At 38.0% G+C, this 57,098-nt stretch carries 63 protein-coding genes, 1 pseudogene, 1 CRISPR repeat array and 3 riboswitches (1 of these 68 running past the window's edge); of the genes and pseudogenes, 28 read left to right on the forward strand and 36 right to left on the reverse strand.

Annotation, left to right across the window (positions count from 1 at the left end):
• Both ACSYTJ_RS06815 and ACSYTJ_RS06820 read left to right on the forward strand, forming a co-directional pair.
• Positions 1 to 172 (forward strand): SDR family oxidoreductase (locus ACSYTJ_RS06815; RefSeq protein ID WP_491720449.1); only part of this gene is annotated, 172 nt, incomplete at its 5' end.
• 27 nt (positions 173 to 199) lie between these two features.
• Positions 200 to 1,237 carry a zinc-binding dehydrogenase gene (locus ACSYTJ_RS06820; protein WP_491720141.1) on the forward strand — a complete coding sequence of 346 codons (1,038 nt, stop codon included), beginning with the start codon at positions 200 to 202 and terminating at the stop codon, positions 1,235 to 1,237.
• A 72-nt stretch (positions 1,238 to 1,309) separates the two neighbouring features.
• On the opposite strand, the gene ACSYTJ_RS06825 is transcribed toward ACSYTJ_RS06820, so the two are convergent.
• Together ACSYTJ_RS06825 and ACSYTJ_RS06830 are read right to left on the reverse strand one after the other, a co-directional pair.
• A complete protein-coding gene (locus ACSYTJ_RS06825) occupies positions 1,310 to 1,687 on the reverse strand; it encodes a DUF2255 family protein (RefSeq protein WP_491720142.1) in 378 nt (125 codons plus the stop codon).
• A 70-nt stretch (positions 1,688 to 1,757) separates the two neighbouring features.
• Positions 1,758 to 2,594: a hypothetical protein gene (locus tag ACSYTJ_RS06830; RefSeq protein ID WP_491720143.1), complete on the reverse strand. Its 837-nt coding sequence runs from the start codon at positions 2,592 to 2,594 to the stop codon at positions 1,758 to 1,760.
• A 241-nt stretch (positions 2,595 to 2,835) separates the two neighbouring features.
• Between ACSYTJ_RS06830 and ACSYTJ_RS06835 the strand changes: the two genes are divergently transcribed.
• The 4 genes from ACSYTJ_RS06835 to ACSYTJ_RS06850 all read left to right on the forward strand — a co-directional run bounded on the left by ACSYTJ_RS06835 (position 2,836) and on the right by ACSYTJ_RS06850 (position 5,925).
• A complete protein-coding gene (locus ACSYTJ_RS06835) occupies positions 2,836 to 3,729 on the forward strand; it encodes a histidine phosphatase family protein (protein WP_491720144.1) in 894 nt (297 codons plus the stop codon).
• Between the two features lie 140 nt (positions 3,730 to 3,869).
• Positions 3,870 to 4,493, forward strand: a complete 624-nt coding sequence (locus tag ACSYTJ_RS06840) for a FadR/GntR family transcriptional regulator (RefSeq protein WP_491720145.1) — start codon at positions 3,870 to 3,872, stop codon at positions 4,491 to 4,493.
• A 1-nt stretch (position 4,494) separates the two neighbouring features.
• Entirely contained in the window at positions 4,495 to 5,238 is a 744-nt protein-coding gene (locus tag ACSYTJ_RS06845) for a sulfite exporter TauE/SafE family protein (RefSeq protein ID WP_491720146.1), read from the forward strand.
• 18 nt (positions 5,239 to 5,256) lie between these two features.
• A complete protein-coding gene (locus ACSYTJ_RS06850) occupies positions 5,257 to 5,925 on the forward strand; it encodes a type 1 glutamine amidotransferase (protein WP_491720147.1) in 669 nt (222 codons plus the stop codon).
• Positions 5,926 to 5,985: 60 nt separating this feature from the next.
• Here the strand turns inward: ACSYTJ_RS06850 and ACSYTJ_RS06855 are convergent, their stop codons facing one another.
• Together ACSYTJ_RS06855 and ACSYTJ_RS06860 are read right to left on the reverse strand one after the other, a co-directional pair.
• Entirely contained in the window at positions 5,986 to 6,738 is a 753-nt protein-coding gene (locus ACSYTJ_RS06855) for a 3-oxoacyl-ACP reductase (RefSeq protein WP_491717395.1), read from the reverse strand.
• 48 nt (positions 6,739 to 6,786) lie between these two features.
• Positions 6,787 to 6,876: riboswitch (TPP riboswitch) on the reverse strand.
• A gap of 95 nt (positions 6,877 to 6,971) precedes the next feature.
• Complete coding sequence (locus tag ACSYTJ_RS06860; RefSeq protein WP_491720148.1) at positions 6,972 to 7,628, reverse strand: NAD(P)H-dependent oxidoreductase; 657 nt, start codon at positions 7,626 to 7,628, stop codon at positions 6,972 to 6,974.
• Positions 7,629 to 8,243: 615 nt separating this feature from the next.
• Between ACSYTJ_RS06860 and ACSYTJ_RS06865 the strand changes: the two genes are divergently transcribed.
• Both ACSYTJ_RS06865 and ACSYTJ_RS06870 read left to right on the forward strand, forming a co-directional pair.
• On the forward strand, positions 8,244 to 8,381 hold the full coding sequence (locus ACSYTJ_RS06865) for a hypothetical protein (RefSeq protein ID WP_491720149.1): 138 nt from the start codon (positions 8,244 to 8,246) through the stop codon (positions 8,379 to 8,381).
• Between the two features lie 210 nt (positions 8,382 to 8,591).
• Entirely contained in the window at positions 8,592 to 9,164 is a 573-nt protein-coding gene (locus tag ACSYTJ_RS06870; protein ID WP_491719407.1) for a hypothetical protein, read from the forward strand.
• 57 nt (positions 9,165 to 9,221) lie between these two features.
• Here ACSYTJ_RS06870 and ACSYTJ_RS06875 read toward each other — a convergent pair whose 3' ends face one another.
• Positions 9,222 to 9,824 carry a DUF3862 domain-containing protein gene (locus ACSYTJ_RS06875; protein ID WP_491720150.1) on the reverse strand — a complete coding sequence of 201 codons (603 nt, stop codon included), beginning with the start codon at positions 9,822 to 9,824 and terminating at the stop codon, positions 9,222 to 9,224.
• A gap of 82 nt (positions 9,825 to 9,906) precedes the next feature.
• Positions 9,907 to 10,188, reverse strand: a complete 282-nt coding sequence (locus tag ACSYTJ_RS06880; protein ID WP_491720151.1) for a type II toxin-antitoxin system RelB/DinJ family antitoxin — start codon at positions 10,186 to 10,188, stop codon at positions 9,907 to 9,909.
• Positions 10,189 to 10,394: 206 nt separating this feature from the next.
• Here ACSYTJ_RS06880 and ACSYTJ_RS06885 point away from each other — a divergent pair, with 206 nt between their 5' ends.
• Positions 10,395 to 10,703 carry a hypothetical protein gene (locus tag ACSYTJ_RS06885; RefSeq protein WP_491717389.1) on the forward strand — a complete coding sequence of 103 codons (309 nt, stop codon included), beginning with the start codon at positions 10,395 to 10,397 and terminating at the stop codon, positions 10,701 to 10,703.
• Positions 10,704 to 10,882: 179 nt separating this feature from the next.
• A complete protein-coding gene (locus tag ACSYTJ_RS06890; protein WP_491720152.1) occupies positions 10,883 to 11,209 on the forward strand; it encodes a hypothetical protein in 327 nt (108 codons plus the stop codon).
• A gap of 105 nt (positions 11,210 to 11,314) precedes the next feature.
• Positions 11,315 to 13,811: direct repeats of the CRISPR family, unit length 29 nt; unit sequence AGGATCACTCTCGCGCTTGCGAGTAAAAG.
• Between the two features lie 17 nt (positions 13,812 to 13,828).
• Here the strand turns inward: ACSYTJ_RS06890 and cas2e are convergent.
• The 11 genes and pseudogenes from cas2e to ACSYTJ_RS06945 form a co-directional block, all read right to left on the reverse strand.
• Positions 13,829 to 14,725: a type I-E CRISPR-associated endoribonuclease Cas2e gene (cas2e, locus tag ACSYTJ_RS06895; RefSeq protein WP_491720153.1), complete on the reverse strand. Its 897-nt coding sequence runs from the start codon at positions 14,723 to 14,725 to the stop codon at positions 13,829 to 13,831.
• 9 nt (positions 14,726 to 14,734) lie between these two features.
• Positions 14,735 to 15,676, reverse strand: a pseudogene (gene cas1e / locus ACSYTJ_RS06900) (type I-E CRISPR-associated endonuclease Cas1e).
• A gap of 168 nt (positions 15,677 to 15,844) precedes the next feature.
• The gene (gene cas6e, locus ACSYTJ_RS06905; protein ID WP_491720154.1) at positions 15,845 to 16,486 is read right to left on the reverse strand and encodes a type I-E CRISPR-associated protein Cas6/Cse3/CasE; all 642 of its coding nucleotides are present in this window, start codon (positions 16,484 to 16,486) and stop codon (positions 15,845 to 15,847) included.
• A gap of 10 nt (positions 16,487 to 16,496) precedes the next feature.
• Positions 16,497 to 17,204 (reverse strand): type I-E CRISPR-associated protein Cas5/CasD, encoded by a 708-nt coding sequence (gene cas5e, locus ACSYTJ_RS06910; RefSeq protein ID WP_491720155.1) that lies wholly within the window; start codon positions 17,202 to 17,204, stop codon positions 16,497 to 16,499.
• Positions 17,205 to 17,225: 21 nt separating this feature from the next.
• Complete coding sequence (gene cas7e / locus ACSYTJ_RS06915; protein WP_491720156.1) at positions 17,226 to 18,305, reverse strand: type I-E CRISPR-associated protein Cas7/Cse4/CasC; 1,080 nt, start codon at positions 18,303 to 18,305, stop codon at positions 17,226 to 17,228.
• A 13-nt stretch (positions 18,306 to 18,318) separates the two neighbouring features.
• Positions 18,319 to 19,050, reverse strand: a complete 732-nt coding sequence (gene casB, locus ACSYTJ_RS06920; protein ID WP_491720157.1) for a type I-E CRISPR-associated protein Cse2/CasB — start codon at positions 19,048 to 19,050, stop codon at positions 18,319 to 18,321.
• Positions 19,043 to 20,644, reverse strand: coding sequence for a type I-E CRISPR-associated protein Cse1/CasA (gene casA, locus ACSYTJ_RS06925; protein WP_491720158.1), 1,602 nt, complete (start codon positions 20,642 to 20,644; stop codon positions 19,043 to 19,045). The genes casB and casA overlap by 8 nt, the downstream gene beginning before the upstream one ends.
• 4 nt (positions 20,645 to 20,648) lie before the next feature.
• Positions 20,649 to 23,408, reverse strand: coding sequence for a CRISPR-associated helicase Cas3' (gene cas3 / locus ACSYTJ_RS06930; RefSeq protein ID WP_491720159.1), 2,760 nt, complete (start codon positions 23,406 to 23,408; stop codon positions 20,649 to 20,651).
• A 109-nt stretch (positions 23,409 to 23,517) separates the two neighbouring features.
• Positions 23,518 to 24,564, reverse strand: a complete 1,047-nt coding sequence (locus tag ACSYTJ_RS06935) for a YdcF family protein (RefSeq protein ID WP_491720160.1) — start codon at positions 24,562 to 24,564, stop codon at positions 23,518 to 23,520.
• Positions 24,565 to 24,641: 77 nt separating this feature from the next.
• On the reverse strand, positions 24,642 to 25,613 hold the full coding sequence (locus ACSYTJ_RS06940) for a glycosyltransferase family 2 protein (protein WP_491717382.1): 972 nt from the start codon (positions 25,611 to 25,613) through the stop codon (positions 24,642 to 24,644).
• A gap of 17 nt (positions 25,614 to 25,630) precedes the next feature.
• On the reverse strand, positions 25,631 to 27,889 hold the full coding sequence (locus ACSYTJ_RS06945; protein WP_491720161.1) for a glycosyltransferase family 39 protein: 2,259 nt from the start codon (positions 27,887 to 27,889) through the stop codon (positions 25,631 to 25,633).
• Between the two features lie 132 nt (positions 27,890 to 28,021).
• Here ACSYTJ_RS06945 and ACSYTJ_RS06950 point away from each other — a divergent pair, with 132 nt between their 5' ends.
• The 3 genes from ACSYTJ_RS06950 to ACSYTJ_RS06960 all read left to right on the forward strand — a co-directional run bounded on the left by ACSYTJ_RS06950 (position 28,022) and on the right by ACSYTJ_RS06960 (position 30,911).
• Complete coding sequence (locus tag ACSYTJ_RS06950) at positions 28,022 to 28,708, forward strand: response regulator transcription factor (protein WP_491720162.1); 687 nt, start codon at positions 28,022 to 28,024, stop codon at positions 28,706 to 28,708.
• 2 nt (positions 28,709 to 28,710) lie between these two features.
• Positions 28,711 to 30,027: a sensor histidine kinase gene (locus ACSYTJ_RS06955; protein WP_491720163.1), complete on the forward strand. Its 1,317-nt coding sequence runs from the start codon at positions 28,711 to 28,713 to the stop codon at positions 30,025 to 30,027.
• Between the two features lie 269 nt (positions 30,028 to 30,296).
• A complete protein-coding gene (locus ACSYTJ_RS06960) occupies positions 30,297 to 30,911 on the forward strand; it encodes a cadmium resistance transporter (RefSeq protein ID WP_491720164.1) in 615 nt (204 codons plus the stop codon).
• 61 nt (positions 30,912 to 30,972) lie between these two features.
• On the opposite strand, the gene ACSYTJ_RS06965 is transcribed toward ACSYTJ_RS06960, so the two are convergent.
• From ACSYTJ_RS06965 to ACSYTJ_RS06990, 6 genes are all read right to left on the reverse strand, one after another.
• Complete coding sequence (locus ACSYTJ_RS06965) at positions 30,973 to 31,182, reverse strand: CsbD family protein (protein WP_491720165.1); 210 nt, start codon at positions 31,180 to 31,182, stop codon at positions 30,973 to 30,975.
• Between the two features lie 269 nt (positions 31,183 to 31,451).
• Positions 31,452 to 31,973 carry a hypothetical protein gene (locus ACSYTJ_RS06970; RefSeq protein ID WP_491720166.1) on the reverse strand — a complete coding sequence of 174 codons (522 nt, stop codon included), beginning with the start codon at positions 31,971 to 31,973 and terminating at the stop codon, positions 31,452 to 31,454.
• Complete coding sequence (locus ACSYTJ_RS06975; RefSeq protein ID WP_491720167.1) at positions 31,973 to 33,070, reverse strand: ATP-binding protein; 1,098 nt, start codon at positions 33,068 to 33,070, stop codon at positions 31,973 to 31,975. Before ACSYTJ_RS06975 ends, ACSYTJ_RS06970 begins: the two co-directional genes overlap by 1 nt.
• Complete coding sequence (locus tag ACSYTJ_RS06980) at positions 33,063 to 33,740, reverse strand: response regulator transcription factor (RefSeq protein WP_491720168.1); 678 nt, start codon at positions 33,738 to 33,740, stop codon at positions 33,063 to 33,065. Before ACSYTJ_RS06980 ends, ACSYTJ_RS06975 begins: the two co-directional genes overlap by 8 nt.
• Positions 33,741 to 33,803: 63 nt before the next feature.
• Positions 33,804 to 34,085: a hypothetical protein gene (locus ACSYTJ_RS06985; protein WP_491720169.1), complete on the reverse strand. Its 282-nt coding sequence runs from the start codon at positions 34,083 to 34,085 to the stop codon at positions 33,804 to 33,806.
• An 87-nt stretch (positions 34,086 to 34,172) separates the two neighbouring features.
• Positions 34,173 to 34,844, reverse strand: a complete 672-nt coding sequence (locus ACSYTJ_RS06990; protein ID WP_491717370.1) for a hypothetical protein — start codon at positions 34,842 to 34,844, stop codon at positions 34,173 to 34,175.
• A 151-nt stretch (positions 34,845 to 34,995) separates the two neighbouring features.
• On the opposite strand from ACSYTJ_RS06990, the gene ACSYTJ_RS06995 reads away from it, so the two are divergent.
• Positions 34,996 to 35,937, forward strand: coding sequence for a phosphoglycerate dehydrogenase (locus ACSYTJ_RS06995; protein WP_491720170.1), 942 nt, complete (start codon positions 34,996 to 34,998; stop codon positions 35,935 to 35,937).
• Positions 35,938 to 36,018: 81 nt separating this feature from the next.
• Here the strand turns inward: ACSYTJ_RS06995 and ACSYTJ_RS07000 are convergent, their stop codons facing one another.
• Positions 36,019 to 36,603 carry a helix-turn-helix domain-containing protein gene (locus ACSYTJ_RS07000; protein WP_491720171.1) on the reverse strand — a complete coding sequence of 195 codons (585 nt, stop codon included), beginning with the start codon at positions 36,601 to 36,603 and terminating at the stop codon, positions 36,019 to 36,021.
• 246 nt (positions 36,604 to 36,849) lie between these two features.
• On the opposite strand from ACSYTJ_RS07000, the gene ACSYTJ_RS07005 reads away from it, so the two are divergent.
• The 5 genes from ACSYTJ_RS07005 to ACSYTJ_RS07025 all read left to right on the forward strand — a co-directional run bounded on the left by ACSYTJ_RS07005 (position 36,850) and on the right by ACSYTJ_RS07025 (position 38,129).
• Entirely contained in the window at positions 36,850 to 37,092 is a 243-nt protein-coding gene (locus ACSYTJ_RS07005) for a hypothetical protein (protein WP_491720172.1), read from the forward strand.
• A gap of 72 nt (positions 37,093 to 37,164) precedes the next feature.
• Positions 37,165 to 37,380, forward strand: a complete 216-nt coding sequence (locus ACSYTJ_RS07010) for a hypothetical protein (protein WP_491720173.1) — start codon at positions 37,165 to 37,167, stop codon at positions 37,378 to 37,380.
• Between the two features lie 9 nt (positions 37,381 to 37,389).
• A complete protein-coding gene (locus tag ACSYTJ_RS07015) occupies positions 37,390 to 37,632 on the forward strand; it encodes a hypothetical protein (RefSeq protein ID WP_491720174.1) in 243 nt (80 codons plus the stop codon).
• Positions 37,633 to 37,644: 12 nt separating this feature from the next.
• Entirely contained in the window at positions 37,645 to 37,863 is a 219-nt protein-coding gene (locus ACSYTJ_RS07020; RefSeq protein WP_491717364.1) for a hypothetical protein, read from the forward strand.
• A 17-nt stretch (positions 37,864 to 37,880) separates the two neighbouring features.
• Positions 37,881 to 38,129, forward strand: coding sequence for a hypothetical protein (locus ACSYTJ_RS07025; protein WP_491720175.1), 249 nt, complete (start codon positions 37,881 to 37,883; stop codon positions 38,127 to 38,129).
• A gap of 71 nt (positions 38,130 to 38,200) precedes the next feature.
• Here ACSYTJ_RS07025 and ACSYTJ_RS07030 read toward each other — a convergent pair whose 3' ends face one another.
• A complete protein-coding gene (locus tag ACSYTJ_RS07030) occupies positions 38,201 to 38,851 on the reverse strand; it encodes a hypothetical protein (protein WP_491720176.1) in 651 nt (216 codons plus the stop codon).
• Positions 38,852 to 39,026: 175 nt separating this feature from the next.
• Between ACSYTJ_RS07030 and ACSYTJ_RS07035 the strand changes: the two genes are divergently transcribed.
• The 3 genes from ACSYTJ_RS07035 to ACSYTJ_RS07045 all read left to right on the forward strand — a co-directional run bounded on the left by ACSYTJ_RS07035 (position 39,027) and on the right by ACSYTJ_RS07045 (position 41,414).
• On the forward strand, positions 39,027 to 40,082 hold the full coding sequence (locus tag ACSYTJ_RS07035) for a hypothetical protein (RefSeq protein ID WP_491720177.1): 1,056 nt from the start codon (positions 39,027 to 39,029) through the stop codon (positions 40,080 to 40,082).
• Positions 40,083 to 40,107: 25 nt separating this feature from the next.
• Positions 40,108 to 40,398 carry a hypothetical protein gene (locus tag ACSYTJ_RS07040; RefSeq protein WP_491720178.1) on the forward strand — a complete coding sequence of 97 codons (291 nt, stop codon included), beginning with the start codon at positions 40,108 to 40,110 and terminating at the stop codon, positions 40,396 to 40,398.
• A 143-nt stretch (positions 40,399 to 40,541) separates the two neighbouring features.
• On the forward strand, positions 40,542 to 41,414 hold the full coding sequence (locus ACSYTJ_RS07045) for a DMT family transporter (RefSeq protein WP_491720179.1): 873 nt from the start codon (positions 40,542 to 40,544) through the stop codon (positions 41,412 to 41,414).
• Between the two features lie 60 nt (positions 41,415 to 41,474).
• Here ACSYTJ_RS07045 and ACSYTJ_RS07050 read toward each other — a convergent pair whose 3' ends face one another.
• The 5 genes from ACSYTJ_RS07050 to ACSYTJ_RS07070 form a co-directional block, all read right to left on the reverse strand.
• A complete protein-coding gene (locus tag ACSYTJ_RS07050; protein ID WP_491720180.1) occupies positions 41,475 to 43,430 on the reverse strand; it encodes a S53 family peptidase in 1,956 nt (651 codons plus the stop codon).
• An 18-nt stretch (positions 43,431 to 43,448) separates the two neighbouring features.
• Positions 43,449 to 44,423: an alpha/beta hydrolase fold domain-containing protein gene (locus tag ACSYTJ_RS07055; RefSeq protein ID WP_491720181.1), complete on the reverse strand. Its 975-nt coding sequence runs from the start codon at positions 44,421 to 44,423 to the stop codon at positions 43,449 to 43,451.
• A 161-nt stretch (positions 44,424 to 44,584) separates the two neighbouring features.
• The gene (locus tag ACSYTJ_RS07060) at positions 44,585 to 45,133 is read right to left on the reverse strand and encodes a DUF3278 domain-containing protein (RefSeq protein ID WP_491720182.1); all 549 of its coding nucleotides are present in this window, start codon (positions 45,131 to 45,133) and stop codon (positions 44,585 to 44,587) included.
• Positions 45,120 to 45,329 (reverse strand): helix-turn-helix transcriptional regulator, encoded by a 210-nt coding sequence (locus tag ACSYTJ_RS07065; protein WP_491720183.1) that lies wholly within the window; start codon positions 45,327 to 45,329, stop codon positions 45,120 to 45,122. The genes ACSYTJ_RS07060 and ACSYTJ_RS07065 overlap by 14 nt, the downstream gene beginning before the upstream one ends.
• Before the next feature lie 106 nt (positions 45,330 to 45,435).
• Positions 45,436 to 46,836 carry an aminotransferase-like domain-containing protein gene (locus ACSYTJ_RS07070; RefSeq protein ID WP_491720184.1) on the reverse strand — a complete coding sequence of 467 codons (1,401 nt, stop codon included), beginning with the start codon at positions 46,834 to 46,836 and terminating at the stop codon, positions 45,436 to 45,438.
• A 99-nt stretch (positions 46,837 to 46,935) separates the two neighbouring features.
• Between ACSYTJ_RS07070 and ACSYTJ_RS07075 the strand changes: the two genes are divergently transcribed.
• From ACSYTJ_RS07075 to ACSYTJ_RS07100, 6 genes are all read left to right on the forward strand, one after another.
• Positions 46,936 to 47,628 carry an AzlC family ABC transporter permease gene (locus ACSYTJ_RS07075; protein ID WP_491720185.1) on the forward strand — a complete coding sequence of 231 codons (693 nt, stop codon included), beginning with the start codon at positions 46,936 to 46,938 and terminating at the stop codon, positions 47,626 to 47,628.
• The gene (locus ACSYTJ_RS07080; protein ID WP_491717352.1) at positions 47,625 to 47,954 is read left to right on the forward strand and encodes a branched-chain amino acid transporter permease; all 330 of its coding nucleotides are present in this window, start codon (positions 47,625 to 47,627) and stop codon (positions 47,952 to 47,954) included. Before ACSYTJ_RS07075 ends, ACSYTJ_RS07080 begins: the two co-directional genes overlap by 4 nt.
• Positions 47,955 to 48,158: 204 nt before the next feature.
• Positions 48,159 to 48,872 carry a class I SAM-dependent DNA methyltransferase gene (locus tag ACSYTJ_RS07085; protein WP_491720186.1) on the forward strand — a complete coding sequence of 238 codons (714 nt, stop codon included), beginning with the start codon at positions 48,159 to 48,161 and terminating at the stop codon, positions 48,870 to 48,872.
• 103 nt (positions 48,873 to 48,975) lie between these two features.
• Positions 48,976 to 49,614 (forward strand): VTT domain-containing protein, encoded by a 639-nt coding sequence (locus tag ACSYTJ_RS07090; protein WP_491717350.1) that lies wholly within the window; start codon positions 48,976 to 48,978, stop codon positions 49,612 to 49,614.
• Positions 49,615 to 49,726: 112 nt separating this feature from the next.
• The gene (locus ACSYTJ_RS07095; RefSeq protein ID WP_491720187.1) at positions 49,727 to 50,161 is read left to right on the forward strand and encodes a GNAT family N-acetyltransferase; all 435 of its coding nucleotides are present in this window, start codon (positions 49,727 to 49,729) and stop codon (positions 50,159 to 50,161) included.
• A 227-nt stretch (positions 50,162 to 50,388) separates the two neighbouring features.
• Positions 50,389 to 51,147: a hypothetical protein gene (locus ACSYTJ_RS07100; RefSeq protein ID WP_491717348.1), complete on the forward strand. Its 759-nt coding sequence runs from the start codon at positions 50,389 to 50,391 to the stop codon at positions 51,145 to 51,147.
• Between the two features lie 278 nt (positions 51,148 to 51,425).
• Here the strand turns inward: ACSYTJ_RS07100 and ACSYTJ_RS07105 are convergent, their stop codons facing one another.
• From ACSYTJ_RS07105 to ACSYTJ_RS07130, 6 genes are all read right to left on the reverse strand, one after another.
• A complete protein-coding gene (locus tag ACSYTJ_RS07105; protein ID WP_491720188.1) occupies positions 51,426 to 52,634 on the reverse strand; it encodes a dicarboxylate/amino acid:cation symporter in 1,209 nt (402 codons plus the stop codon).
• 10 nt (positions 52,635 to 52,644) lie between these two features.
• Complete coding sequence (locus tag ACSYTJ_RS07110; RefSeq protein ID WP_491720189.1) at positions 52,645 to 53,841, reverse strand: hydantoinase/carbamoylase family amidase; 1,197 nt, start codon at positions 53,839 to 53,841, stop codon at positions 52,645 to 52,647.
• A gap of 8 nt (positions 53,842 to 53,849) precedes the next feature.
• On the reverse strand, positions 53,850 to 54,617 hold the full coding sequence (locus tag ACSYTJ_RS07115; protein ID WP_491717345.1) for a thiazole synthase: 768 nt from the start codon (positions 54,615 to 54,617) through the stop codon (positions 53,850 to 53,852).
• A 1-nt stretch (position 54,618) separates the two neighbouring features.
• Positions 54,619 to 55,281 (reverse strand): sulfur carrier protein ThiS adenylyltransferase ThiF, encoded by a 663-nt coding sequence (thiF, locus tag ACSYTJ_RS07120; protein WP_491720190.1) that lies wholly within the window; start codon positions 55,279 to 55,281, stop codon positions 54,619 to 54,621.
• 2 nt (positions 55,282 to 55,283) lie between these two features.
• The gene (thiS, locus tag ACSYTJ_RS07125; protein ID WP_491717343.1) at positions 55,284 to 55,481 is read right to left on the reverse strand and encodes a sulfur carrier protein ThiS; all 198 of its coding nucleotides are present in this window, start codon (positions 55,479 to 55,481) and stop codon (positions 55,284 to 55,286) included.
• A 48-nt stretch (positions 55,482 to 55,529) separates the two neighbouring features.
• A riboswitch (TPP riboswitch) is annotated at positions 55,530 to 55,624 on the reverse strand.
• A gap of 81 nt (positions 55,625 to 55,705) precedes the next feature.
• A riboswitch (TPP riboswitch) is annotated at positions 55,706 to 55,799 on the reverse strand.
• 147 nt (positions 55,800 to 55,946) lie between these two features.
• Positions 55,947 to 57,098, reverse strand: partial view of an amino acid permease gene (locus ACSYTJ_RS07130; protein ID WP_491717342.1) — the 3' portion only. Its footprint extends 243 nt past the window's final position; 1,152 of the gene's 1,395 nt are visible here — the last part of the coding sequence; the start codon falls outside the window, past its right edge; the stop codon is at positions 55,947 to 55,949.

Raw genomic sequence — 57,098 nt, forward strand, 5'->3', positions numbered from 1 at the left:
TTTTTATAAAAAGATGTTCGCTAAGTCCCCTGCTGGACGGCCAGGTACGGCTGATGAAATTGCTAACGTTGCTGAGCTATTAATGAGCGACCGAGGGGCCTTCATCACTGGTGCGACCTTCCTAGCTGATGGTGGTGCGACTGCAGATTTTTACTACGGTGATAAAGATTAAAAACTAATTTTAAGGGAGAATTTAAATATGAAACAAACACGTTTTGTGAAAGCTGGGAAAGTCGAAGTGAAAGACGTTGCCAAACCAGAAATTGAAAAAGACGATGATGTTATTTTACATGTTGTGCAAGCTTGTGTTTGCGGATCAGATCTTTGGACATACCGTGGATTAGATAAGAAAACACCTAATTCATTGAACAACGGCCATGAAGCAATCGGAATCGTTGAATCAGTCGGAAAAGCCATCACCACGGTTAAGCCTGGTGACTTTGTGATTGCACCGTTCACCCATGGGTGTGGCCATTGTGCAGCTTGTCGGGCTGGCTTTGATGGGAATTGTCAAAGCCATTCTGATAATTTTAGTAACGGGTATCAATCAGAATATGTGCGCTTCCAACATGCAAATTGGGCTTTAGTGAAGGTTCCTGGCAATCCAGAAGATTATAGCCAAGGAATGCTCAATTCATTCTTAGCCCTATCCGATGTAATGGCCACTGGATTTCATGCTGCTAAGACAGCCAACGTCCAAAATGGTGATACAGTTGTGGTTGTTGGGGACGGCGCAGTTGGACTTTGTGGAATCATTGCTGCTCAATTACTCGGTGCTAAGCGGATCGTTGCCATGAGTCGTCACGCTGATCGTCAAGCATTAGCCAAAGAATTTGGGGCGACCGATATTATTGAAGAACGTGGGGATGAAGCAGTCGAAAAAGTCATGGAAATTACCCACAACGCTGGTGCCGATGCCGTACTCGAATGTGTCGGAAGTGAATTATCGACTAATACCGCTTTGAAGGTTGCGCGTCCTGGTGCCCACGTTGGTCGTGTCGGCGTTCCCCATGGTAACATTGACTACCCAGTTGCATTCTGGAATAATGTTGTCATCGCTGGTGGAATTGCATCCGTAACGACTTATGATAAAAACATCCTATTAAAAGCAGTATTAGATGGTCAGATCAATCCTGGAAAAGTATTTACAGCGACTTACAACATTGATGATGTTGATGATGCTTATAAAGCAATGGCTGAAAGAAAAACAATTAAGTCAGTTGTTACTACTAAATAATTTAATAAAAAATACCCAATAATTGTTATTAATTTTTAACAACCATTGGGTATTTTATTTAGATTGAAGCAACTACTTAGGATCGATTTCGACGGTTGCAGAAACAGGGCCTGCCTCAACCATTGGTGGATAGTAAGGACTGCTGCCATACTTATCCTGATAGGCTTGGTTGATCTTTGCATCTAATTGTGAATTACCAGCAGCTGATTTGAAGGTTACTTCAAATTCTTGTCCCGCCAATTTGATCTTTCCGGCCCCCTGCTTAATTGCTGATTGGTACCAACTCGAATGTTGACCGTTATAACCACGAACGTAAAGGTTACCATCAGCAACGACCGACCAAATGAACGTCGGTGTCCCGTAAGTCTTGCCATCGTCGTAAAATGGTGAGATGTGCATATCATCTGCAGTAGCAAAAGCTTCTAACTGTGAAGCATTCCATTTTGTCATAATATTGCCCCCTTCTGTGATTAAGACTATTAAACCACCTAGAGTTAACTATAAGTCAAGCACCACGCACCTAGACGTTGAATACCATGACCAAGAGCAATAAGATAATGAAACCAAAAAACGCTACCACGAAGAGTGTCCAAATAATAATTGGTAACCCGAAAATAATCGTTAATGTCCAAACGAAAATGTTCTCTATATAACTTGGCTGATCTTCTGGGAGTTCTTCATCAACAGTTTTTTCGAGTTCACTAACCGTACATGGTGCATTCGTTCCAGATGCCCATATTGCTCTGGCAGGACAGTTCGGACATGCTGAAAAAGTGCTCGGATACACAAAATTACATCGGGAGCACTTTACATTTGGTGCTTGGTCAAAATGTGGTGAAGCCTTCCGCTCATCAGCATGGGTCGGATGATAATCGATCGAACCACACTCGGGACAGGTTATTTGGGTGTCCTGGTAAATACGTTTGCAGCGATAGCATTGCACCTCCACCCCACCTGGTTCGTCATCAGCAACTGGTGTGGCGTTAGCATTGGAAGCATCACAATAAGGACACGCTTTAAGCAAATCATTATAAATATAACCACATTTTTGGCATTTTAACTTTTTTGCCGATGCTAAATTAACGTCAGCGTAGTTAATTTTATTGAATTCTGGATGGTCGTATGGGGTTGTTTCACCTAACGTTGCATCGCAATTGAATCTAGGACAAGCATTTAATATTGGGTAATCAAGATCATCAATGCAATAAATGTAGTCACATAAATTACACCTTAAATAAATCCCCTCCCAGGTGCTAAAAAATTTTTTATTTTTATTACTATCTATTTTGTAGCAATATGGGCATTCATTTTTTGAATCAACTCTAATAAACCCACATTTAACACATTTAATGTTCATATTTTAAAATCCTTATTTATGAAGATGTTTAATTCATAATTATAGGTTATAAATTAGTTATAAACAATTTTTCTTTTTTTATTTTGGTTAAAGTAAATATTTGCTTGTGACTATGCGCAGTCCTCTATCATGTTAGCCCCCATTAATTACTTATTTTTTACATTTTTATGCTAACTTTTTTACAATTTCAGAGATATGATAAAGATGCATCAAAAAATTAAATAGAAAAAAGGCGATTATTTTGAAGCATTTTAGTAAATTGATTCCCATCAGTGTAATTGGTATTTCGTTATTGACAGTAAGTAGTTCGACTCTCAACGTTAGTGCAAAAGCAAGTTCTAACAAGAATGAAGTTACGATCTACCTAGCTCGCCATGGTGAAACTACGGGAAACGTAATGGAGCTTGCAGAGGGTTGGGATGATTATCCATTAACCCCTAAGGGCGCAAAAGTGGCTGAAGAAGTTGGTGCTGGATTACGCGGGATCAAGTTTACTGATGCAGCGTGCGGAAAATTAATTCGACACTTAGATACGGTTAAAGACATGTTGGTTTACTCTGGTAATGGTAAAGTTACCGTTAACGAAACGCCCCTATTTAGAGAAGCTGGTAACGGTGAATACGAACTAGACAATTATGACCAAGAAGATGCTGTTTTAAATAAGTACTACAACGCCACTAGTCGTGCAGAGCTACAAAAGAAATTTGGAACTGATTTTGTAGTTAAGATGCATGATGCATTGTACGAAATTGACAAAGATAGTACCAAACTCCCTAAAGCTGATCGAGCAGAAAGTGGTACTACAATCGTTAAACGTGAAGCCAAAGGCATTAAAGAAGTAGCTGAACGGACTGCTAAGGAAAAGGGGAAAAACGCCCTTGTCGTTAGTTCCGGAGATATCATTACTGCATACTTATCAAAATATGATCACAATATGAGTGCTGCTGATAAGAAATTAATTACCGATGAAGCAATGCCTAACTCAGGAATCACAAAGGTTTATTACAATGTTAAGACCAATAAAGTTAGATTTGGTAAAGTCGGCGATACCAGCTACGTCAATAAGGGCATTAAATACTTAAAGGATCACAAAGTTAAGGATCAAAAAACAATTGATGTAAAATATCAAGATTAATCATTAAATATTAAAACGACCTAATCATCTTTATTATTAGGTCGTTTTTTTTATGGCAAAAAACAATAATCACCCTTGTAATAAAATACATCTGATGTATTATATAAGTGATATGATGTATTTGAGGAGGGAAAGTTAACATGCAATCTAAAAATATAAGTCTTGGCACGGAAACGATCCAAAAAATCATTATGTATATTAAGGAACACCACTTAACTACTGGTGATAAGTTACCCAAAGAAGCTGAATTAATGAATGAACTATCGGTCGGTCGCTCCACTATTAGAGAAGCAATGCAAATCCTCGCCCATTCAGGCGTGGTTAGCATTAAACAAGGATCAGGAACATACGTTCAACAATTGGAGCTGATTGACGAACAAAATCCCCTGCTATGGCGAACTGAGAAAATGCTTGAAAAAGAGGCCATTGTTGAATTGGTTGATAATGATATTACCCCTGAAGAATGGATTACACTCAAAGCATATCTTACTAGAAGGAATCAATTATTATCACAAGGCAAGTTCAATGAATACCTTGAACAAGATATCCTATTCCATGAACAAATCGTCAAAATGGCACAAAATGCGTATTTAATTAAGTGGTTCAAGGAACTAAAGCCACTATGGAAAAGTCATCTAAGTCAATCAATTGCTAAGAATCCACACTATAAAGGGAAAATTAAGCATCATAATCAGTTGTTCGATGCATTGATGGATCGAAATGCAGAAGCTGCCATCAAGTTAATTCAGGAAGTAGGCAAATAAAATGTTATCAATCCCAACAATTATTTTCTTAATTATCGGTGGACTGGCGGCTGGGGTTTTAAATGGGATTGTCGGGATGGCGGTCTTAACAATCTATCCCATCCTGTTGTCAATTGGCGTTTCTCCCATCATGGCAAACGTAACGGCCACCATTAGTATTATATTCAGTGGTTGTACCTCGGTCCTATCATCTGCTAAGGAAATCAAAAGTTATCGTAAACAAGCTGGGGTCATCACATTACTTTCAGTATTTGGTTGCATAATTGGCACGTTCATCCTAATCAACAGCAGCAATGCTCAATTTAAACGGATCGTCCCGTTTATCATTATGTTTGCCGGAATCATGATGTTGATCCCCAAAAAAGACCAGCCCCATGACAACCGCTTCATACGAAGCATTCAGTACCTGTTTCTCCCCATCATCGGTCTTTATAACGGCTACTTTGGTGCGGGGTCAGGAATTTTAGAAACCGCAGTGTTGTCCAGAATTATTCATGCCCCGTATTATGTCTACAATGCGATTAGAAACGTTTTGTCACTAGCTAGTAACATTATCAGCGCCATTATCTTTATTTTGATTTTACCAGTGGACTGGATCGTTATCATTCCACTAGCGATTGGACTAGTGGTCGGCGGCTATTTAGGACCGATCATTGTTAAATTCATCCCTACTAAAGTGATGGAAATTTGCGTGGGGATTTTTGCAATCGGATTATCAACCTATCTATTTATTACTACCTATTAGAAAAGTGAGGTTACCAATATGAGAATCAATATCTTACAACACACTCCAAACGAAGGCCCAGGCTCAATTTTAGACTGGGCGCAAGCACACGACCATGAAGTCTATACCTATCATCCATACCAATTTGGCTACTTACCTACTGCAGATGAAACCAATATGTTAGTTATTTTAGGAGGACCGATGAGTCCCAACGATAACTTTCCCTGGATTCAACAGGAACGCGATTTAATCAATACCCTTTTAAAGCGGAATACGCCAATGCTTGGGGTCTGTTATGGCGCGCAACAAATCACCAAGGCCATGGGATACCCAGTTGGTAAATCGCCAGTCAAGGAAGTTGGTTGGGCAGCTGTTAAACTAGAAAGTAATGCCATTTCTGGATTACCAAAACAAGTCACTGCCCTTCACTGGCATGAAGAAATGTTCAAAATTCCAGCAGGGGCAGAACGTTTATTTTCCACCCCTGGCTTAAAGAACCAAGGGTTCGTGATGAACCATCGAATTGCGGGCCTCCAATTTCATTTGGAACCCAAGGCTAATAACGTTCGTGAGATGGTAGTGAATGATTTTCCATATATTAAGGACTCGATATTAGGCCAAAGCGCTCAAGAAATATTGAACACCCCAGTTCCAATTGAAAATAAGGCCGTCATGTTTAGAATACTAGATTACATTAATGAACAATAATCAATGAAAAAAGGCAGTAGCATTCACGAATGTGATTACTACTGCCCTTTCATTTGATATTTAGTTCATCGTTAATCCACCATCAACAGTGTAATTTTGACCTGTAATCCCATCACTTTCGTCTGATCCTAAGAATACCACCATCTTAGCAACCTGTTTCGGAGTAGTTACTGATTTAAGTGGCGTTTGATTGGCAATTAAGTCAAACACCTCGGGAGTAGTAACAGCACTGGCATTAGTGGTTCTAAGTAATCCCCCTGATACCATATTAAAACTAATCCCAGCACTCCCTAGCTCGGCTGCTAAGTTTCTAGTAAATCCAATCAATGCTGCCTTTGCAGTGGTGTATTCATGGTAAGGAACCACCGGATTTTGAAACAGGTTCGTCCCGATATTAATGACCTTCCCATAATGATTTTTAATCATATTAGGAAGCGCACTTTGGGTAACGTTAAAAGCACCCTTCAAGGTCCCGTCAATTTGTTTTTGATAGTCATCCCATGATAAATCTTGAAAAGCCTTTTGCTTAACGGGATCAAATTTAAACCCGACTAAAGCATTATTAACAACGACGTCTAGGCTTCCAAAATGATCAATTGCCTGCTTAACTAGTTCATCGATTTGACTTCTGTCCCTAACGTCGGCCTTGATCGCAATTGCATGGTCTGATCCAATTTCTTCAACTACTTGGTCAGCAGCGTCTTGATGATGGTAATAATTTACCACGACGTTAAAGCCCCGTTCACCAAATTGTTTCGCAGTTTCAGCGCCTAATCCTGAACTTGCTCCTGTAATTAAAACTGTTCTTGCCATTTGAAAAATCTCCTTAAAAGACTAATCGAATGAAGCAATAGCTTGATTTTATACACCTTTAATAATCCCTCCGCTAGCATTACCTAGATCAGGTTCATGGGTATCATCTCAGCCATTCCAGCACCCCATTAATCGGTATATTATTTGAATCCACTTATATATTAAGCGATAAAAATGAATTAATCAACTCAATATAAAAACACAATCCAATAACGAATTGTGCTTCATCTTAATTATTTAATAACTCGGTAGACAGCCTCCATTGGTTGGCGTTTCTTAGGCGTAATCGCTTGGTCACGATAACCAAAACTGACCATTACAGAAACGCTCCACTTTCTAGGATCGAATGCTCCATAATCAGACAGAATCCGATCAATGTTGACACGGTTAAAGCCCTCGATTGGACAACTATCAATGTCTAATGCTGCAGCGGCATCCATCATGTTCGCCAATGGAATGTAGGTTTGCTTTGAAGCCCAATCAAATAATTCACGCTCAGTATTTAACTTAAAATCATTTTCCTGAAAATTAATGATTTTTTTAGAGAACGGTGAATCAATGTCAAACGGGTGGCCTTGAACATCTTCGCTCATATGCTTAATATGAGGGGAATGAATATTCATATCCTTACGAGCTAAAATTACAACAAATTTATCAGCGCCGTCAAGGCTCTTTTGCGCCCCCCAGGCATCGTTATACATTGCCTGTTTCAATTCTTTATTTTCGATCAACAAAAATTGCCAAGGTTCAAGTCCCATTGAACTAGGTGATAATCTAGCGACCTCCATAATGGTATGCCAATCCCTATCGGAAATATGTTTGTTCGGATCATACTTTTTAGTCGCATACCTACGATGGGCTAAGTTAATTAAAGCTTCGTTTTTATCCATAATTGTCATCCTTTTTAATTGATATAATAATAAATTATCATTGATAACAATGTGCCGCAATTAATTCGCCCTCGCTCAGCTAATTATCGATCAGATTTTAATGGATTAGGCCTTTAAATCAAGGCATCATCATGATTAAGCGATAATTTGAAAATAATTATAAATAAATTAGATAAAACCCTTTACATTCTAATTTAATTGCGTTATATTATTATCAACAACAAAGCAAAGGGGATGTTTCCAATGCAAACTGAAGGCTTTACCTCAGATTAAATTGTAAGGGATGTGTTTCCACCAATGAGATTATAAGTGAGTTACCCAGCTAATGAAAGAGAGGTACCTACCATTCACTTAAAACATCGATTTACCGCAGATTCTAAATAAGAAAGAAGTGTTTCCACCATTTTGCTAAATAAGATTCAAACTCATAATAATAATGCCTGATAGATCATCTAAAATGGTCTATCAGGTATTTTGATTCCAGCCCTTTTCCCTATCAACGGATGATTAAAAAATAATTAAAAAAGATTAGAAAAAATCGTTCAAAAGGGTTTACTTTATCATTTAAAAGGTATATTATAATGACAATAAATCAAAGGGGATGATTCCAGTATCATGAAGAACGATTTACCCCAGATTTTATTCAAGGGAGATGTAATCACCAACTTAGTACAAAGTTCGTTTTACCCAGCTAATGAACAGGAAGGTGTTACCATTCACTTAGAAAATCGATTTACCGCAAATTCTAAATAAGAAAGAAGTGTTTCCACCATTTCGTTATTAAAGATTCAAATCCATAATAATAATGCCTGACAGATCATGAATAATGGTTTGTCAGGTATTTTGATTTTAAGCTATTTTATTGCCAAGCTAAATTGAAATATTTAGAACGCATATTTTTACAACTGCACATAAATCATTCATAATATACATATCAATCGAATGAGTCAGGAGATTTTGCCAATGGATAAGCATAAGATCAATAAGTATATCGGAAACGATAAACCATTAGAAATTTATTCAAAATCACGTGATAATTATAAGTATGAAAACTTTGCGCTTGGTTATATCGTAAGGGACTTGGGGATGTACTTAATTTTACAAACGATCGATGACTATGGATTTCTTGATTCATATACAATCATCTTAAAGGATGATATTTCAAAAATTTCATTTGGAACTACCTATTCAAAACTGTTTGACCGTTACGTTGCTTTTACGAAGGAAAATCAACTTTACGATCCGTTTAATCTCCAGCAACAATTTAAAAAATTTAAAACTGATGATTTTTTTAAAATTATTGATTATTGTTTTAAACATCAAATAACACTTTCGGTTTATAGTACCGAGCACGATTATGTGCAACAGGGTCGTATCATGACGATTGAAAATGACTCAATAACTTTGAACGAAGTTGAATTTAGTGAATTAAATGGATTTAACGATGTTGATGAAAATGAACCCATTAATTTAGTTGATATTACTGCGATCGATATTTTAAGTAAGGAAAGTTTCTTATTCGATCGATTGAGCTAAAAACAATTAATAAAACAGGCCAGCTGCTAATTCAATTGCAACTGCCCTGTTTTTATTTTACTTTAATTCACTATTGGTAATTTGAGTCACTTTATCATTACTAAACACCAAACTGATGGATTTACCATTTTCACCTGTAAGATAGACAACGGTTTTCAATGATGTTCCGCCACTGGCACTTTCTGATTCCGCAGAAGGCTGCCCTAACTTTTCAATTACACTATTATAGCTATTGCCGATTTTAATTGAATTGATCTTATTATTGTTCAATACGCTTAATTTATTAATATCAGAATTAGAGAACCCCTTAGAAACCACACGATCATTTTCAAACGTAACCGTAACATCTTTTGCCTTAAATTGATTACTCAACTTACTAAAGAGATAACTTTTTACTTCTTTCCCACTACTAACCTTGGTAGTAGTAACTGATGATGGCTTACCAAGCAACTTTCTGACGTATGCAGATGTTGAACCACTGTTATCAACAAAGCTACCAACTTTAATGGACTGAAAATTGTGATAATTTAGACTAGCATTATGAGAAACTGTAGAAGGATTTGCTCCCCTACTGCCCTTTTTATCTGTATTAGAATTGCTACAACCAATTAATATAAACGTTAGCAATAAACCAGCCGCAATTGAAAATAATTTTTTCATATCTGTAGCTCCTTAAAGTTATTTACATCTTAATTATACATTAGGTACAAACTCTAAAAAAGGATAAAACAATGCTAAAAATTTAAATAATTTTTTTATCATCATTAGCTAACTTATTCATCAACTCATCAAGGCTTTTAATAGAATTAAACTCATATTGCGTCAGGGGTTCATTCTGATCTTCTTTGCTAAATTGAGAATCAGCATCTAAGGTTGGCTTAAAAGGTAACGAACGCTCCCTTAAAGATTGTTTTAAAAACATATTGATGGCTGTACTCATATTAAATCCCATTTCATTAAACATTTTGGCAGCATCATTTTTTAAATCGGCATCAACTCGAACTATAATTTGTGATTGCTTCATTTAATATCATCATTCCTTTTTAATAACTATTAATTATACTATACATTGAGTATAAAAACAATTATAGTAAATTGAATAATTCTTAATAATTATTTTTAATTTAATTAATGATATTATGCTTAAAAATAAATATTATAAATTATATTTATTTTAACTACCCTATTTGTGATATAATGGAAATTGAAATTTTTTGGAGGTTAAAAATCATGAATAAAGCTAATATTTCATTAGTTAAAATAGTATTAAGTAATTCAATTGCAATTCAAGCACCCATTTCTGCAATGGCTGCATCAATCAACGGTAATTGGCACGGGAATGATTATGACGTAACGATTTTCGGTGATAAACAAAAACATATGCGCGTTAATAACACTTACGTTAACTTAAAAAGAGTTGACGAAAATAAATGGCAAACTCAATCAAACGGTGCATTCAAAAACTTTAATCTAATCTATAAACATGGGAATTTATACGTTGGTGGCGACTTGCATTACTACTACAAGTTACATAGATAATTAAATTAAAAATTTTTTATATATTATTTTTCTAGGTGGAAAGCTTTAGATGTTGAATTTAAGGCTTACCACCTATTTTTTGATATTAATTGGTAATAAAAATTTAAAATTAAATGTATTTAATCAACTTAATAAAAAATGTTACAATTAAATAAATATATATATGGAGGATTAAGGTTATGGCAACATATTTAATCATCGGTGGGATTGGATTAGTCATTTTATTCATTGCTTACTGTATATTAATAATTAAATCATCGAATAAAAGGGTTAAATCCGAAATTGATTCCGCCCCACAAATTGCTGAGGAAATGAACCCCGGTCAAAAAATAGTTAAAGAGCTTTCCACTACTGGTAGCGAGGCAATTTCGAAATTCCTAGAATCATTTCCAACTGATCAATTCTCAACCCATGTTCAAACTCGACACATTCGTAGAAATGATAGGGATTATTATACTACCCTTGTTACTATCGTTAAATTTCCAGATCATCAAAAAAGAAGATAAAAAAGATTACTAAAAGCCCATAGGACTTTGGTAATCTTTTTTATTTACTAACCCTAGTGATTGTGAGTAAGAGGCTTTAATTTCCACTATATTCAACAAACCATAAGGATAACTCTCGCACTTGCGAGTAAATGCTTTCATGTAATCATGTAATCACGTAATCATGTAATCATGTAATCATGTAATCAGTGGGATCGCTCTCTCGCTTACGAGTAAAAGTGTCAATAAAATCATCTTCAATACTCTTTTTAAGGATCACTCTCGCGCTTGCGAGTAAAAGGCAACCCACTCGATCAATGGAACTGTAACGCTGGGATCACTCTCGCGCTTGCGAGTAAAAGTCTGGAACATCGAGGTCGAACACTGTGCTTTTAGGATCACTCTCGCGCTTGCGAGTAAAAGTTATACAGTTGTAGCGACGATGTTGCAGCATCAGGATCACTCTCGCGCTTGCGAGTAAAAGAGTGATTAAAACTAGCTTCCCTTTTTGTGACTAGGATCACTCTCGCGCTTGCGAGTAAAAGTTTGAATGATGAAATTAGCCAAAACATCGTTAAGGATCACTCTCGCGCTTGCGAGTAAAAGAAATGATCGTAGATGCTTTTTCGCTAGTTTTCAGGATCACTCTCGCGCTTGCGAGTAAAAGTTTTCTGTATTAACTGTATCAACTGTAATAGTAGGATCACTCTCGCGCTTGCGAGTAAAAGTTGAACAGGTACTAAATCAAGATAAGTTAGCTGGGATCACTCTCGCGCTTGCGAGTAAAAGATCTTGTTGCTATCAGTCTTACTGCTATCAGTAGGATCACTCTCGCGCTTGCGAGTAAAAGCGTAGATCGGTTTCAAACGCGTTGATCTTGGCAGGGATCACTCTCGCGCTTGCGAGTAAAAGCCAAGAAGATATCAGCATTATCATACATCATCAGGATCACTCTCGCGCTTGCGAGTAAAAGTTGAGTCAAGGTAAAAATTTCGGGGTCATGCAAGGATCACTCTCGCGCTTGCGAGTAAAAGGAGTTCCCGTCACTACCATAATCGCCAATATCAGGATCACTCTCGCGCTTGCGAGTAAAAGAAGCTGCTGAAGTGGAACAGATCATCATAAGTGGGATCACTCTCGCGCTTGCGAGTAAAAGTAGACAGGCCGTGATTGATGATGAAACGCTCGAAGGATCACTCTCGCGCTTGCGAGTAAAAGGCCTGCTGCCTTAATTGGTGGCAGGCTTTTTTAGGATCACTCTCGCGCTTGCGAGTAAAAGATAAATTTGAATGGAGCATTCCGACTTACGGGAGGATCACTCTCGCGCTTGCGAGTAAAAGGTCTCTGGTAGTCTCTGGTTATTGGTGTGGTCAGGATCACTCTCGCGCTTGCGATTAAAAGTTGATGCAACAGTATGACGATCGTAACGAAAAAGGATCACTCTCGCGCTTGCGAGTAAAAGTCACTTGGGCGAGTTGATGATTTCCATAACTATGGATCACTCTCGCGCTTGCGAGTAAAAGTCCCATATAATCATCCTTTCACTTTTCAGCAAAGGATCACTCTCGCGCTTGCGAGTAAAAGCCTTCAAACTGTTTTTTGACCTCATGTTCCTTAGGATCACTCTCGCGCTTGCGAGTAAAAGTTGATATCAACGCATACTATTAGATAGTAACCAGGATCACTCTCGCGCTTGCGAGTAAAAGGTAGTACGCTTAGTGGCGTAAATGACCGCTTCGGGATCACTCTCGCGCTTGCGAGTAAAAGTTGTGGAACATTCGGGAATTTTTTCAAGTTTCAGGATCACTCTCGCGCTTGCGAGTAAAAGTAAATCCGAATTCACGCTATATTTATCTCGATAGGATCACTCTCGCGCTTGCGAGTAAAAGACCAATAAGGATAAATTTTATCACGTGGATGGAGGATCACTCTCGCGCTTGCGAGTAAAAGAATAGTTCTCTTTTTTTGTCTTCAATTAGCTTAGGATCACTCTCGCGCTTGCGAGTAAAAGCCGTCACTAGTAAGATTTTGAACTGTTTGGATAGGATCACTCTCGCGCTTGCGAGTAAAAGCCGTCACTAGTAAGATTTTGAACTGTTTGGATAGGATCACTCTCGCGCTTGCGAGTAAAAGTTTCTACTGCTGGGTCATCTGGATCCGCAAACAGGATCACTCTCGCGCTTGCGAGTAAAAGACCATCGCCCCGATTTTTCGGGGTATACATAACAGGATCACTCTCGCGCTTGCGAGTAAAAGCTAAAGCCAGCCACTTGTGCCACGATTTGTGCAGGATCACTCTCGCGCTTGCGAGTAAAAGGTCGATTGAACTGTTGCTATAATCGCCTGTTGAGGATCACTCTCGCGCTTGCGAGTAAAAGCAAAATCATCTAGCGACTACAATTATGCATGTAGGATCACTCTCGCGCTTGCGAGTAAAAGTTTTCAAATGGATAGCCTAAATCTGGCTTTTCAGGATCACTCTCGCGCTTGCGAGTAAAAGCGAAATGCATTTCGTATTCTTCCCGTAATTTATGGATCACTCTCGCGCTTGCGAGTAAAAGTGAATTCCCGTCACTACCATAATCGCCAATATCAGGATCACTCTCGCGCTTGCGAGTAAAAGACTTAAAAAATACTGTTTTAATGGGATTCTTTTTTTAACTTATTGTAAAATCCATTTACTTTATTAGATAAAGCATATATTAATTTTACATCATCACCACCTCTATGTGGTACATTTTTATTTATTTCATATGATTTTAAAACGTTCTCTAACTTATAGCTATTAAGAAACATCTTTTCTCTTTTAACTAATTGTAATAAATCAATAATCTTATTTTCAATCCTATAATCGCCAACTTTAGAAAATGCGTGATTCAAAAATTTTAAATCAAAACTTATTGAGTACCCTACTATAACATTATCGCCAATAAAGTCTTTGAATTTATTTAAGGCATCTTCCAAATGCAATCCATTATTAGTAAGAATTGATTCATTAATACCAGTTAATTTAACAATTTCATTAGGAACTGAGTTATTTGAATTTATTAAAACATCAAATGATTCTTGTTTTCCATTTAAAATTTTCAACGCGCCGATTTCAAGTATATTATTATTTTTGAAATCTAATCCATCTGTTTCAATATCAACTACCACATAATTATAATTTTTATGATTATTTTTAGACTTAGCAATCCGATTTATTTTTAAAAATTTAGAAGCGTTGCTGAATCCAAACTTACTACTAATTTCTTCTTGAGATAAAGGAACCATTACAAGTGGAATTCCATCATGAATAATTGCTTTTCTGGTCGTATTATAAGTTTCAAAATTATATCCAATTTCATTTCTGAATTCATAACTAATCGTCGCATTACCGTTTCCTATATTTTCAATAATCCGACTCCATAGTTTTTCACGAATTCTAGAATTAAAATTACCTACATACACACCCTGTGAAATTTCCTGCATCCATTTTGTTAAATCTCCTCGCAAAGAAGGTGGTACTTTTGAAAGTGTAACTACAGTCATTGGCATCTATACACCTCAATCATATTCATGATAAGAGACGCCGTGATCCACTAACTTATCCTTATCATCCCATAAGTGAATAGTCTCAGCATCAATACTCTCATCATCTTTGATACCAATAAGATATTGCAAATCTTTTACAATCTGTTTAATAATTTTTCCATCGATAAATGAATCTCTAATTTTTTGTCTAGTTAATTTTCCTATATCATCATCTTCTTTTAATTCTGAAACGATTTTAAAAGATATTGGAATCGTTAGTTCTGCCTTATACAAATCAGCAATATCATAAACAAAAGATAAATCATGACCAGTATGAACAAAGCCTAGCCCAGGAGACATCCCTAAACCAACAATCACGCTATATACTAATCCATACAGAGAGGTATTAGCAGCAGAAAGCGATTTGTTAATGTCATTCCCACTATCAAAGTCTTTATAATCATAACTTCTACCGCTCCACTTAACATTAAATTCTTTTGATAAATTACGATAAACGGTTCTAACTCTTGCACCTTCTCTTCCCCTTAATTGCTGCATGGTCAAAGATGATACATCTTCTCCATAAAATCGCATTTGATACATTTTCCTTGCAACATCTAAACGCTTCCTAGTATTCGATACTAGCGCAGCTTGTTTCATAAGCATCCTACTACTATGTTATAAAGCCCTACCATGCGCATAATGTCTTACTCCTTGTTCACCAACCCAGATGACGCTAGTGCCAGTATCACCAATTAACTCAATTGCACGGTGAGTTATATCCGTTCCTGGACCTAGCATTAAAACGCTAACCATAGCAGCAGGAACCTTTATTACTCCTCTATTGTCTGTAAACGTTATGGCATCATCTTGCCTATTTATTTTGGCATGTTCAAAATAGATAAAACTGATCCTATCGCCAACCCGCGGTAAATTTTGAATATCAATTTTATATAAACCGTTTTTGCTACTCAATTAAATACCCCCAAAAATCTCATTTTTTCAGAAACTCTCGCGTGTGCGAGAAATAAATGTAAACATAAAGATTACAACACTATAAAACAGGATCACTCTCGCGTGTGCGAGAGATAAAGTAGCATATTAACTATATAATAAAATTTGTAATTTTAAAATAAATCAATTTTAAATCAACTCTGGAACAATTGTCATTAAGCCACATCCATAAGCCTTACCGCTACCAAGTCCATTACATAAAACTTTTCTTAATAAGTTAACATCCCTTATTATTAAACGTCCCTCATAACAAACTTTTTTGAGATTTGCTTTACGTATATTCCATTTGATTTTTAAATCAGTGGCGCTAGTAACTGTGTACTCAGAATCAATCAAGTCAAAACCATTTTTTGTTGATCTGTTCTTTAAATAATTCAACTGTGACTCAGCGCTTAGACAAGGTGATTTACGACCCCTTTTGCCAGAATTCTTACCAGTACTTTTAGAATAAATTGGATTTGCAACTAATTTGAATCTGGCAACCATTCCATTGGATATTTGATTTAAGAATTTATCATAATTAATCGTTTTAAAAGAACCAACGACTCCATATCTTTCTAATATCTCTTTATTCGGCTGACTTTCACTAACTATTAGTAACATTTTCTTTCCATATAGTGTGTCAATTCGCCATAGCTTCCGTGTTCTAATCTTGTTTTTAAATTCAATCGGAAAACTACTTTCAATCCAGCCGTGATATGATTCTAAGTTAGTTAAATCCTTAATTTTTTGATGATTTGAATCATCAATTTGAATTCTAGACAGATACATATTTCCCCTCCTATTCATTTTGAGAATTATTTTTAACTTCGAATACAATATGACTAACTGGTCTTAGTCGATAAGCTCTTCGATCAGAAGAATTAAAATCTGAATCAACCCTTCCTTGTGAAAATGACTCTGGAAAGTCTTTAACCATACTATGGTAATTGTTTTTCAAAAGATTAGAATCTGCCCAAATAGAAATTCTATTAGAATGCTTGTTACGATACCAATCAGAAGCTTGCCATTCTTCATCCTTTAAAGCATTGATAACATCATTATCAATTGGACTTTCTAAAATGTAGTCATAATTAACCGGTAACGATCTTCGACCTAGATATAGTGGAAAGTATGGATTTCTAAGTGAAGTATATATTTCTTCAATTAGTTCCTCATTATCGCTACCAATTGCTACAACAAAGACAGCGTCTTGCAGATAGTATCGATTAGTTACATAATTTTTGCTTTTTTCACCATTTGGCTTATAAACCGTAGCAATCTGATAATCACGTAAAATGTCACCAGGCTGATCAATCCTGACCGCAAAAGATAAATGATCTAGTTTTCGTAATTTTTTATCTTCATATCTTCGATAACCTAGTGATGCAGCAATCATTCCAATCACTGCACTTCTAGATGGAAAGCGATCAGTTCTTCGATTTTCAAAGTGAGACGAGGTTCCCCAGGATTGAAGTGGTCCAGAAAATTTTAATAGTATTGTTTGCAAACTAGGCGCCCCCTATTGATTTTATAATAATGATTCTAAATTTTTAGAAAGTTGGCCTAATAATTCATCTAAACTATCGAAATTGTCACCAATATTTTTATCAATACCGATTGTTAAAACTTGTTCAGGCTTATTAACCCATCTGTTAGCCTTTTCAAGTTCATTAGCCATTCTTTCAACTGATTTTTCTACAAATCCGTCATTTGAATAAACTGGTTTTTCAAATCCTGTTACCAAGTTAACTGGGCGATCATTTCTAATGGTCACAATTAAGGCTTGTGGTAAAGTTTCATTTGCGAAGGTGTTAATTTTACCAGTTGGCATTGATTTAACAAATCCTTCTACAAATAATCTAATTGCTTTAGCGGTCTTATCAGAATCACCTAATTGATTTAATAAATCATGAGCTGATACATTTGCATATCTGTATAGTGTAGATGAATTGTATTCAGTCGTCCCCAGCATCCCCGCTCCAGCATGTTCACCAGTTGAAAAATCATCAGTCGCTGTGAAGAAATCAAACTCAGTGTTAACAGCATGGGTTGAAATTGCGTGACTAACCTGAGCTGATGCATCGGTATTTAGGTTAGGATCATCGGCAACCATTCTTCCAAATAATGAAATATCAACGGCTGGGTTGTCTTTCATGATTTTTCTAAGTTCTTTATTATCATAATTACCTTCTAGGGCAGCTTGAGCTAATTTATTAGCTTGTTCATCCCCCATGAAGAAAAGAGCCTTTAATACTTTATGTTTCTTGCCATCACTCTCCTTAGAATCAGTCGTTTTAATTTTTAAATTCTTTAATAGTTCATCAGCCTTTTTTTGTGCATCCTCATCACTAACTTCTGGATTGATTGACTTAATTTTTCCAGCTAAGTAAGCAGGTAATTCAAGCGTTCTTACCCCTAATTCATTTTTATCTAAGTTTTCAACAAAATATTCTCTAATTACCTTTTTCCATGATTGTGAACTAACTCTTGATCTAGTAACGCCACCATAGACAGCAGTCTTGGGACTACCTGTATCATCACGGTTCAAATTTGAAGGTGGGACAGTTTCAATTGCATGGATGTCTACGTATAATTTAGTATTTGTCATTTTAATATCTCCCTTATCTTGCATAATATGATTGTGCCCATTGTAATTTTATTCTTTCTTGATTTTCTGGATTAACCAAGAACAGATTTAAATCCTTTGCTAATTGTGGGTAATTAACTCCATTATTAGTTTTTGATCTCATTATCCTAATTAAACTTCTTAAATGATTTAATAATTCATCGTAATTACTTGATGTAATCATAGCATTGAATCGACGATCGATAGCAGTTGAATCATTGTACACATGCCGTAAATTTTTAAGTGATTTTCCAATGTTATCAAAAGGATCTTTGTCTTTTGAATGATCACTCTTAAATAATGATTTTTTTATGCTTTCCAACTTATTGCTTAAATTCTTAGAATCATCAAATTCCAAGTTAATCAAACTACCTTCATTATCCAAGTAAGTTAAAAAATAATTATCTTTAGCAACCCTAACATTTAAGTAAATATCGTCAACATTTTCTTGAGAATTAACGGTTGTAGAATTTCCCTGCTGATGAATAGCATACATCTGTAATGTATTTAAAATTGCTTTTTCTTGATTAGTCATAATCCCATTACGACCTAAAAATGTTACAGGCAGTTTTTCAAGCATTAAACTTAAAATAACCCCATCCTTCATTCCAACATTGACTGAATTTCTAAACGCTGATAAAGCAGCTTTGGTAGTACTGCTTTGTAAATCATGTTCTAAAATTTTTATGATTGAACTAGTTACACCAAAAACACTCGGTTTATTCATTGGTACTTTCCCCCAATCTCTTCTTTATTGTTCCGATAAAAATCATGTAGAACGTTACAATGTTTTCCATGGATTTATCTTTTTCATTTTCTATCCCAGTTAAATCACGATTATTTAAAGGGTGCATCAATGATTTTGATATATCTATAAGAATATCTACTAATTCTTTTCTCCAAGCATAGGAGTAGGCGGTGGATTCAGTATCTGAAGTAATATTGGCTATCCATTCTTTAAACCGACTATCAACCTCAAAATAGGCTTGTTCTTCAATTAAATCATCTAAACCAGAGTTAGGAGTATTTCTAATTTTCATAACATCTCTAGCAAACATTTTCAAAATGTAAATACTCTTTTTGGTATTCTCTACTTCTGTAGAAATTTTACCAACCCACTTTTCAGGGCCCACTGCGTGCATAATCTCATCACGAATGTTGATTTCATCATATATTTCATCGTTAGGCATACTAGAAGCATCACGATTATATGACATTCCAACAGCAGTAATTCTAACGTTTTCATCACTCACTATTTTTGCAACGGTAGGTCCATTAAACCAATTTATGATATCTGAATTCCTAGCTGGTGATTCAACAAGCGCACCGAACGATCTCCAAAATGATTGATTTTCATTGTGCCCTTTGGGAATTGTATTTCCCTTGTTATTCCCACTCTTTGGAATCTGCCATAGTGTCATCGGTTCGAATGTTATTTGACTTGGATCCATCTTGGGAAGTTGAACGGCGTTAATGACAACATCTTCCTTAGAAAGATCGGTATCAGGATCAATTTCAATTAATCTAGAGCAATTGGTGTACAGATCTGCAAGGTTGCTTGGATGGTTAGTTTTAAACGAATTCATCTTATCTTTGGTTGACCACTCCCAAATTGGCGTTTGCTCAATCCATTCTTCATCGTCCATCTTTAAATTTAACATTAATGTATGAAATAAATCAGTTGACTGGATATAAACACCACCAATTTCAAGTAACCATCCCTTACTAGCTGAATCCTTCATTCCCGGGAACTTAGCCTTATCACCAGTTCCGGTATATCCTTGAAATGTAATTAACCACCTAGCCAATGAATCATCAGTAAGCTTATTCTTAAAATCGTCATTAGTTGGTGCGAATAGGTCAGCCTTATTATTACTTTCAGAAATTAAACGGTTGATTAATTTACCACTAATAGATCCAACCTTTTTAATTCCATACTCTGATAGATTCGCCTTTGTAACCTGATAGAATGGATATTCATCATCGTATAAGTTAAACCTATCCCTTTGTGATTCTAGATACTCACTAATTGCATCCATTGGAAATTTTTCATGTTCCCAAATATCTAACCATATGTCACTTGGATAAACTTCATCATCTTCATCTATCTGATTTCCATCTACATCAAATCTCGAAAAAGTGGTATGCAGTATTGCTAATAATAACCTTAAAATTGCAAAGTCCTGCGGAGCAGATTCTCCAGACAAACGCTTATAGTTATGTGCATTTTGAAAAAATTCAGTTAAAGAAACTTTTTCCAAGTCATTTTTATCATTTATTACTTTTAACCATTTCTCATCAAGTAGATTATACATTCCCATCTCATCACTCCTTTTCGTACATAAGACCAAGCTTATGATCGTACTTTAATTTATAATCATTTAATTCAAATTGATTATTATCATCCAATAGAATGCCTAGTTGACCCTTAAGCCAAGATTGGTTTTGCCATTTTCTCAAATGCGCATTGTTATACTTTTCCAATTCCCTAATCGTTCGATCAATATTATAATTTTGAGTAATCGGAAGTGGTAACTTAATTGTGTTAGTCGCAATTTCTTTAGCAACTGAAGGTTTTTCAATATCCTCTAATGAAATCTCCTTACCGTTAGATAGTTTATATCCAGATCCATTCTGCCAAATCATCACTACTTCTACTGAATCTTCACCATCTCTGACTTGTGCCAAACCGTCAGCATCAGAAATGATTGACTTATTTTTATTTAACCAACCTATTAAATTGGCTCTTTTGCCATATGTGTTTAACATATAACTCTTTGCTGAATATTCTTTGTTATTTTGCAAATTTTGATAATCTTTTTTGGCATTTTCATAAAAGCTTTTAAAATCAGACGTGCAATTATCACTATCCACATCATCATCAAACGTGCTTTCTTCGTCAAAATTATATACGTATTCAACTAACTTAGGAATATCAGTAGGAATTTCCATTCGAGATGGCAGAAAGTGCTGGGTTCGAAGTAGCAGAAAGTCACTATAAATAAAGGAAGCTCCAGATTCGAAATCATATTCAGTACTAGTTTGCATTAAATATAACTTTGGCTGCTTTAAATTAATGGGCCGCTTGGAATCATTGGCGCGATGTCTTTGCAGTCTACCTACTCGTTGAATTAATAAATCCATTGGAGCTAAATCGCTAAATAAAGCATCAAAATCAATATCTAAACTTTGCTCTAAAACCTGAGTTCCAATAATAATTTTGGCTTTGGGCCGTTTACCATTCTTACCAATCATATTAATTAATTCGGATTCTTTCTTTAATCGATCAGTTGCAATAAAGCTGGAATGGATTAATTCGACTTGCTCTTCGCCAAATGTTTCCATTAAATTTTTAGCAATCTTTTGAGCTCGTTTAACTGTATTTACAATTATTCCAATAATCCCACCATCTGAAAGTAATGTTTGAATATTAGCCGATAAATCATCATCATCAATTTTAATAACATCAATGAATCTAGATTTTTCATTACTAAAATCTGAAAATTGTTTTATTTCTTTACCATCATTATAGGTTATGAGAGGATATTTAAACTTAGAATTATTTTCAATTTCATCTGAATTTTTATTGTTTTTCCATCTAGCCTTCCCCTGATAAGCCTTAATCATTTTGGTTCTTTTACTGGAAGGCAATGTTGCCGACAATATCACAACAGGAACACGATACTTTCCAAGCCAATAAAGTGCCCGATAAAGGTATTGTTGCATGTACGCATCAAAACTATGGGCTTCATCAATGACCACTACCTTCTTGCTAAAACCTAAGTGTCTCAGTTCTAGGTGCTTTTTCTTAAGGGCTAACAAAAGGAGCTGATCAATAGTCCCAACAACAAAATCATCTAAGATTGCGGTTTTAGGACCTGAGAACCATTCATTTACTAAAACGCCTGCTTCAGCATTTTCATCAATATCGATATGGTGCGGTAACCTCGTAAAATTATCATTCAATGCAGACTTGCCATGAACTAACTGAATTTCTACATTCGAGTCCTCTGCAATTGCAATTTGTTTACACCACCGTTCGATCCGACCAAAAATAGCATTCGCGCTGGCCTGAGATGGGAGACACCAGAATAGACCATTTACATCATCCTTTAATGCTAACTGCTCGGTAGCAGCTAACGCAGCTTCCGTCTTTCCACGCCCCATTCCAGCTTCAACGATAACAATGTTAGTATCATCACTATGATCAATAATTTTAAATAATTTATCCTGAAATTCTCTCGGTTTGAATCCAAATCTTTCTTGATAGTAATCATCAGAATCATTGAAATTCTCAGGTGTCCATTGAAAGGTCTCGAACCATTTTGACCAACCATTCTCATTTCTTTTAGAATCAGTTGGTTCAAATTGATCAATGTTAAACAACGGGAAATATTCCGAATTGCTTGAAATCCAGTCAGCCATCACTAATAACCCTTCTAAAATAACCTGTGAATTCAATCCAGTTATCTTCGGAATTTCATCAACACTAGAAAAGCCACTATTATCAAGAGCCCATTCAAAAAAATCATTTCTGGTTGATTCCCACGTATCTTTAACTGAATCATTAAAATAATAATTCTCTTCAAACAGATTCATTTGATCTTTGGAACTACGATAATCATCTGACGGTTTACCATGATGGCCACCAATAATGAACCTAATTTCATCATTTACACCGTAATGATATAGAAGTGATTCTCCCGCTAGTGCATGGGGTGACTTATTATAATCAGGCTTTTGAATATTATTGCTATCAAAAAAGCCAGCTTTTATCAAACGGTCATTAATCGTTTCATCTAAATCCTTTAATCCTTGATAACTCGGCTTAGCTTGAAAGGCTGGCGTAATTTTACCGATGTCATGAGTTAACGCAATAAAACTAATTAACTTCTTAACATCATCATTATCGGATGAAATTGAGTTTCTGATTAAAATCCTTTGGTTTTCACTTAAATAATGATCGTACAGCATATTAATAACAAATTTAGTATCCATCAAATGTTGACTTAATGGTAACCATTTGGGCAGTCCATCAATAGATAGTGATTTTTTGGCCCAAATTTTATTATTTGGTTTTATCATACATTCACCTCCTTTCCTACATCACTATAAAACATTATATTTTATTCAAAATTATATTTCAATTAATATTACTCTAAATAATAAAAAAGGATAATTAGTACTAATTATCCTATCTCAACACCATCCCCAACACCGAAACAACCAATATAATCCCAAACATCACCGCATGAAACCGCTTATGATTCATCAACAACGCAATGTATTCACGAATCGTTGCGTTCGGTACAAAAAAGCGACTCGTTTTGGCACCAAGGCCTTGAATATTCAACCCTGCTTGTTGCGCATAGATTCCTGCTCTAAAGATATGATAATCGTTGGAGACATAAATCCCCTCGTTAAGCGGAATATGCATTGCTTCAAGGATCTTCTTCGAATACAACATGTTCTGCAGCGTCGTTTTTGACTTCTTTTCAGCGATTACGTGTGCTGCTGGAACACCCTTTTGAATGGCATAATCACGCATCGCTTGGCCCTCAGGCACCGTTTCATCGCCCCCTTGACCACCTGAACAGATCAATAATGGTGCATGGCCAGTCTTGGCAAGTACTTGATGATAAAATTGGATGCCCTTATCGATCCGCGAAGCTAGTAATGGGGAAACTTGATCACCATTCAATAGTCCTGCTCCTAAAACAATAATGAACTGTTTGTCTAGTCGCAGTTTTTTGAACGTAAACAACGTTGCTGCGGCCATAAACGAAATCACACAGAATAGCACGTATAGGACGGATAAGATTATGAACGTATTAATGAATACACCAAGCGGTCCCATTCGATGTTTATCAAATACCAAGTTCACAATTGGAAATAAAAGCGTAATGACACCAATAAATAGAGTTAACATATTGGCTAACGTGTGGTTTTCGCGTCGCCAGACGATCCAAGCATTCCAGAGCCAAAAGAAACCCTGGAAGAAATAAATCAATGCTGCGATCAACACTAAGATTAAGAAAAAGATTACATACAAACGCACCAAAATCGAGTTATTAAAACTAAGGATCAAAATTGAAAGCGTAATAAAAACCCCACCAGCGGCAATTGTGGCTAAAAAACCATTTAGCAAGCGAACAGGGTTACTACGGTAACTTAAACATAGTAATCCAATAAATAAAACTGTAATCATAGCTGAAATCATGTAAACAGCGATTGGAAACACCCCTTCTTTTATGAATCTAATAAATTCATTTTAGCATAAAAAAGAGCCCCTCCAGATTAAGGAGAGACTCTTCTTCATTACATTACGTGTTCATTAATCTGCTTTATCTCTGGGCGGCGTTCTTTTTGAAACCCCGACGTCTTAGCGACCACATATAATGGCCGTTCACGTGAAGTTTCAAAAATTCGGTAGAGATATGCACTCATAATTCCTAACATTAATAGGGAAATTCCGAATAGTTCAAACATTGATACGATCGCAAATTGCAAGGTTGCAAATCCGGTAAAGAGGGAAACTAAGCCGTAAATCAAACCGATTGCAATCATTAATCCACCAACGACGTTCACTAGTTTTAATGGTACATCTGAAAATGACGTGATTCCATTCATTGAAAGGTGCAACATTTTTGATAACGGATACTTAGTAGTTCCCGCCGTTCTTTCGTCACGTTCGTACTCAACTGCGGTTTGTTTAAAACCAACCCAACTGACCATCCCGCGAACAAAAGGATCTGGCTCATCCATCTTGGACAAGACCTTAACTACCTTGCGATCCATTAATCTAAAGTCACCTGTATCCAGCGGAATATCGATATCAGCTAGTTTATGCAAAATCCGATAAAAAGCGGATGCACTAAATTTCTTAAACCAGCTTTCACCATCACGTTGCAGCCGTTTTCCATATACTACGTCGTAGCCTTCCCGCCACTTATTGATCATTGCAGGAATTACGGAAGGTGGATCTTGTAAGTCCGCATCCATCACCACGACTGCATCTCCAGATGTATAACGAATTCCTGCGGTAATCGCTAATTGGTGGCCGAAGTTCCGTGAAAATTGAACTAGGCGAATGTTGTCATATTGTTGTTCAGCTTCCTGAATAATTGTGGCACTCCGGTCCACGCAACCATCATCCACAAAAATTAATTCGTATTCTTCAGGTTGGCTGGCAACGTAGTTTTCTAAAATTTCAATCGTATGCTTAATTCCGGCTTCTTCATTGAACACCGGCAGGACAATTGAAATTAAAGGATTTTCAGTTCTTGCCATGCCCTAACCTCCTATTGTTATTTGTAAATCGTTGATAAGTCGTAAAGCGTACCGCTGTTACCACCCATCATACCACCAGTAGGCATTTGTTGATTACTACTCTTACCCTTTGTGCTGGATGGCTTCATAGATGGCCGCTTGCCATTAAACTTACCACTTGGTTTCATTCCACTAGGGCCACCACTCATTTTGCCGCTTTGTGTTGGCATTTGGCCCTTAGTTTTAGTACTTCCAGTTAATTTAGAACTAGTATTCGTAGTAGTTGTAGTGCCACCGTAATCACTAGCCTTAACCTTCTTCGCATGTTTCTTGATCCAGTTGACAATTGCACTATTAGCAGAACCAGACTTACCACCTGAGTAGTAGTACTTCAATTCGCCACTCTTAACCAACTTCTTAAATTGGCTCAGTGTAATTGCAGGATCGGTCCCATTAAATCCACCCATTGCCATAACTGCTTTACCAGTCTTGATAATGTATGGCGCAGCGGTACCAGAATCATCAGTCGCAAAGAGGTACTTCGCGTTGCCTTGATTCTTTTCAAGATAATTGAGCAACTTAGTGTTAACGCTTCCGTTTCCGATACCACCACCGGCACCACCTTGACCATTGCTACTGAGTAGATCAGGCCCTGCAGTTGGGATGGCAGCTGATTCACCAGCAATCGCTGGCGTCATTGACCAAAACGCTGGGGCTAACATAATGGTTACCAAACCACCAATGGTAAACGACTTCAAAGGCTTACCTGGTTTGAGCAATAGAATCAATCCAAAGCCAATTCCAGCGATGATGAGCAACCAAGTTGCCCAAACGTAGTAACTACTTACATACCATGCTTGTAGTAATGCGGTTGCTACCACTGAGAATGGTAGCAAGTAGCGTTTCCAGTCTTTAAAACTAGCCGCTGCTTTGAGTTGTTTGAACATCGTTACCAATCCGATTCCAAAGAATGCGGCGATTGGTGGGGCAAGCATGATCGTGTAATATGGATGGAAGAAACTGGCAACGGAGAAGAATCCATATACCGGTACTAGCCAACCAGCCCACATCACGACTTGCTTTTGGTTCGCGGTTAATTGATACCATTTCCGCTTGCGATCTAAGAAGAATACAAAAGCACTAATCATCCCAACTAACGAGAATGGTAATAACCAACTAATTTGTGGTCCTAATTGGTCTTGGAACAATCTTAATGGTCCAGCGGTTCCGATGTTAAATGCGCCACCGGCACCTCCCATGCCACCGCCGTTCATTCCACCACGACGGTTTCCGCGACCAGTCATCCCAGTTGGAGGAGTTCCCCCAGCTTGACCATTAGCAGACCGTTTCCCAGTGGTATTCCCACCAGGTTGTCCACCTTGTTGCATTCCATTATTTGACTTCGACTTGCTAGTGCTCCCCATTCCTGGGAACGCACCACCAGTTCCAGTCGTTTGTCCTAATAGTCGTTCCGTTCCGTTGTAACCAAATGCTAATTCTAGCACGGAGTTATGTTCAGAACCACCTTCGTATGGTCGCTTGCTTGCAGACGTCATGTCGACTGACAATGGCCAAATTAAGGTAAAGACAACTAATGCAACGGTTGCAAATGAAAGGTGAGCCAACTTCTTCTTCCAATTATAATGCGAAGCTAACCAGTAAAACAATAACATTCCTGGTAAAATCATAAAGGCTTGCAACATCTTAACGTTGAATGCCACCCCAATGACTGCAAAACTGGTTACTAGATACCAAAGTTTATGCTTATCAACTGCCTTTTGCAACAGGTAGATTGCGAATAATAGGAAGTAAATTAACGTTGCATCCATATTATTCGTCCGCGAGTCAGCAACTGCAATTGGCGTAAGCGTCATTGCAAGTGCAGCTAAGTTCCCAGCAACGCGGCCAAACTTGGGTTTTACCAAGCGGTACATGAGGTATACCGATCCAAGTCCAAAGAGGACTGATGGTAAAACGACACTCCATTGATGAACCCCAAAGATTTTAGCACTGATCGCCATAAACCAAAGTGCAACTGGTGGCTTATCGACCGTAATATATCCAGCGGGATCAAAACTAGCATACCAGAAATTTTTAAAATTCTGGGTCATACTAGTAATGGCGGCCGTATAGAAATCATTGGCACTCCCTGCTTCCCAAATTTTCCATGAATAAAGTATTGCAGCAACGACCAGCGTGGCTACTAAGAACCAATCCAGCCGAAATCGTTTTTGCTGTATTTTTGCATCGTGATGCTCAGCTCGTGTTGTTTCAACTTGATTTGATTGATCTGGCATTTCACATCATGCTCCTTTCGAATTGAATAACCATAGTTTAGAACCCGAACCATAAATTAACCTTAAAAAACTAAATTAAAATGATATTTATTTCATTTCCGTTTACAATAGTTGATATTAGGAGTGATTTTGATGCAAAACTTACAAATATTAATTGTGGAAGATGATGAGGCATTAGCCAAGAGTATCGCTGGCTTCTTAGAACCACTTGGTCAAGTCAACATTGCAACCGACGGGTTGATTGGCCAACAGATGGGGGAGGACAATATCTATGACATTGCGATTTTAGATTTAATGCTCCCAGAAAAAAGCGGCTATGATATTTTAAAACAGTGGCGCAGCGTTGATCATCTCAACCTTCCCGTCTTAATCTTAACTGCAAAGGATACGATTGCCGATAAGGTGCAAGGATTCTCGAACGGGGCTGATGATTATCTAACAAAACCGTTTCATCGTGAAGAATTATTACTACGGGTTAAAGCGTTATTAAAACGAGCTGGTCACCTAGGTGATAACAATCAATTATCAGTCGGCCCGTTTCACGTCGATTTGGGTAATCGCACAATTACGATCAACGACCAAGCCGTGCAATTGAATGGTAAGGAATATGATCTCCTCACCTACTTCCTTCAAAATCCAAATATTATTATCACTAAGGATCAAATTTTTGACCGTCTATGGGGATTTGACTCTGAAACCACCTTAACGGTTGTTGAAGTCTACATGAGCAATGTTCGCAAAAAAATTAAAGCGGTCCTAGGGGCCCAACCAATTAAAACAATCAGAAGCGTCGGATACCTATTCGAAACGGAGGGGTAATCATGAAGCCCAATAATCCACAAAAACAGCAGCAATGGCGCCTATTCGTTAAGGAATTAGTAGCGTTCGCCCTGCTCTTTTTAAGCCTAGGCTTAATTATTTACCTCTTCTTTAGTCAATCTATTTATCGCAATATCGACCATAGTTTAACGGTCCAAAAGCAACAACTAATGGTCCAAAACACAAATCAAAAGAAGCGAATGGCCCCTCCTAAGTTCCAAAACGGCCGTAATTTTTCCCAACCACCTTCGTTGAACAGTCCCTTTCGGACCAACGAAATTATCTTTAATAGCAAGGGAGAGATTGAAAACGCTGCTGCCTTAGGTAACCGAACCTACCAATTATTTAGCAAGGCGAAGTTAAACCCCGCTGCTTTAAATAAGATCCAGGATATGACGTTGACCTATAATGGTATTATCAGTCATTTTCGTTCATTACTAATCAAGGTGCCTAACACCGCCCCTGACGAAAGAACTGCTGGTAAATACGTATTAATTCTAGAAAACGTCGATAGTGATTTACTAGCCATCAATAGTTTTAAAAATGCTTTGATCGGGACATTAATCCTATTTTGGCTATTAGCAATTGCAGTTGCGTTTCTACTATCTAAAGCAAGCATGAAACCAATCATTAAGTCATGGCAACGACAACGTGAATTTAGTTCTAACGCCGCCCATGAATTACGCACCCCATTGACGATCATTCAAAATCAGATGGAATCAATGCTTACCAAACCTAAGGCAACCATCCTTAGTGAGATTGATTCAGTCTCGACCACTTTAAATGAAACCCGCCATTTAAAAATTTTAACCGATCGTCTGTTAACACTCGCTCGTTCCGATTCAGACATTATCCAAATTCAAAAACAGTCAGTGGAACTCAAACCATGGTTTGAATCAATCCTGCCACCCTATCTAGAAATTGCGACTAGCCAAAATAAGGCTTTCACCCCCTGGATTGAAACCAACGCGACAGCCCAAATCGATCCTGATTTAATTCGTCAACTGGTAACGATTATTTTTGATAATGCATCTAAATATACCAAACCTGGTGATAGCATTGGCATCACCGTTTTAAACGATGAACGTCACTTTACCATTCGAATCAGCAATACCGGTGAACGGATCCCTGATAAGGATAAAAAGCGGATTTTTGAACGCTTCTATCGAACTGATAAGTCTCGTAATTCAGAAACAGGTGGTCATGGTCTCGGCCTAGCGATTGCTAAATGGATCGTAAGTGAACATCACGGTAAGATCATGGTCCGTGATCAACAGCCCAAGGGGACCGTCTTTGAAATTCAAATTCCATTAGAATAATAAAAAACTAGACCAAACTGGTCTAGTTTTTTATTGCTTTCAATTTGGTCTTCCAACAAGATGCTGCGGATGCAACCAGCAGTACGGACGATCAGAATCACCTGGGTGTCCTTATCGCTTGCCCAGTGCCAAGCTTATCGACCGTAGGACTAGAAACATCTTTATTTTTTAGTTAATGTAAGAAATTATTGAAAACAATTTATTTACAACTTAGGTTTCATATGCTAATCTTTACATATGAATTAATTAACATATGAAGGAGCTTGAATATGATAAATGCAATTTTTACTGGAATTACAGCCTATATTTCCACTGGTGTTGACTACCTATTAATTTTAATGACCGTCCTCACGTTCTATTCAGAACCATCAGAAAGAATCAAGGTTTACCTGGGCGACCTAATCGGGACCATCTTTTTAATTAGCATCAGTTTACTCTTTTCACTCAGTTCACGCTTCCTTCCAGAAGAGTGGATGCTGGGATTATTAGGAATTATCCCAATTTTAATTGGGCTTTATATTCTAATTCACCTGGATGGTGATAACGAGCAGGAACAGGTGACTAAACGCCTTTCTAAAAATAATTTGATCTTAAGTGTTATCATCATCACCATTACCACTTGTGGAGCTGATAACATTGGTATTTACGTCCCCATTTTTGCTCAAATTAGCCATTGGAGTGAAATAATAATAATCCTAATGACCTTCTTCGTCATGCTTACCATCTTCTTTTTACTAGGGTTAGTATTTGTCAAAATCAAAGTTGTGGCAAGAATACTAGCTAAGTATGGCGATCTTTTCACGGCAGTTGTCTATATTGGAATCGGTGGATTCATCCTAATTGAAGCTAACACGATCAACCATTTAATTGAGCTCATTATTTAAAAAAGCCAAATAAAAAACTGACTAACCCATTTGCTGCGCTAGTCAGTTTTTTAAATTTAAATTAGTTTTTGTCGCTTTGGTCACTATATTGATCGTCCTTTGAGCCAAATTTTTCCTTGGCTTTATCAACTTCGCCATCAACAAAGTCCTTAGCTTTGCCTAAGAAACCTTCTGCTTTCCCCTTGGCTTCGTCAACTTTATCGCCACTGACTTTGCCTTTGACTTCGTCAAATTTACCCTTTAATTTATCTTTTTCATTTTCTAAACTCATTGCAATTCCTCCTCAAATATTAATATGCCTTCATTATAATTCATTCTGATAAAAAGTAACGTAATATGCTCATGTGTTCAATCTTTTTTTAATAGGTTCAGTTGCTTTGCACGTTTTTTACTGCCATTCAACAATAAAATCACTCTTAGCATGCTTGCCTAAATCAGTAGTAAAGTAATTGCGCCATTGATTCAAGGTCATTAACGAGGTTCAATTTAACATTTAGTTGAAAATAAAAAACTTAGTCAAAACTGACTAAGTCGATAACGTTAATTTTTCGCTAAACGGTGCGCTTTTTTACAAGTTTCATCGATAACATCATACACCTGATTAAATTGTGATTCTAAGCGGCGCTTTGCATTCGCCACCATCCGCCGCTTAATAATTGGCGGTAGCGTCCACAGTACTATTCCAGGAACGCCAATGACCAGGGCTAGTGTTAACCCAGAATTTTGGTACGCTAGGTAACCGATGCCAACTAGGCAGGTCCCGAGGACGCCAATCAGCATTGCCATGATCGTGGCCGTTAGGACCTGCTTTACATGCAATTTTTTTAACTGGTCGATGCCGAATTCAAACTTGCTTTGCAGCCGCCTTAATTCAGCCTTATTGTTAATGTTGCGGTTTCGTTTCATCTTAATGAGCACTCGGTCGATCGAAGCCCGGTAAGCAGTTTGTTGAATGATCACCCAACCGAAGTTCGGGTAATCATCTAAGTAGCGGTCAAGCATCCGCCTGGGAACCACTACTTCGTGGTATTCATAGTTAACGTAGTCTTCGTTTGATTTCATTATCGTCCCTCCTGAGGCCCTTCATTAATTGGTCGTTGCGGTAACCAGACCGTAAAGATGCTTCCACTCCCCACCTTACTACTTACGGACACCGTCCCGTTCAACATGGTCACGATCTGTTTGACCATTGCCAAGCCGAGCCCGTTGCCTAACTTAGAGTGCGACGCATCCCCCTGGTAGAATTGGTCAAAAATGTGCTTGACCGTTTTTTGATCCATCCCAATTCCAGTGTCACTGATCGTTACCAAGACCCCGTTATCATCAACCGTTTGTTTCAACTTGATCCGCCCGTTTTGCGGGGTGAACTTAATCGCGTTATTTAAGAGGTTGTTCCAAACGATTGCCAGCAACTCTTGATCAGATTGAATTGGGTAGTCATTCAAAAGATCCACTTCGAACTGAATATTTTTGACTGACCACTGGGTTTCAAGATCCAATGAACAATCAACTAGTTGGCGAGTCAAATCAAACTCGGCGCATTTTTGGTTAATCGACTGGTTGACTAGCTTATTCAAACGCAACACGTTCGTTACTAGCGAAGAGAGATTGTCCGTTGCCTGCCCGATTGCTTGGGCCGCTCGCTGCCGTTGCGCTGCACTTAAATCATCGCGGCTCAACTGCTTGGAATAGCTTTGAATCACCGCCAGTGGTGCCTTAAACTCATGGGAGACGTTGCTGATGAAATCATTCTTCAGTGTCTCGGTCGAACCCAATTCAGCCACCATTTGATTAAAGTTTTCAAATAGTAGGTCGATATAATTATACTGACTCGGTCTGTGGACTGGTGCCAAGTAGACCGAAAAATCACCATCAGCAACCTTTTTAGCGGCGGTGCTTAATTTGTTAACTGGTTTTTCGTACTTCAGATACTTTCGAATGGTAATAAAGGTAACAAAAATGGCCGCCACCAATATCCAATAGAGTAGATACCACCCCACGTATTGATTATGAAAGACCTGTTCAATGTCTTTAGTATACAGGATTCCTGGAAGCCCCCCGACAACGGCGAACAATATTAAAGTTATTAGGTATTCCCACCATGAAAAGCGGTTGTGGTTCAATCGGCCCCGCGTGGTCCATTTTTTATGCTTACCCATTATTCATCACCACTTTATAACCTAGTCCGTGAATCGTTTTGATATGGAATTCACCGACCATCTTGACCTTGTCCCTAATTTTAGTAATGTAGACGTCGACCGACCTTAAACTACTGGATGAATCGATATCCCAGAATTCATCTAGTAGTTGGGCTCGCGAAAATGCACGGTTCGGATACGAAAGTAGCTTATATAGGATGTCAAATTCACGCACCGTCATTGCGACCTCTTGACCCTGATAGGTCACCGAACGCGAATCCGCGTCCATTAGAAATCCACCCAACTGAACCTGTTGGCTCTGAGCAATGTGGGAACGCCTTAAAATCGCGTGAATGCGTAAAATCAGTTCGTCAATATCGATCGGTTTGACCATATAATCATCAATTCCGATTCGAAAGCCATCCTGCTTGGTCTTAAAATCATCCCGAGCGGTTACGAATAAAATCGGAATCTGCTCGTCGACTCCACGAATCGTCTGGGCAAATTCAACCCCGTCAACATCAGGCATCATTACGTCGGTAATAATTAAGTCAAAATTTTGATCATACATTGCATCATAGGCAGTCAAAGCATTCAAACAACCCACTGCAATAAATTGATTCTCCCGTAAATACTGACAAACGATTTGGTTGAAGTTTTCATCATCTTCAACCACTAATACTTTTAACATCTTGATTTTTCTCCTTGCATTTAAAAATTGACTCTCCAATTGGATTGAAGAGCCAATCGTTATTTAATCATGATCTCGTAATTTCAAAAAGGCTCTTTTAAAAAGGTAAAAGCCACAAATTGCAACTAACGCTAAAACAATGCTTCCCACCACGACTGGTACAATCATGATTCCCAGCAAAGTCGGTCCGTAGCTTAAGAGTTGATCGGCAGAAAGTGACCCTAAGCCACCGAACACCCCCGCAATCGGGTATAACATAAAACTACTCCGTGCACTGACTAATAAAAATAGCCAGGCAACACCAATTCCTAAAATCAATCCAATTATTCCAACTACAAATTCCATCGAACTCGCTCCCTTAATTTATTAATTTACAAACCATAGTTTAGCGGGAACTTATTGATGAAATGTTAATCAAATGTTGCTGAAATGTTAAAATCCATTTTTTCGATAAAAATGACTCCGCACTAAAATCACGACCCCAATTAGAAACAGGCATCCTCCAATACAAATGCCGAACAACCCAGTTGCAGAAGACGCACTGGGTGAATGCTTGAACGAAAGAATTGCATACTGGGTCATCACGATTGCAACCAAGCCATCGGCAATGCTGAGCGACTTTAAGAATAAGATGATCGGACTATTTAACTTGCGGGCCTTGAACCAACCAATCACTGATGAAATGAGTTTAATAAAGCCAACTAACGCAATTAGCTCCACCACGATTTCACTATACGACTCATTGTTAGCACGGGTATACATATAAGCAGAGATTGCTGCTAAGATCAGACCCAAGCAGCTATATAGAACCCCACCCTCACGGAGGTAAAAAGTTTCCTTGGCCGCTCGTTGCACTCCCGATATTCTTTGGAGCCGAATCTGGGTGTAACGACGCAGAAAATACACCCTGGTCACAAATAAAACGAAGTAGTAGATGCCGAAGATAAAAAACCAAGTTGATAAATAAAAGATGCTCAGACCAATTTTAAAAATCGCGATCAAGGCATTTGTGATCGTGTTGAAGACGCTGAACAACGCAACTTGATCGGATTTAGTATTAACGTGGCGCTTTAAATTTAATTTTTCCAGTAGTTGATTAAACATTGAACTATCCTTTCAATTGATTATCACTATTATTAGTATAGCAAAATATCACTAAAAGGATAATTCAATTAAAAGCAAAGGTAATTAACTGTATTTTAATCTAGTTCTCACTTATAATTAACTTTAAAAATTGTAAAGAAGGAATCACGCCATGGCTAAAAAAATTTTATTAACCCCTACCATTGATCAATTCATTGATCAAAGAATCAAGGCCCACGGAATCGAACCAGTCGTGGTAGCCAGTCAAAAGCCAGCAGATATCTTATCTCAGGCTCAAGATGTCGATGCCATCATCTTAATGGCACGGGCATTTCCAGACACCATGTTCGACCAAATGCCGAACCTAAAAATCATTGCGCGCCAGGGGGTCGGATATAACAACATTGATATCGACGTTGCTGCTGCCCATGGAATCTGGGTAACCAACGCACCAGGTGGTAATTCCAAGGCGGTCGCTGAAAACGTGATCAACGATATGCTAATTCTGTCTAAGGATTCCTACAATATTTCTAAAGAGATGCGCGAGGGGAACGACCGCTACGGACAACGCGAAATGGCGACCGAAATTAACCATAAGACGTTAGGCATCATCGGTTATGGACACATTGGTCAAGATGTCGCTAAAATGGCAACGGGCTTCGATATGAATACCTTGATTTATAACCGGACACCGCGTGAATCACCATACGGCAAAATGGTCTCAATGGATGAGATTTTTAAGCGGGCCGACTACATCTCATTGCACCTGCCCGCCACCAAGCAGACCATCAACACAGTCGCCAAACCACAGTTTGAAATGATGAAGCCATCCGCATACTTGTTGAACCTAGGCCGTGGTCCACTGGTCAACCAGGATGACTTAATTGCGGCGTTGAAAAACCATGAAATTGCTGGGGCGGCATTGGATGTCTATGATGAAGAACCACTACCGATGGATAGCCCACTGCGTGAATTGGATAATGTTTTCATTACTCCGCACTGTGCTGGCCACACCAAGGAAGCCTGGGAACAGATGGCTAACCATGCGTTGGATAATATTTTAAACGTGTTTGATGGCAAACAACCGCTCACTCCGGTAAACACCGTCAAGTAATGCATTAAAAAAATGGTTCCTAACAACCGAAGTCCAACCTCCAGCTGCTAAGAACCATTTTTTAGGATGCAGTTTCCATTGTTAATTATTTTTTGATTCAACAACGAGTGCAATCACCATTCCAATGCCCCCACTTGCTATCCCGATCAAAAAGTAATCATCATTGAGCAACCCAAAGATGCCCATGCTCACCATTAAAATAACAATTGCCGCTAGCATTTTCTTACTAAACGGCCTGTTAGATTCAATTGATAGTGAATTATAAAACTTCCGAAGCCTAGCCAGGGCAAATACGACCGCCATTGAAATGATGATGATGATGAGTCTTAGGACGTGGCCGTTGTTGATTGGCCAGTATTGATTCCAAATCATTACGGCCGTAAAGAAGAAATCAATTAAGAGCAGCACCCATAAAATCGGTTTTAATGCCATTTTGACGTCTGCCTTCTTCAAATAATCACGCATCCCCGTATCTTCTTTTAATAACGTATCCAACGAAACGTGGTAATAATCACTCAATTTCACCAAACTATCAATATCTGGATAGCTCTTTTCATTTTCCCAACTGGAAACGGTTTGCCGCGTAATCGAAAAACGCTGTGCCACCTCGGCTTGGGTCAGGCCCATTGCGATGCGTTGCTTTTTCAGTCGTTCCCCAAATTTCATGCTGATTCCTCCTAAAGTCATTTCATTATTAACGATATTATTACTAAAACTCAAATTGATAGCAAGCAAAGAATCATTGACATGTTGATATAGCAGGCTTTAAAGGTCAAATTATTTTTTTGATTGATAAAAATTAATTTAGTATTTAGTTCGTAAAGAAAGATTAATGTAGTATTTACTATTCAAATCAACTCAGTTATATTGATAATTATCAAACCATCAGTAATTCAAATAGAGGTGATTATCATGAGTAGAAAAAATTCATTTTCCTTTGGCGTTGCGGTAATCAGTTTAACGATGATTATCATTCCATTCACCATCATTTCATTATCAATTCAATCGACATTGTTCAATATTATGTTCTTTACCCTCTTTTTTACTGGTTCATTTTGCTACGGCAGATTCGTTTATGATAAGAGCAACAATAACATTTGGTTCCTTGGCTTGGCGGTCCTATTTTGGATCGCATCCATTACGACTATTTTTTGACATTTTTGAATGAAATCCGTATAATTAAATTAAATTTTTGCTCAAAATAAAGTTAAAGGATCGGTATCAGACATGCAACCAATTTTATTTAATGGCTACCAATTTGAATTTGAACCAGGGACCCCAGAATTCATGATCGACCAAAATAGTCTGGTTTTTTTCAAAACTCAAAACGAGGTCATGATTCATATTAGTGTTAAGGATGATCAATTAATTTTAAGGCCACGTTATGGGGTCTCATTCCAAAAACTAGCAGCCAAAAAGTACAAAATCATTAAAAATCAATAGGAGAAATAAATGGAGCAAGAAGTCTCGATTGGTAAGTTTAAAATTAAATTTGATTCACGCAGCGCAAACATTGTTACTAATAAAGACTTAAGCAAAATTATTTTTTTAGATTATCATTATGCAGATGTGATTTTAAAAGTTGAATTAGTGAACGAACAGCTAGCGTTTTCGATTCCCACAGAATCTGCGGTTGATGCCGAAGTGCAAATAGTTAGAACGGCCACCTTGCAATACCAAATCATCTTGAAGTAAAAGGGATAACAAATGAAAATAGCTCAAATTAACAATTATTTATTTAAATATAACGAAAAGCAAACCACCTGTTTTGCAGATTTCAATAATGAAAGAATTGCATTCATTCATAATTCAGAAACTCAATTAGTGATTGATATTATCGATGGCAAATTAACTTTTCATCCCGAAAAATTCATCAATATTTTTGAAGAAACTGAAAATCATTATCTAATTGAAATGCTAGATTAGTTATATGGAGAAAAGCGATGCAAAATGTAACGATTAACAATCAAACTTTTTATTACCAAGATTCGATGGTTTACTTTTATGATCAGCAGGATAATACTCTCTTATTTATGCTTACCATCCCCACCGATGATACGATCACTGCTTATGATGACCCGCAATTAATCATTGAGTTTAGTGGTTCAGATATCATTTTCACTCCACTTTGGAACATTGAAGTTAAGCAGTTAGGTCCCAATGAATACATTTTAGAAGAACCAGATGATTAATAATGAGCTGTAAACTATTTTTTGAATGCAAATAAAAAACAGGACGTGGTCTAAAACCAGGTCCTGTTTTTTTATTTTAGCTTCGCAAACACTTTTGAAAGTTCAGTTAGATATGATTTTGATAATTCCCAATCACGAGTAATAATCGCATATCTTTTTTTACTAGGTTTATCAGCAGCATAAACTTCCTTTTCTATTTTCTTATTACTAAAATCTTTAATAATTTTTGAATGAATTAATTGAAGCTTTTTATAATCCTTTTGATTAATTTTATTTTTAATTAATGGTAACGCCCCTCTATGTGCACCATCAACAGCATTTGACAAGCCAACTACCGCCTGACTTCTGCCAACAAAATCTTCCTTTGGTTTGGTACTTTTGTCGCCTTTAACATATTTATCCATCGTTTTATTAAGATTCTTTACTAATCCAGCAGCAGCCTGACTAAGGCCCTTAAAGGAATTAGGGTACTTTGGACTTAAACTAGACAAATTATCATTATTTTTAGGAACTTTAATTGTGTAATCATAAGCATCACTAAAAGTAGCAAGGTTGAGCTGAATTGCCTTATCATACTTTAAGGAAACTTTAGTAACTAAGGATTTACTACTTTGACTAGCAGCGTGAACGGTATTTGGATTAAACGAACTAATCATTTGGGCAGAAAAGCCACTTAATGCTGTCACAGCCAACAATACTGATAAATTCTTTTTAAATTTCATATGTATATCACTCCAAAATTAATTTTAATACATATTAAACTTATAATATAATTATAAAAAAGTCAATCAGAATTGCTTAAATTGTATTATAATTTCTAAAACCATATAATTATTATATTATATAATTATACTTACTTTTTAAGCCACCAATAATCAATTAGAAGGGATGTTTTTCATGGTTGAACGCAATCCGACCTTAAAGCCAATTACGACTCATTATGATGATAATAACCATCAATTGTTGATCATTGATGATCCCACTCAATTCGGTAAACAACACGTTTCGGGGATGCAAAAGAAGGGCACGCTGAAGTTTCCAGATGCCCCCACGCGAGAACCATTCTTAAAATTAGACGCACTGACTCCGAACCAAAATGGTAGTTGGGAAAATCAATATGACTATAAATATTCCGCCGTCGCTGAGGCCATGGTTAGCTGCTTGGCACGTCACATTCAACCTGAACCTTATAACGGACGGTTCGTTGACTATCGGTATCAACCCGTTGCTAACGGTAAACAGGTGGAACACGGGACTCTTTCCAAAAACTTTCTCAAAAACGATTATGAATTTGAATTGAACTTGGGAATCCGAAATGATGAAAAACATGGATTCGTTGATCAAAAATATTTTGCGAATGAAATTTATGATCAAGATGCCCAGACGCGATTGGATAATTTGACCAAACAGTTCGTTAAAATGGGAATGGATGAACCACTTGCAAAGCAGTTTTTGGTTCAAGAGACTGGATTTGATATTTTAACTGGCAATTCGGATCGGATTGGTAACCCTGGCAATTTTACAGTTATCCAAAACTTCAAAACTAACCAAACCATTCCGTTGAACATGGACTATGGTCGTTGTGCTAGATTACCCAGTTGGACGCCTGGCTTCGAAGCTAAATACAGTTTTGATGATGATCCAGAGTTTCATGAAATGCAAGTAAAATCTAACGTATCGGACATGATCCAACAGGAAACATCGATGCTCAGTGGAACAGCTAAAACGATCGACGTACTGGGATTTGAAATAGAATTCTTAACCACCCACCACTTCAAACCATTTCAAATTAACATGGCAGCGGTCAATGCTGATCTAGCCGCTCTAAACGATCAAATTCAGTCTGAAGACGTCCCATATAAAAACTTCGCTAAAATGAAGATCATTACTTTCAAACAAATGCTTCAACATCCCCAATTGAAAGCCCTCTATCAAGATATATCTAACAGCTAATAATTTAAAAGAAGGGAATCTAAAAATGACTGATAACGTTGAACTCACTTTTTCAATCGGTGACTTACCATTCCTAATCTTAAAATTAAATTTAAAGAATCAAACATCCCAAGTAATGTACCACACCAATAATCAAAACCTTATCCACGTTACTTTTCAAGAAAATGAATGGACATATCCAGGAATCCAATACCGCCTTCAATGGTGGTTCAATACTAAAAAGGAATTGCCTGAAATGCTAGTAGATTTTCAACAATATGGATTTCACTTCGGTGGTCAAGCTAACATTCATTTAAAGATTAAAGAAATTGCATAACAATGAAGAAATGGATGCTCAAGGACGTTTCAAATCCCTTGAGTATCCATTTTTAACTAAATAAATATTTTGCGATAAATGTTATATTTATTGACTATTGGATATAAATAAACTCAAGTTACTAAACAGTTAGGATAAATCAAATGAAAAATACTAAAAACTCTAAAGCAATCACATATGCAATTGGCTCAGCATCACTATATGCATTGTACCCGCCAATCGCTAAGTTAATAATCAAAAACTGTCCACCAGCATATTTATCAGCATTTTTATACTTGGGAACTGGAATTGGCACACTCATTTTACTTTTAATTTTAAAGCCCACCAAGATGGACTTCGGATCTCGATTAATGATTTCTGATATTCCAAGTGTTATTGCAGTAATCGGATTTAATATTGCGGCTAGCATTTTAATGAATATTGGAGTGCAATTAACCTCTTCTTCCAATATCGCACTGCTTGGTAATTTTGAAATTGTTGCTACTGCAATAATTGCATTGCTATTTTTTAAAGAACAAATTAGTAAGCTCACTGCACTAGCAATTTTTATTATTACCATCGCTAGCATCATGTTAAGTATCAATGATGCGGCACACCTTAGTATATCGTTAGGATCAATTCTAGCAATCATTGCAACGATCTGTTGGGGATTAGAAAATAATTTTACCAAAGTGTTATCCGATCGAAACCCACTCCAAGTCGTAGTTGCTAAGGGGATGGGGGTAGGCATTGGGAGTCTCTTCTTTGTTCCAGTACTAAAGGAAAAAATCCCTAATCTAACCACCATTCTAATCGCCCTTTGCCTTGGTTTTATTGCATATGGGATTAGTATTGTTTTATATATAATGGCCCAACGATACATTGGAGCTGCCAAAACTAGTGCATACTATGCGATTGCTCCATTTATATCAGTAGGAATTTCATTTCTATTATTCCAAGAAAACATTACTGCCAATTTTATTTTTGCTTTAATATTTATGATTATTGGTAGTATCCTACTTGCTCGAAATGATTAACTAACCTGGTTATGTCATAAGGGGCGTTTTATATTAATTATGACAGATTCAGTTATGATTTTATTTCGCTTTTGAGAACGCGGCGTTTAACTTAGTAAAATTAACCGTCCCCAGACCACTAGCCTGATTGTAAATTTTACCTGGTTGCCCAGTATAGTAAAGATTATTATCATCAGTACTATTCAGCGGTGTGAACGGTGATGTCGCTGTCTTAGCAAACCGATAAATTTGCGGGTTCCAAAAACCCATCCGTTTATTTTGTGCACTATTAATCACCGCTGCCATTGCAGCCATTTGAGGAGTCACAACGCTCGTCCCATCCCCTGATGGATCATACTTACCGTCAATATAAATATTATAACCGGTTAAAACATCAGCATTTCCAGATATATCTGGCACGTTTCTGCCACTTGCATGCCCCGTTATTAACTGCGAGTTAGCATTTAATACCCCCTTGGTGACGTCAACGTATTGTCTAGCGTTATAAGTCCCCACACCACTGATGCCAACTTGATAATCTGGTCGCTTAAAGTAGGCACTAAACCCACCCCCGCCACCAAGGAAAACATTGGCAAGATAGGTTGAATCAATTTTACTATCTGATGCATCCTTGAGTACCTGTTCAACGGCTTGTCTTTCTTTATCGGTCTTAGCCGCTGACAATAGATGTTGAAGAAGCTGTTCAGCAACAAATTTCCCGCCAAATAAATAACTCAAACTAGTCGTATTGCTCCAAGTTGATTCATGAGCTAATGAGACTGATCGATTCCCTGTAGTGGGCGTAAAACCGAATGCATCCGAAAATGAAACATTTTTAAATGGTAATGTCGTCCCACCAACTGCAGTAACGTACGGTGAAGAAGCAGGAAGAAAAACGCCCCGTTCTTTGCTGCCCATCGCAAATCCATAAGCACCATTATCACCCGCTGCGTTAAATACAGTAATTCCCTGAGCAGCGGCTTGCTTTAACAGCATTTCCAATAGGTCAGTTTCACCCTTAATTTTCCGACTACTATTTGCCAACTGGTTTTCTAACAGCCCAAAACTACTGGAAATCACGTCCACATTATCCTTAGCAATGGCTGTTGCATACGAAGTAAGAAAGTATCCTGAGTAATTATCGTTTCCTAAATAGACGTTGATATTTGCCTTAGGAGCAATGGCACTAGCTTGCTCAACGTCCATCGTTACTTCCATTCTATCGCCCTTATCTTTGGCCAGTTGCTTATTAACGTAGACTCTTTTGATCCGTTCATTGTCAGAATCAACCCTTTGTTTTTTGAGGTATGCGGAAACATCACTCATTTTAAAATTACTATCACTAATAATTCCAATCGTTTGCTTCTGACCATAACTCCCCTTTGCATATAATGAACCAGTATCATAAGCACGACCGAATTTCCTATAAGAACGATCACTGATGTTTGAATCCTTTATTTTATCCAACGTACTAAGCGTTTGCTTACTAGGATTAGTCTTATTATCGGTAATGGGGATCCTTAAACCGAGCTGATCGATGAACGTAACGTATTTACTAATTGATTGCTTTACCCTGGCAGTGCCAGAATCAATTTGATAATTATGCTTTTGATTCGTTGTTTGTCTTAACTTAAAGTGAAAGGTCCGCTCCAGATCCTTCGTTTTTCCAGTAACAGTCATTAATAAATGCCCTGGATAGGTATCTGATTTCAAGTGATTCTTAGCCATGAACTTTTCAACCACGGCCACCTTTCGATCAGACAAACCATACTTAAGACCAAATTGTTGGGGAGTTAAATACTTGCGATAATTTTTACTCTTGGGATCTACGGTTTGGTAAATAAAACGATCCAGTTGTTGATTATTGTGATTTTTCAAGCCGATTGTTACCGTTTGTTCTTGATTGGGGTTCACATTTCGATAAATAGGTTTAGCGTTACTAGCATTCACATTGATCCCATTTACACTATCGATAGTTAGGCCCACTAACAAGGTAAATAAAAATTTCAGCAAAGGGTGCCCATATTTAATCTTCATTATTCATTCCACCATTCATTAAAATTTTAATTCACCATCTTTTATAAAATCAGTTATCTCTGTCAAAGCGCGCTTAGCTTCTGGAATTGGGAATAAGATAAAGTCGTGATTCATTGCATGATAACTATTCGTAAAGACCGCCCAACGATTGATATCAGCTAAGTGCTGTAATTTCAAAGCATCAGGTGCCAAAATATCTGCAGTGCCAGTGATTGTTAAAATGGGCGGTAAATCATCTAAGCTTCCATAGATGGGACTAACTAATGGGTCAGTAGTCTCAACCGATTTAGCATAGATACGACCGAGTCGCGTTAAGTTCGCTAGGTTCAACACTGGATCATAGGGTTGAACCGCAAGCATCTTGGGATTCGTATTCGAAACATCCAACCAGGGCGATAACAAAACGGCCCGCTCAGGTAGTGGCAAGCGTTGGTCGCGCAGTTGTTGCATTAATGATAACACCAAACCACCACCTGCAGAATCACCAACTAAAATGATTCGAGCTGATTCACTTTTATGAACCCGTTGATAAGTTCGCATCACCATCGCCACTGTATCAAGCGCATCATGAGCAGGTGCTTTCGGGTAAATGGGCATAATTACCCGACTTCCTAGTTGGTTTGCCAACCTATTAACTAATTGAAAGTGTTGCGGAAACGGTTGCCCAAAATAACCGCCACCATGCAAATAAAAAACGACTTGGTTGGGATTACTAAGACGACTGGGATTGATCACCAAAACATCACTAGCACCATTATAATTATGAACATGGTAAGTCTTTTTAATTAACGTTGGTAGCAAATAAGGTTGCTTACTCTTCTGAAGGGCAAGTTGATAATCAGCCGCCGTTTGAATCGATGGCACTGCGTGAATAAAGGGGAGAAAATGGCGAACCACTTGGGCCATAAAGCTCCGTGAATGATGCCGTGCAATTAACTCTTCAGCGGCCAAAGTGATTAAAGCGCTACTAGTTATGATTTTAATGTGCTTCAATTCGACCAGCTCCAATTATGTAGTGGGGATGCTGATTACAACATCCCCAATCAAGTTTACTTATATTTTAACCCACTTCGGAGTTTTTTGAACCAACCAAGATCATCGGTTTGCAACATTCTGACAAGCAATGAATCATTGCATGGCTGTTCATCAGCATTTTATTCTTGATTATCACGATCAATTTTTCGTTTTTGAAGCCAATAAATGGAAAGAGAGACAGATATTGAAGTAACTAGCATGCTTAAATTGCTCCTTAGATCCCAAATTAAGCTGAAAATGGACCGATGGTTATATGGATCAAAAATAACCATTAAAATAAATGTCGTCCGCCCCACTAAGAAAAATAAAATCGTTGACCAGATTATCCGACGTTTTGCTTTTTGGATTAAATGCCGATATTCATCGTTGCTATCCACTTCGACCAGATCTAACCTTAATTTGGATACTTGGCGGGCCGTATGCATACAAATTCCCAAGAATACTAAAAAGTTAGTAATTAGAATTATCCATAATAGCACTTTCGCATCAACCGTAAAAATCAATAAACTAGTGATGAATGTTTCAAGGCTTAGGTAGCTAAATAAAAACAAAAATGACCGATTACCGATTTTATTAATTGCACTTTCCCGATACTCATCCAGCGGCCCCTGAATCCCGTAAAATTGTTTTAAAAATCGCATGTATAATGACTCATTATTTTGCTTCATCCTTATTTTCCTCCCAAAATAAACTATTCAGATCAGTCCGCAACGCCCTGGCAATGTGAATACATAGCTTCAAGGACGGGTTGTACTGCCCCTTTTCGATCAAACTCAGCGTCTGCCGTGAGATCCCCACCATTTTGGCCAATTCATTTTGCTGGAGTCCCCTGGTCATTCGCATTATTTTTACCCTATTATCCATTTCAATTACTCCATTCAGGTAACATATATATTCCTTTATGTAATTTATATATTACATTAAAAAATTAATATGTCAATTCTAAAATTATCTTGAATATCAATATCCACTATTTAATAAACCCATTGATCAATAATATTCGTTTTAAATTCACTAAGGTGGCGTGCAGTTCTTCTCCACTTTCTAAAGAGGTTAACGAGACCCGCAAAAAGGCAGTCTCATCTTCTGAACCCACCAGAAATTTATCTGAATGGAACAGTCGAATACCACTTTTCAGGAATGTCTCTTCCATCTGCTTGCCAGAAAACGCCCGATCAACTTTAATGATCCTAAAGAAGCGGTAATCATTGGAAACTTTTGGAATTGCGAACACTTCATCAAAAATTGTATTGGCTTTCACAACCGCATCCAGTTTGCGTTGCATAATTTTACCAGCGACCCCGTTTTGTAACGCCCGAGTCACAATTTCAACATCCAAAGCAGACGTCTTCACATTGATGTTGAAGATCGCATTTTCAAGCGGTTGCTTAAATTGATTGGCCATTCGGATAAAGCCGACCCGTAATCCTGAAACTAGCGATTTGGACATGCTGCAGATGTAAACACTTTGGTTCGGGACGAGGTTACTTAGCTTCGTCAACGGTTTGGTTCGGTATAAATTTAAAAAGTTTAGGTAATCATCTTCAATCAAAATGAGTCCTTGCGTTGCAATTACGTGCGCCAGTTCGGCCCGCCGTTGTTCAGAAATCGTAATCGTGGTCGGGTTGCTATAATCTGGCATTAAATAAACACCACTAATATTTTTATTGCGGCATTGTTGGGCTAATGATTGGGCGGACATCCCCGCTTCATCCCCATTAATTGGGATCAACTCGATTCCCCGCATCCGAGCAAGCTCAATTAGGTTCGCATAGGTGAATTGATCCACCGCAATCTTATCGCCGCTATTAAAGAGGCTCATTAAAATTACAGTTAGGCCGTTTTGCCCACCCGAAATAACCATCGTATTTTGCTTATTGACCGTCATCCCAACTTGATCCAGATAGTGGCTAGCAATCAACCGATGCTTTAACATCCCCGATGGTTCATCATAGTTCAATAAATCAATTAGGTTGTTCTGATTGGCGACTTCCTCAATTGTTGATTTTAAAAGGCCGTTGTTGTTCTCAAAGGAGGCGTTAAAGCCTAATTCCTTAATATTTTGGGCATCGTTTCTTGAAATGGTCTGCAGACCGTGCACATTTTTAGCCACGTAGGTACCACGGCCCACCATTCCATAAGTCAACCCTAACTGTTGGCTCAACTTATAGGCCCTGGTAACCGTCGCAAAGCCAATGTCTAAAAAGTCTGCTAATTCACGTTGCGGTGGCAGCTTAGTATCTGGTAGTAGGTTTTCGTTATCAATGGCTTGTTGCATCTGGATAACTAGCGATTGATAGTAGGGCCGTTTCAATTGCGCACGGTCGGGACGCCAACTGAGCGGGTAATCAGTAAAAATATTGATCGACATGTCGTTCGCTTCTTTCGATTAAAATTGTAATGAGTACAATTATAGCATTGATTGTACTCACTTATGTTCTTATAATCGGATATAAACATAATTAAGGACGTGATTAGCTTGAAAAATCAATCATTTCAATTTGCGTTTCAAAAAACGATCCCGATCATGGCGGGATTTATCTTTTTGGGTGCTACATACGGAATTTACATGCACCAAAGCGGTTTCAATTTTCTATACCCAACGTTAATGGCTGCCACTATTTTCGGTGGCTCAGTTGAATTTGTGATTGCCAACCTACTATTGGGCAAATTCAACCCCTGGTTAGTGTTCTTTTTAACGTTCATCATCAATTCGCGCCACCTGTTCTATGCGATCTCAATGTTACAAAAGTACCGCAGGACCGGTCGTAAACAGATTTTCATGGTCTTTGGGATGTGTGATGAGACCTTCGCCATCAACTATGCGACTAAGGTCCCAGAAAATATTGACCATAAGGAATTTATGTTCTACGTCACCCTCCTAGACTATGCGTACTGGGTCTTTGGTGCCTTTTTAGGGGGCGTCTTAGGTGGCTTGATCACCATTAAGCTGCCCGGATTAGACTTTGTGATGACTGCATTATTCTTGGTCCTATTTGCTAATCAATTCATGAACGAAAAGAGTCATTTTAGTACCATTACTGGACTAGTCGTCACCTTTTTGGCACTATTTATCTTCGGATCCCAATGGTTCTTATTGGTTAGCTTAATTGTAATGGTGGCTATCTTACAGGTGAAGTACAAACGGGAGGTGGCAAAATGAGCTTAACTGAACAAATTTTAACAATCGCGATTGCCTCAATCACCACAATGGCGACGCGGTTCGTGCCGTTCTTCGTCTTTCCCGAAAATAAACCGACCCCTAAGTTCGTCAAGTACCTGGGTGATTATTTGCCTCCAGCCATTTTGGGCATCTTAGTGATTTATTGTTATAAGGATCAAATTATAAATGTTAACCAAGAAACGCTCTTTGGCATCATTGCTGGGGCGGTCACGCTGGGGCTGCACTTTTGGAAGAAGAACATGATGATTTCAATCTTAGCGGGAACGGCAACCTATATTGTATTGGTCAACTTTGTGCATTTTTAAAATCATCAGATTAATCGCCCCGTCAATTCAATTTAATATGCAATTTTGCCAAAACTCCCCTATAATTAAAGTTGCTAGGGGAGTTTTTTGACTGAGACCTTTTTTGGAACCCTTCGAACCTGTGAGACAATGCTCGCGTAGGGAAGCGAAAACCAAAGTGTCGATTGAACTCACCAAGTATTAATTTCTTGGAGGTTTTATGAAATGCATAAAGCAATTTTTGACGGCTATGCAACTGAATACGATCAATGGTTCATGGCCAATCAACAGGTCTTTTTAAGTGAATTAAAGTTATTGAAGGCTACCTTAACAGGGGCGGCCACCGAACGCGTCCTTTCGATCGGCTGTGGGAGCGGGTTGTTTGAAGACGCCCTCCATCGCCACTACTCGTTGCCACTCTTTGATGGGATTGAACCATCCACAGACATGGCAGCAATCGCAAAAAAACGGGGACTAAACGTTACGATCAGTACTGCCGAAGCCGTCGAGCTACCAGCGGATACTTATGATGTGATCTATTTCAACGGCAGTTCGAGCTATATTAAGGACCTCAAATTCGCATATCAACACTGCCTTAAAGCTTTAAAACCAGGCGGACGCTTTATTTCACTTGACATCCCGTTAGAAAGTGCATACGGAATGCTTTATCACATCGCGTCAAGCGAAGGCAGCTACGATTCAAAATACCTGCGTGCGATTGCACCAGCACACCCCTACCCCGTTGAACTGACTGGTTCATTTTATTCATGGACCGCACGGGATAAAAAGGCACTGTTTGAAAACGAGTTGCAATTAATAAACGTTAATACCCAACAGACCCTCCTTGCCAATCCACTCTACACTAATGATTTCGTTGAAGAACCCGTTGCGGGTTTTAGAAGTGGCGGTTACGTAGCAATCATGGGTCAAAAGCAATAATCAAAGGCATTTATTGATTTTTTCATAAATTAAACTCCCAATCTAAATTTATTGATTATCATTCTGTTAGAATATAATTATTAATTATACAAGGAGTATTAATTTGGGTGCTTTAATTGATTTTATTTTAAATATTGATCAACACATTATCAATATCGTTAACACGTTTGGTAACTGGACTTACCTCATTTTATTCATAGTGATCCTGTTGGAAACTGGAGCGGTAATTATGCCATTTTTGCCAGGGGATTCATTACTGTTCGCAGCTGCCGCGCTATCTGCTAACGCTAGTTATTCGTTGAACATCTGGATTTTTATCGCAATCTTCCTAATCGCCGCCATTGTTGGTGATTCGATCAACTTCTGGGTCGGTGAGAAGGTCGGCTTAAAATTACTGGACCACAAGTGGGTTCAAAAAGTCATCAAGCCCAGCCACCTTGATAGTACGCGCCAATTCTTTGATCAACACGGTGCAGCGGCGGTCTTTTTAGCCCGCTTCATCCCAATCTTACGGACGCTGGTGCCGTTCATTGCGGCCACCGGGAAGATGAATTACAAAAAGTTCATCTTTTACAACGTTACCTCCGGATTCGCATGGGTATTGCTGTGTTGTGGGGCTGGTTACTTCTTTGGTAACATCCCGTTCATTCAAGAGCACTTCTCAGCAGTCGTATTGGGGATCATCGTGGTTTCATTAATCCCAGCATTAATTGGCTTGATTCGCCAAAAAGTAAAGAAATAACATTCAGAAAAGCGGTCCCCTTAAGCAAGTAGTAAGGGGGCCGCTTTTAATTGTAGTCAACAGTTGTCTAGCATATAATGATAATTAAGATATTAACTGGGGGCTTTAAAAAATGATCACTAAAATCAACCAAACTACTAAGGCGCAACTAAAGCGCATCATGTCAATTTGGCTTACCAGTAACTTGGCAGCAAACGCCTTTGCCGGCAGTGATTACTGGATGAATCGTTACAGTCCGATTAGAAAACAACTTTTGGCAGCCACCGTTTACGTTGCTATTAAGGATGAGCAGATCATTGGAGGCGCAGCAATTTTAGATGACCAGCTGATCGGTCCATTCGTTGATCAAAATTTTCGCCAACAAGACATTGCTACCCAGTTACTAAATCAATGTAAAGCTGAAGTTGCCCAGATTAGTACCTCAGTGTACCTAAAGAACCCCACTGCCATTATGTTCTATGAACAAAACGATTTCGTGATCAAGGGGCAGTTCATTGAAGAAGCCACCAACGAAGTAAGGTATCAAATGAAATGGCATAAAGACTAAAAGCGCTACGCCATAAAAGACTTACTGAGACTAATGATAATAATTTTCCATAATTCATGATTAACCACTTCAATTATGTTTTTAAAAATCACTTTAAAGATTTATTGTTTTAATGAAGCGTTTACATACGGTTGGGGGTAGCAAAATCTTTTTTAATTTAATTCCTTAATATAATTATGATATACTATAATATATCAAATGTTTATATTGGAAAGGATAGTATTCTTATGTCATCAGTTAATATTCCAGGTCAATGGGACTTGTACTCATTTACTGGTTTACCAGATATATATCATTGGAAACCAGGGATAGAGGCTAACAATAGATGGTCGATCGCATATAAGGAATATAAACGTAAAAGCAGTTCTTATCATGCGACTTCTGTAGCGTTTTCAATCATTGGTATTTTTTTAGTAGCTTCATCTAGTTTACTTACTGCTTTTGCGGGAATACTGTTATTTATAGCTTCCTTTCTTTTAAGTAGACGTGGACCATTTTTTAATGCAGCGCTTGATAAGAACAGTCGTGCTCAAAATCATTTTACAAACGTTAGTTACCAGCACACAGATACTTTTATTCAACCATTAGTTAATTATTTTAACTTAGGACCATGGAGAAGTTTCAGAGTTAAAAGAGAATGTATTATCTATAATCAAGATATAGTTATATATTTCGATGCTGATAATTCACTACTAGTTGTCTATAATAGAGACTGCATAAAAGAAGTAAGTCGGGAAAGAGTACATACCGGTTCCCATTCTACTGGTTCATCCAATTCATTTGGTGTTGCTTACGCTAATGGAAATACTGGTAATGCTGTTGGAACAGCATATACTAATAGTGAAATAAATAGCACAGATAACTATGAATGGCATTTTGACCTTTTAACCAACTTTATGAATCATCCTAGAGTTTCTTTTGTATTGCCAGATTCACCACAAGCAGAAAACTTTGTTAAAGAAGCTTGTGGGATCCTACAAAAATAAGAATGTTTTTATTTTTCATTTCATCCTAAATATTAAGCACTACACCCTTAAGTTTGTAAAAAATTTAGGGGTGTTTTTGTGTGGCCAACATTAGTGCTAAAAGATCATGAAAGTGACTGGAGAAATTATTTCTTTTAACATCAAGAATCTAAATTACAAAAACTAGGCGGAAAGTCCTTGGTTCAATACCAAGAACTTTCCGCCTAGGAAAAAAATATATTAATGTACAAACTTTAGGGCACACATCAACTACGACGCAGCTTTTTTATTTGCATTTACTAATTTTTCAATCGGTCTAAGTCAATGGAATGATCATCCTTAGCAATCATGATTGAGGTTGTAACATCACCCATCACATTTAAGATGGTCCTGAAGATACCGATCAACCAATCGGCTCCAGCAATGATGCCCACCCCACTGATTGGTAGACCAAGGGTTGGTAAAACGATTGCCAGGGATACCAATCCACCACCTGGGATAACGACCGTCCCAAGACAGGCCAGCGTCGATACCATGATAATCTTCAATCCGATGCCCACCGTCAACGGGACTCCGAATAATTGCAACATCGTAACACTTGCTAACCCTAGATACATGGATAAGCCATTACTATTCAAGGTCATTCCTAATGGTAGGACCAATTCGCGAACGGATTCCCCGATGCCGAGACGTTTATTGGCATCAAGCATTTCCATTGGTAATGCTGCGGCTGATGATGCCGTAGTCGCAGCAATTAGAATGATTCGTGAACACTTCAAAAGAATTTTCAATGGCGAAACCTGTGTTTTAAAACTACAAATACAGATCAAACCAATCAGAAATAAAATCACAGCAACCGCATAGATGATAATAAACATCAATAGCGGGAATAAAATTTTTATCCCGTTGGTTGCAATACTACCGATTAGTAAAGAGCAAATCCCCAGCGGCGCACCAATTAGGATTGTATTCATCATTTCGATCAAAATATGATTACACTTATCAATCGCACCCAAGACTAAATCGAATTGCCCCCGACGATTGATTCGCATAATTGTAAATCCACAAATAATTGCAAAAATCGTGATTTGAATGACCTGACCGGCACTTAAAGCTTCAAAAATATTCTGCGGAAAAAATGATAGAATCGTATCGGAAATCGAAGGCGACTGTTTATGAACCAACCCGCTGGCGTGACTTGCTAGGTTCAAGTTCAACCTAATTGGTAACCCGACTAATAAACCAACCACAGCTGCAGCAATCGTGGTGGCTAGAAAAATCATCACCATTTGCATTCCAATCTTACGAAACTGACCGACGGAAAAGTGGCCCACAGCTGAAATTACCGAACAAGTTACCAGTGGGATTACTATCATTTGAAGAAGGCGTAAAAAAATTTCACCAAATATTTGTAACCACGCCACCTTGGAACCACCAATTCCACCAATTAAGATTCCAATCAACATTCCCAGAAGAATTTTCAGGGTTAAGTTCTGTTTCAACTTCATTTTCAGTCTCCTAATAGGCTTGTTTTTGTAAGATCATCGATAAGAAATGTACCCCCGCATTTAGATCAGCAGCGACTGTAAACTCATCGGGACGATGGCTAATTCCATTACTGCTGGGAACAAATACCATTGCAGTCGCAACGGCCTTGCTCATTATCTGACTATCATGTCCTGCTCCAGATGCCATTTCTAAAAATGTGATTTCAGATTGACGCGCTAAATCTTGGTTAACATTTAGAAGCTGACGGTTTAACTGGGTAACAGGAACCTGTAAATAACGATCGATGATTTCACGCTGCCTTTTAACTAATTCATTTAAGCGGGATTCAAAATCATCCAGTTGATCCTCAGAATCAGACCTGCAATCAATCGTAAAGCTAAACTGTCCACTGATAACGTTGCTAACGTTGGGGTGGTTCATGACTTTACCAATCGTCAAAACGAACGGTTGTTTAAAACGATTACCCAATTGATAAATCGAATCAATTAGATGACACCCTTTTCTTAGCGCATCACAGCGCCCCTGCATCGGTGTCGTTCCAGCATGGTTAGCATGTCCATTAATATCCACAGTATAGCGCCGTTGCCCAACGATCGAATTTACTAACCCAATCGATGCGTTCGTTCTTTCTAATTGGGGACCCTGTTCAATGTGCAATTCCGTAAAAGCATCAGGTAACTCACAATTACGCAAAGTAACTTGTGGTTGACTAGTCAATTGCTCAACGGCCTTTTTTCTAGCAGCTTCAAAGCTAGTCCCATTTGCATCGACTAATTTTGGCGGAAGCGTTTTATTGACATAGTATTTCGAACCCGTAAAAGTAGCGGGAAAACGACTCCCCTCTTCCTCACTAAATGAGATCAAGCGCAGCGTTTTATTCGGCTTGCCATTTTTGGATACTGTATCAACAATCGCCTTTAATCCACCCAAAACGCCATATAGTCCATCATACTTACCACCATGATCGACCGTATCCATATGGGAACCAACCGCAATCACCGAATCCGTTTGCCCGATGAAGTCTAAAAAGACGTTTCCAACCATGTCAACGGTCGCCTTAAAACCCAGTCGCTGTCCTAAGTGAATCAACCGAATTTGATTTTCAATCCAGTATTCATCATAAACCAATCGGTGTTGTCCTTCATCGGAATCAACAGTAAATTGGTCTAACCAATCGTTTAAATTAAGCGTTCCTTTCATCACCATGACAGTGCCTACTTACTAACCCCAAGAAGTGGTGAAGAAGCAACCGCACCACTATTAACTACCCGTCCTGGCTTAGCAAGGTATGCTTTGCGCCCAGCTTCAACCGCTAGCTTAAATGCTTCTGACATTAATGGGATGTCGCCAGCAGTTGCCATTGAAGTATTCGCCATTACGGCATCAATTCCCATTTCCATGGCTTCAGCAGCTTGACTAGGCCGTCCAATTCCGGCATCAACAATCACTGGTACTTCGATTTCGTTGACCAAAATTTGAATTAGGTCCTTAGTGGCTAAGCCGCGGTTAGTCCCAATCGGTGCGCCTAATGGCATCACCGCTGATGCTCCAGCTTCAACTAACCGCTTTGCAGTGATTAAATCTGGTAAGAAGTATGGCATTACGGTAAAACCTTCATCAGCTAAAATGGAAGTCGCCTTGATCGTCTCTGCATTATCGGGCATTAAGTATTTTTTGTCTGGAATCACTTCTAGCTTAATGAAATCACTGCCGCTTAATTCGCGCGCGATTCGAGCCATCCGAATTGCTTCTTCAGCATTTTTACAACCAGATGTATTCGGTAAGATAGTGACATTTTCTGGAATAAAGTTTAAGATATTTTCGGCTGCTGCTTCGGTTCTCCGCAATGCCATTGTGATAATTTCAGCCTTGGCATTATGAACTGCAGCATCAATTAGGTCGTATGAATATTTACCTGAACCTAAGATAAACCGTGATGTAAAATGGTGTCCGTTAATTACTAAATCGTCTTTAATTGCCATGTTAAATTTCCTCCTTATTTTCAACCACTGGTAGTTGCATGAGTAATCTTAAAATTGCGTTTGCTTGATGACCGGCACAAATAATTACCCGTGGTGCCATCAATCCCTCTGATCCACTCGTCTGACCATCACCACTAATGTAGACGTTTGGGGATTGTTGTTTGGTTTGAATTTGATTTGCACCATGGACCCCCGCTAATCCGTTGCCCATTACTAATGGTTTATCTGGAAAAGCACTGGTCGCCCCATCGAGTAGAATCGCCTTGGCAGCAGGGTTATCAAAAGCTTCACAAATAATGTCACAGTCAGCAAAGAGTTGCTCAATATTTTCAGCACTGACCTTTGTTTTAATCGCATCCACTTTAATAAAGGGATTAAATTCTAATAAATTTTGCTTTAATGCAGTGACCTTTGGCATCCCAATTTGACTGAACTTGAACTGTTGGCGGTTCAAGTTGCTTAATTCCACATCGTCAAAATCGATTAGGGTCAAATGGCCTACACCAGAACGCACCAATGCAATTGCAATGTTAGATCCTAACCCGCCTGAACCTGCAATCGTAACGTGTGCATTCTTTAGGGCCTGATACGAGTTATCAACATTACGATCCTTCATCTGCATAAAAAAATCTTCAACACTGATTCCATCAATTTGAACCGTCATTGCTAACCACCTCCTACGAAAGAAATTAATTCAACGTGATCATTTGGATTTAAAGTAATTCCATCGATTTCATTGCGATGGACGATTGATCCGTTTAATTCGACAACAACGTTATCTTGATGCTGAGCATATTGAGCCAATAAGAATGATAGCGGTTTTCCCGCCAATGCTTCCACTGGCTTTCCATTAATGGTTACCAAAGTAAAAACCTCCTTTCTAGACCCAAGAAAGGAGGTTTTTTAACGCACTAGTTAAGATTAAACCCCTTCCTTCGGTAGTATCAACTACATCAGGTTCAATGAGTATAATCTCAGCCAATTACTTGGCACCCCAGTGTTTAAATTATCATCACAATTGTAAATAAAAAACGGTTCCCCTAGTAAAACCCAGGAGAACCGTCCTAATTATTCGATAATTAATCAGCGATAAAAGAACTGCATCTCCCTTCGCTGGTATTAACCAAATCAGGTTCAATGGGTATAATCTCAGCCAATTGCTTGGCACCCCAGATACAATGTGATAAATATTTAATTTTGAACAATCTTATATTAACATTAAGGTGAAAAATTTGTCAATAATAAAATTTTAAGCCAAGGACAATTTGATAAAAAGCTAGCAACAAAAAAATATCTTATTATCGATCGATAATAAGATATTTTTTAATATTATCCATTTATACTTGCTTCTGATTTTCTTTGGCTAATCAATACATATCCACCAAATCCAACTGCCCATACAATTGCAGCAATGGCACCTACAACATCATCGGGAATGAAGAATAAACTAGCGAAGATTACCAAAAAGAAAGCGATGGTGAGCGGACTGGTAACATTGTACCAAGGCATTTTAAACCCATTTTCAATATAATCACTTGATTGACGATATTTCCGATGTGCAAGCATTGTTAATGCGTATACCAAGATATACATATCACTAGATGCACCAGTTACGATTGTAAAGACTGCTCCAGTCGCTGCACTAAGGCTCATAATTGGAGTGATCAATGCCAAACTAGCTGATAGTAAAATGGCAGCTGCCGGAACCCCAGAATTAGAGATTTTACCAAACTTTTCCTTCATGAAGCTGCCTTCCTTTGCTTCAGTCGCTAGTTGGTAAAAGTGACGACCAGCTGAGAAGATACAGCTATTTAATGCCGAAGCAGCAGAAGTTAGAACCACAAAGTTGATCACAGCTGCAGCAGCTGGAATTCCAACCAATTGGAAAACTTGAACGAATGGACTTTTATCTGGTGAAAGTGAAGTCCATGGAATAATTCCCATAATTACCACCAATGCACCAATGTAGAATAGTAAGATGCGAAGTAAGGTTTCATTAACTGCCTTCTTGATCACGTGCCGTGGATTCTTTGCTTCACCAATCGTGATACTTACGAATTCAATTCCTTGAAAGGCGAAGAATACCATTGGAAACGCAGAAATAAAGTTAAATGAACCGTGGGGGAATAATGTCAAATTATTAGTAATGTTAGCGAGTGATGCATGACCAAGTGGCGTTGCGCTGTGCCTAAAGATCATAAAAATCCCGGTAACGATCAAAGCAACGATTGCGATAATTTTGATCATTGCGAACCAGAATTCGGTTTCACCAAACAGACGCGCAGCCACTAGGTTTAAGCCACAAAGAACAGCCAAAAAGACGACTTCAATCAACCATGCTGGCAGATTAGGAAACCAGAATTGTACATAAGTGGCCACCGCAGTTACTTCAGCCATACAGACAAACACCAACCCGATCCAGTAGGTCCAACCTGTGAATCGACCTGCAGCAGGTCCTAAATACTTAGTAATAAATGATAC

It is taken from the genome of Nicoliella sp. ESL1113, from assembly GCF_058509245.1.

Coding starts and splice junctions, on each gene's coding strand:
- ACSYTJ_RS06995 (WP_491720170.1), top strand. CDS start 34,996: ATGGCTAAAAAAATTTTATTAACCCCTACCATTGATCAATTCATTGAT.
- ACSYTJ_RS06890 (WP_491720152.1), top strand. CDS start 10,883: ATGGCAACATATTTAATCATCGGTGGGATTGGATTAGTCATTTTATTC.
- ACSYTJ_RS07110 (WP_491720189.1), bottom strand. CDS start 53,841: ATGGTGATGAAAGGAACGCTTAATTTAAACGATTGGTTAGACCAATTT.
- casB (WP_491720157.1), bottom strand. CDS start 19,050: ATGAATAAACCGAGTGTTTTTGGTGTAACTAGTTCAATCATAAAAATT.
- ACSYTJ_RS07060 (WP_491720182.1), bottom strand. CDS start 45,133: ATGAAGCAAAATAATGAGTCATTATACATGCGATTTTTAAAACAATTT.
- ACSYTJ_RS06970 (WP_491720166.1), bottom strand. CDS start 31,973: ATGAAATCAAACGAAGACTACGTTAACTATGAATACCACGAAGTAGTG.
- ACSYTJ_RS07065 (WP_491720183.1), bottom strand. CDS start 45,329: ATGGATAATAGGGTAAAAATAATGCGAATGACCAGGGGACTCCAGCAA.
- ACSYTJ_RS06955 (WP_491720163.1), top strand. CDS start 28,711: ATGAAGCCCAATAATCCACAAAAACAGCAGCAATGGCGCCTATTCGTT.
- ACSYTJ_RS06990 (WP_491717370.1), bottom strand. CDS start 34,844: ATGTTTAATCAACTACTGGAAAAATTAAATTTAAAGCGCCACGTTAAT.
- ACSYTJ_RS07035 (WP_491720177.1), top strand. CDS start 39,027: ATGGTTGAACGCAATCCGACCTTAAAGCCAATTACGACTCATTATGAT.
- ACSYTJ_RS06885 (WP_491717389.1), top strand. CDS start 10,395: ATGAATAAAGCTAATATTTCATTAGTTAAAATAGTATTAAGTAATTCA.
- cas7e (WP_491720156.1), bottom strand. CDS start 18,305: ATGACAAATACTAAATTATACGTAGACATCCATGCAATTGAAACTGTC.
- ACSYTJ_RS07070 (WP_491720184.1), bottom strand. CDS start 46,836: ATGTCGATCAATATTTTTACTGATTACCCGCTCAGTTGGCGTCCCGAC.
- ACSYTJ_RS07020 (WP_491717364.1), top strand. CDS start 37,645: ATGAAAATAGCTCAAATTAACAATTATTTATTTAAATATAACGAAAAG.
- cas2e (WP_491720153.1), bottom strand. CDS start 14,725: ATGCCAATGACTGTAGTTACACTTTCAAAAGTACCACCTTCTTTGCGA.
- ACSYTJ_RS07015 (WP_491720174.1), top strand. CDS start 37,390: ATGGAGCAAGAAGTCTCGATTGGTAAGTTTAAAATTAAATTTGATTCA.
- ACSYTJ_RS07095 (WP_491720187.1), top strand. CDS start 49,727: ATGATCACTAAAATCAACCAAACTACTAAGGCGCAACTAAAGCGCATC.
- ACSYTJ_RS07115 (WP_491717345.1), bottom strand. CDS start 54,617: ATGGCAATTAAAGACGATTTAGTAATTAACGGACACCATTTTACATCA.
- casA (WP_491720158.1), bottom strand. CDS start 20,644: ATGGGAATGTATAATCTACTTGATGAGAAATGGTTAAAAGTAATAAAT.
- cas6e (WP_491720154.1), bottom strand. CDS start 16,486: ATGTATCTGTCTAGAATTCAAATTGATGATTCAAATCATCAAAAAATT.
- ACSYTJ_RS07025 (WP_491720175.1), top strand. CDS start 37,881: ATGCAAAATGTAACGATTAACAATCAAACTTTTTATTACCAAGATTCG.
- ACSYTJ_RS06985 (WP_491720169.1), bottom strand. CDS start 34,085: ATGGAATTTGTAGTTGGAATAATTGGATTGATTTTAGGAATTGGTGTT.
- ACSYTJ_RS07085 (WP_491720186.1), top strand. CDS start 48,159: ATGCATAAAGCAATTTTTGACGGCTATGCAACTGAATACGATCAATGG.
- thiF (WP_491720190.1), bottom strand. CDS start 55,281: ATGACGGTTCAAATTGATGGAATCAGTGTTGAAGATTTTTTTATGCAG.
- ACSYTJ_RS06940 (WP_491717382.1), bottom strand. CDS start 25,613: ATGGCAAGAACTGAAAATCCTTTAATTTCAATTGTCCTGCCGGTGTTC.
- ACSYTJ_RS06975 (WP_491720167.1), bottom strand. CDS start 33,070: ATGGGTAAGCATAAAAAATGGACCACGCGGGGCCGATTGAACCACAAC.
- ACSYTJ_RS06875 (WP_491720150.1), bottom strand. CDS start 9,824: ATGAAAAAATTATTTTCAATTGCGGCTGGTTTATTGCTAACGTTTATA.
- ACSYTJ_RS06825 (WP_491720142.1), bottom strand. CDS start 1,687: ATGACAAAATGGAATGCTTCACAGTTAGAAGCTTTTGCTACTGCAGAT.
- ACSYTJ_RS06880 (WP_491720151.1), bottom strand. CDS start 10,188: ATGAAGCAATCACAAATTATAGTTCGAGTTGATGCCGATTTAAAAAAT.
- ACSYTJ_RS07080 (WP_491717352.1), top strand. CDS start 47,625: ATGAGCTTAACTGAACAAATTTTAACAATCGCGATTGCCTCAATCACC.
- ACSYTJ_RS07010 (WP_491720173.1), top strand. CDS start 37,165: ATGCAACCAATTTTATTTAATGGCTACCAATTTGAATTTGAACCAGGG.
- ACSYTJ_RS06950 (WP_491720162.1), top strand. CDS start 28,022: ATGCAAAACTTACAAATATTAATTGTGGAAGATGATGAGGCATTAGCC.
- ACSYTJ_RS06870 (WP_491719407.1), top strand. CDS start 8,592: ATGGATAAGCATAAGATCAATAAGTATATCGGAAACGATAAACCATTA.
- ACSYTJ_RS06945 (WP_491720161.1), bottom strand. CDS start 27,889: ATGCCAGATCAATCAAATCAAGTTGAAACAACACGAGCTGAGCATCAC.
- ACSYTJ_RS07040 (WP_491720178.1), top strand. CDS start 40,108: ATGACTGATAACGTTGAACTCACTTTTTCAATCGGTGACTTACCATTC.
- ACSYTJ_RS06845 (WP_491720146.1), top strand. CDS start 4,495: ATGTTATCAATCCCAACAATTATTTTCTTAATTATCGGTGGACTGGCG.
- ACSYTJ_RS06850 (WP_491720147.1), top strand. CDS start 5,257: ATGAGAATCAATATCTTACAACACACTCCAAACGAAGGCCCAGGCTCA.
- ACSYTJ_RS07045 (WP_491720179.1), top strand. CDS start 40,542: ATGAAAAATACTAAAAACTCTAAAGCAATCACATATGCAATTGGCTCA.
- ACSYTJ_RS07100 (WP_491717348.1), top strand. CDS start 50,389: ATGTCATCAGTTAATATTCCAGGTCAATGGGACTTGTACTCATTTACT.
- ACSYTJ_RS07005 (WP_491720172.1), top strand. CDS start 36,850: ATGAGTAGAAAAAATTCATTTTCCTTTGGCGTTGCGGTAATCAGTTTA.
- ACSYTJ_RS06840 (WP_491720145.1), top strand. CDS start 3,870: ATGCAATCTAAAAATATAAGTCTTGGCACGGAAACGATCCAAAAAATC.
- ACSYTJ_RS07000 (WP_491720171.1), bottom strand. CDS start 36,603: ATGAAATTTGGGGAACGACTGAAAAAGCAACGCATCGCAATGGGCCTG.
- ACSYTJ_RS06865 (WP_491720149.1), top strand. CDS start 8,244: ATGAAGAACGATTTACCCCAGATTTTATTCAAGGGAGATGTAATCACC.
- ACSYTJ_RS06830 (WP_491720143.1), bottom strand. CDS start 2,594: ATGAACATTAAATGTGTTAAATGTGGGTTTATTAGAGTTGATTCAAAA.
- cas3 (WP_491720159.1), bottom strand. CDS start 23,408: ATGATAAAACCAAATAATAAAATTTGGGCCAAAAAATCACTATCTATT.
- ACSYTJ_RS07050 (WP_491720180.1), bottom strand. CDS start 43,430: ATGAAGATTAAATATGGGCACCCTTTGCTGAAATTTTTATTTACCTTG.
- ACSYTJ_RS07105 (WP_491720188.1), bottom strand. CDS start 52,634: ATGAAGTTGAAACAGAACTTAACCCTGAAAATTCTTCTGGGAATGTTG.
- ACSYTJ_RS06965 (WP_491720165.1), bottom strand. CDS start 31,182: ATGAGTTTAGAAAATGAAAAAGATAAATTAAAGGGTAAATTTGACGAA.
- ACSYTJ_RS06860 (WP_491720148.1), bottom strand. CDS start 7,628: ATGGATAAAAACGAAGCTTTAATTAACTTAGCCCATCGTAGGTATGCG.
- ACSYTJ_RS06855 (WP_491717395.1), bottom strand. CDS start 6,738: ATGGCAAGAACAGTTTTAATTACAGGAGCAAGTTCAGGATTAGGCGCT.
- ACSYTJ_RS06960 (WP_491720164.1), top strand. CDS start 30,297: ATGATAAATGCAATTTTTACTGGAATTACAGCCTATATTTCCACTGGT.
- ACSYTJ_RS06980 (WP_491720168.1), bottom strand. CDS start 33,740: ATGTTAAAAGTATTAGTGGTTGAAGATGATGAAAACTTCAACCAAATC.
- ACSYTJ_RS06820 (WP_491720141.1), top strand. CDS start 200: ATGAAACAAACACGTTTTGTGAAAGCTGGGAAAGTCGAAGTGAAAGAC.
- ACSYTJ_RS07030 (WP_491720176.1), bottom strand. CDS start 38,851: ATGAAATTTAAAAAGAATTTATCAGTATTGTTGGCTGTGACAGCATTA.